This is a genomic window from Micrococcus sp. UYEF5 (genome assembly GCF_040546065.1).
GTDB classification, from domain to species: domain Bacteria; phylum Actinomycetota; class Actinomycetes; order Actinomycetales; family Micrococcaceae; genus Micrococcus; species Micrococcus luteus.
On sequence record NZ_JBEPNB010000005.1, the window covers coordinates 114,026 to 168,038 of the forward strand.

Below are 54,013 nucleotides of genomic sequence, written 5' to 3' on the forward strand. Positions count from 1 at the left end.
GCACAAGGTGTGGGGCAAGCTCACCGGCCACGGGCATGCCGACGACGAAGAGCCCGCCGTCGAGCGGGGTCCGGAGGCCGAGGACACCGTGGTGCGCGGGGCCATCACCACGGACTTCATCCTGTCCCTGGAGATCATGGTCATCTCCATGAACGAGGTGGCCGACCTGGGCTTCTGGATGCAGGCGGCGGTCCTGGCGGTGGTGGCCGTCCTCATCACCGTGGGCGTGTATGGGGCCGTGGGGCTGATCGTGAAGATGGACGACGTCGGCCTGCACCTGCACCAGAACGCCTCGACCTCCGGCGGCCGCTCATTCGGCGCCGGGCTGGTCAAGGCCATGCCGCACGTGCTGCGCGTGGTGACCGTCATCGGCACCGTGGCGATGCTCTGGGTGGGCGGCCACATCGCCCTCGTGGAGCTGGACGCGCTGGGCGTGCCGTGGCCCTACGCCGTGCAGCACGGGATCGTCGAGCCCGTCACGCACGCCGCCGGCGCGTTCCTCGGCTGGCTCACGGAGACCGCGACGTCGGCTGTGTGGGGCCTGCTCTGGGGCTCGGTCGCGCTCGGGGTGGTCCTGCTCGTCGGACGCCTGCGCGGGAAGAAGGCCGTGCCCGCCCACTGATGCGGCGGCCGACGGGTCCGCCCCCACCCGCGCCCCACGCTGAGGCCCGCAGACGCGCCGCTACGCACGGAACGTGGCGGCGCGTCTGCGGGCCTCGGCGCTGTCTCCGTCTCCCGACGGGCCCCGTCAGTCGGCGGTGAGGAAGGTGCGCACCGCGGAGACGAAGGCCTCGGGCTGGTCGGCGTGCAGCCAGTGGCCGGCGTCACGGACGGTCACGCGCACGACGCGCGGGAACAGCTCCTTCATCCGCGGCACGTCCTCATCCTGGACGTAGTCCGACTCGGCGCCGGCCAGCCACAGGACCGGATGGTCGAACACGCGCTCCGGATCCTCGGGGACCACCGGGTCCGGGAACGAGCCGATCTCCCGCAGGTGCTCGAAGAGCATGGCCACGTTGGGCTGCCACGCGAAGTGGCCGGCCGTGCGCCGCAGGTTCTGCAGCAGGAAGCCGCGCACCCGCGCGTCGTGGACGTGCTCGGCCATGGCCGCGTCGGCCTCGGCCCGCGAGTCGTACGCGTCCAGGTCCATGCGCAGCATGGTGCCCAGCAGGTGCACGAACTCGTCCGTGGCCTGCGGTGAGAGCCGCGGGGAGATGTCCTCCACGATCAGCCGGTCCACGAGCTCCGGGTGCCGCAGGGCGAGCACCATCGCGACCTTGCCGCCCATCGAGTGGCCCAGCAGGTGGACCGGCCCGTCGGCGGCGAGGCCGGCGCGCAGGTGGGCGGCCACCCGGTCCGCGATCTCGCGGTAGTCCACCCGGTCCGTCCAGGGCGAGGCGCCGTGGTCCGGCAGATCGATCAGCTCCACCGTGAAGTCGTCGCCCAGCTCCTTGGCCGGGCCGGTGAAGTTCCGGCCCCGGCCCATGAGGCCGTGCAGGAACGCGACGCCGCGCGGGCCCTCCCCGATGCGGGTGGAGGCCAGGGGGGCGTCGGACGGGTCGGAGGCGGCGGCGGTCGTGTTCACCCGACTCAGGCTAGCGCGGGACCGCGCCGGCGCCTCCCCCGCCTTACAGTCATCTCGACCCTCTGAGATGGGCGCGAACAGTGTCATACTGACCAGAACAGCCCCGCCAGTCCGCCCCGGGAGGTCCCATGCCGGTCGCTGAGGCCCGCGTCAGCGTGGCCGTGTCCACGGCCGTCTTCGGCGTGCGCCCGGACCCGCACGGCGTGCCCCGCCTCTGTGTCGCCCTCGTCCCGCGGATGCGCGAGCCGTTCCTGGACCGGTGGGCGCTGCCGGGCGCGTGGCTCGGCGCGGACGAGGAGCTGGCCGACGTCGCCGCACGCGTGGCCGCCGAGTGCGTGCCCGGTCCCGTCCGTCGCCTCGAGCAGCTGGCGGCGTTCGGCGCCGTGGACCGTTCCCCCACCGGACGCGTCCTCACGGTGGCCCACTGGGCGCTCAGCCCCGTCCTGGACGACGACGGCGCCGCCCCGGCGTCCCGCCCGGACCCGGACGTGGCCGGGCTGCCCATCGGGGTCCATGTGCGCTGGCACCGGGCCGACGCGCCGCCCGCGCTGGCGTTCGACCACGCCCAGATCCTGGCGGCGGCCGTGGCGCGTCTGCGCGCGGACCTGCCGCGAGCCGGCGTCGGGCACGCGCTGCTGGGGCCCTCCTTCACCCTTGCCGAGCTGCGCGCCGTGCACGAGGCCGTCCTCGGCCGCGGCCTCGACGCCGCCAACTTCCGCCGCGCCACCCTCGCCGCCGGGACCCTCGAGGAGACCGGCGAGGTCCGCGGCGGCACCCCGCACCGCCCGCCCAAGCTCTACCGGTACCGGCCCGCCGGGCCCGGGACCGACCCCGATCCCGCCGGGCCGGATGCCCGCCGCTGACCACCAGCCCCGACCCAGGAGTCACCCATGACCACCCCGACCGGGACCACCGCCTCGGTGGCCCGCACCCTGACCCTGATCGACAAGGACGCCGCGCGCGGCTCCTCGTGCTCCCCCGACCTGACCCGCGGCCCCTGGGCGTTCGACGCCGGCCTGCCCGCCTACGGCCCCGGCGCATCGCAGGACGACGCCGTCCCGGCCGACGCCCCCGTGCAGGGCCGCATCCCCGAGGAGTACCAGCGGGCCTCCGACGAGGAGCTCCACGCCCGGATCAGCGCCGCGCGGCAGACGCTCGGCGAACGCGTCGTCGTGCTGGGCCACTTCTACCAGCGCGACGAGGTCGTCCAGCACGCCGACTTCGTGGGCGACTCCTTCCAGCTCGCGCGGGCCTCCCAGGGCCGGCCCGAGGCGGAGGCGATCGTGTTCTGCGGCGTGCACTTCATGGCGGAGACCGCGGACCTTCTCTCCACCCCGGACCAGGCCGTCATCCTGCCCAACCTCGCCGCCGGCTGCTCCATGGCGGACATGGCCGACCTGGACTCGGTCGAGGACGCGTGGGAGCAGCTCGAGGCGGTCTACGGCACCGAGCCGGACGACGACGGGCGCGTGCCCCTGCTGCCCGTGACCTACATGAACTCCTCCGCGGCCCTCAAGGGCTTCGTCGGCGAGCGCGGCGGCATCGTGTGCACGTCCTCCAACGCCTCGGCCGTGCTGGACTGGGCGTTCGAGCGTGCCCAACGCGTCCTGTTCTTCCCGGACCAGCACCTGGGCCGGAACACGGGCCGCGCCAGGGGGATCCCACTCGAGCAGATGCCGACGTGGAACCCCCGCCTGCCGCTGGGCGGGAACTCCGAGGACGCCCTGCGGGACGCGAAGGTCCTGCTGTGGCACGGCTTCTGCTCGGTGCACCGCCGCTTCACGGTCGCGCAGATCGAGCAGGCCCGCGCCGAGCACCCGGACGTCCAGGTGATCGTGCACCCCGAGTGCCCCCTGCCCGTGGTGGAGGCCGCGGACTCCTCCGGGTCCACCGACTTCATCGTCAAGGCCATCCAGGCGGCGCCGGCCGGCTCGACCTTCGCGATCGGCACCGAGATCAACCTCGTGCAGCGCCTGGCCGCCCAGCACCCCGAGCACACGATCTTCTGCCTCGACCCCGTGATCTGCCCGTGCTCCACGATGTACCGCATCCACCCCGGCTACCTCGCGTGGGTGCTCGAGGAGCTCGTGGCCGGCCGCGTGGTCAACCGGATCACCGTGCCCGCGTCCGTGGCCGACCCGGCCCGCACCGCGCTCGAGCGGATGCTGGCCGTCGCGCCGAAGCAGTCGGCCGCGCAGTCCGCCGGGGCCGGGACGTGACCCCGGCCGACCGCGCCCCGGCGACGCCGGCCCCGCAGCCGGACGTGGAGCGGATCGTGGCCGCCGCGCTCGCCGAGGACGCGCCCTGGGGTGATGTCTCCTCGGAGGCCTTCGTCCCGGAGCAGGCCCGGATCACCGCGCGCGTGGTGGCCCGCGAGGCCGGGGTGCTCTCCGGCACGAACGCCCTCGAGGCCGCCTTCCGGCTCGTCGACCCGGCCGTGTCCGTCACCCTGCACCTGGCCGACGGCGCCGACCTGTCCCCCGGCGCCGTCGTCGCCGAGGTCGCGGGCCCCGCCCGCTCGGTGCTGCGCGCCGAGCGCGTGGCGCTGAACCTCGTCCAGCGCCTGTCCGGGATCGCCACGACGACGGCCGCCCACGTGGCCGCCGTGCGCGCCGGCGGCGGGCACGCGCGGGTGGTGGACACCCGCAAGACCACCCCGGGTCTGCGCGTGCTCGAACGGCAGGCGGTGCGGGACGGAGGCGGGCACAACCACCGCTTCAGCCTCTCGGATGCCGTGATGCTCAAGGACAACCACCTGGCCGCGCTGGGGTTCGGCGGTGCCGGCGACCCGGACGAGGCCCTCACCGCGGCCCTGCGCGCCGGGATGGCCCGCCTGCCGCACACCACCCACGTGGAGGTGGAGGTCGACCGGCTCGAGCAGATCCCGGCGGTGCTCGCCGCCGGGGTCGACACGATCATGCTGGACAACTTCTCGCCGGCCGAGCTGCGGGCCGGCGTCGAGCTCGTGGCGGGCCGCGCCGTCGTCGAGGCCTCCGGCGGGGTGAGCCTCGAGACGATCGGGGCGATCGCGGCCACGGGCGTGGACGTGATCTCGGTGGGAGCGCTGACCCATACCGTCCAGTCCCTGGACCTGGGCCTGGACGCCGTGGTCGAGGAGGTCTCGCCGCGCCGATGAGCACCACCCTCGACCTGGACCACGCGGCCACCGCGCCCGTCCGGCGCAGCGCGCTGGAGGCGATGTGGCCCGCCCTCACCGGCGTCTACGGCAACCCGTCCTCGGCGCACGAGGCCGGCCGGGCGGCGGCGGCCCTGCTCGAGGACGCCCGCGCGCGGGTGGCCCGCGCGATCGGCGCCCGGGCCGGGCAGGTCGTGTTCACCTCGGGCGGCACGGAGGCCGACGCGCTCGCCGTGCTCGGCACGGTGCGCGCCCGGATCCTCGCCGGCCGCCCGGCGAACCACGTGCTGACCACGGGGATCGAGCACAGCGCGGTGCGGCAGTCCTGTGACCAGCTGGCCCGGCTGCACGGCGTCGAGGTCGAGCACCTCGCGCTGGACCGTGACGGCCTGACCTGTGCGGACGACCTCGCCGCCCGCCTGCGCCCGGACACCGCGCTGGTCAGCGTGCACCTGGCCCACAACGAGGTGGGCACGGTGCAGCCGGTGGCCGAGCTGGCCGCCGTCGCCCGGGAGGCGGGCGTGCCGCTGCACGTGGACGCGGTGCAGGCCGCGGGGCAGATCCCGGTGGACGTGCGCGCCCTCGGGGCGGATCTCGTGGCGCTGTCCGGGCACAAGGTCGGCGGGCCCAAGGGGGTCGGCGCGCTGTGGGTGCGCCCGGGTCACGCCCTGGAACCGCTCGTGCCCGGCGGCGGCCAGGAGCGGGGCCGGCGGTCCGGGACGCAGAACGTGGCCGGTGCCGCCGGGTTCGCGGCGGCCTTCGAGGAGGCCGAGGCGGAGCGCACCGCGGCCGCGGACGCGTGGTCCGGGCTGCGGGACCGGTTCGCGGCGCGCGTGCTCGACGGCGTCCGGGCGCTCGTGCCCGACGCGCGGCTGACCGGCCATCCCGCGCGGCGGCTGCCGCGTCACGCCTCGTTCGTGCTGCCCGGCGTGAACGGCGAGTCGGTGCTGGAGGAGGCGGCCCGCCGGGGCGTGCTGGCCTCGGCGGGGTCCGCGTGCTCGGCCCACGACGCCGAGCCGTCCCCGGCCCTGCTCGCGCTGGGCCTCAGCGAGGACGAGGCCCGCACGGCCCTGCGCTGCACGTTCGGCCCGGACGCCGACGCCCCGCTGCTCGACGCCGCGGCGGACGCGATCGTCGACGCCGTCCGGACGGTCACCGCCCTGCGCTGAGCGGCCCCGGGCCGGTCGACCCCGCTGCCGCCGGGGGCCGGCGTCGGACGTTCACCCGGGGGTCAGCCCGAGGCCACATGTCCCTCGCCTGCGTGCCCCACCCTGGCCCCGTGAAGCAGACCACCGCACCCCTGTCCCACTCCGCCTCCCGCCGTTCGGTGCTCGCCGCGGCGTCCGCCGCCGTACTCGCCCCCGCCGCCCTCGCCGGCCCCGCCGCCGCCCGTCCGGCCCGCCACACCCCCGGTGGCCTGGTCGCGTCCCGTCTGACGCTGCCGTCCGGCGTCGCCACCGGCGACGTCACCTCGAACTCGGCCGTGCTGTGGGCGCGCTCGTCCGGCCGTTCGCGCCTGCACGCCACGCTGCGCGCGGTCGACGAGGACGGGAAGGTGCTGCGCGGCCGCTTCGCTCGCGGGCTGACCCTGCGCTCCGGCTGGGTCGACGGGGCCACCGACCACACCGCGAGGATCCTCGCGGACACGCTGCCCTCCGACACCCGCTTCGAGGTGACGTACGCGTTCGAGGACGAGGCCGGCCGCCTGGGCGAGTCGGCCGTGGCCCGCTTCACGACGGCGCCCGGCGCGCGGTTCGGCCGGAAGACCTCCGCCGCCCAGTCCTTCGTGTGGACCGCGGACACCGCGGGGCAGGGCTACGGCATCAACCCGGAGATCGGCGGCATGCGCGGCTACGCGGCGATGCACGCCACGATGCCCGACTTCTTCCTGCACTCCGGCGACACGATCTACGCGGACAACCCCATCCCGGAGACCCTCGAGGTGGCCGGCGAGCCCACCTGGCGCAACCTCGTCACGGAGGAGACGTCCAAGGTCGCCGAGACGCTGAACGAGTTCCGCGGCCGCCACCGCTACAACATGATGGACGACAACCTCCGCGCCCTGTACGCGGACGTCCCCGTCATCGCCCAGTGGGACGACCACGAGACGACCAACAACTGGTGGCCGGGTGAGGTCCTCGAAGACCCGCGCTACACCCAGGTCCGTGACGTGGACACGCTGGCCGCCCGCGCCCGCCGCGCGTGGCAGGAGTACATGCCGATCGCCGACTCCACAGCCCTGCGCCGCGGCTCGGGCTTCGAGCCCGCCCGCATCTACCGCAGGATCCCCCGCGGCGCGACCCTCGACGTGTTCGCCCTGGACATGCGCACCCACAAGGGCGAGAACACCCCGGGGCTCGAGACCCACGAGACCCCGATCCTGGGCGAGGAGCAGCTGCAGTGGCTCATCCGTGGGCTGCGCGCGTCGACCGCCACGTGGAAGGTCATCGCCAACGACCTGCCTCTGGGCCTGATCGTCCCCGACGGCACGGGGCAGGAGTCCCTGTCCAACGGCGACGACGGCGCCCCGCTGGGCCGCGAGCTGGAGATCGCCCGCCTCCTGAAGGCGATCAAGGACCACGGCGTGAAGAACGTCGTGTTCCTCACCGGCGACGTCCACTACTGCGCGGCGCACCACTACTCCCCCGACCGCGCGGCGTTCACCGACTTCGAGCCGTTCTGGGAGTTCGTGGCCGGCCCCATCAACGCCGGATCGTCCGGCCCGAACACGCTGGACGGCACCTTCGGCCCGCGCCTGGACTTCGAGGCGCACGGGCCGGTCATGGGCTCGCCGCGCTCCGGCGAGCACCAGTACTTCGGCCACGTCGAGATCCCCGAGGACGGCCGCGAGTTCCGGGTGCGTCTGATCAACGCCGTCGGCCGGACGGTCTACTCGCGCACGCTGACGGCTGCCTGATCCGCCGTGCCGGCGGCGTCGGCGGACCGTCAGTCGGTGATCAGGCCCTCCTCGCGGAGCCAGTCCCACGCGACCTGGGTGGGCTCCTCGCCGTCGACGTCCACCCGGGCGTTCAGGCGCGCGGCCGTCGCGTTGTCCAGGCGCGCGGTCACGGGCGCCAGCAGGTCGGCGATCTCGGGGTGCTCGGCCAGGACCTCCTCGCGCACGATGGGGGCCGCGTTGTACTTCGGGAAGAAGCTCAGCGGGTCCTGCAGGGTCGTCAGGTCCAGCGCGGCGATCCGCCCGTCCGTGGAGTACGCCTCCCCGAAGGTGCACGACCCGTCCGCCACCGCGGCGAACACCGCCCCGATGTCCATCTGGCGCAGCCGGGATCCGGTGGGCCGTTCGATCCCGTAGGCCTCGAGCATGGGCAGGAACCCGTCGTTGCGGGCGGCGAATTCGGCGCTCACGCAGAAGGACTGGTCCTCCGTGGGGAGGTCCTTGATGTCCGCCAGGGTCTCCAGGCCGAGCTCCTCCGCCCGGTCCTGGCGCACGGAGAAGGTGTAGGTGTTGTCGAGTTCGGCCGGCGGCAGCCACACCAGGCCCTGCTGCGCGTCCTCGTCCCGGACCGCGGCCCACTGCGCCTGGGCGTCCGGGATCGGATCGGTGTGGCCCAGGTACGTGATCCAGGCCGTCCCCGTGTAGTCCCACTCGACGTCCACGACGCCTGCGACCTGGGCCTGGCGCGCACTGAGCGAACCCGGCATGTTGGTCAGATCCTCGACGTCGGCCCCCGCGGAGCGCAGCAGGATCGCGGTGATCTTGCCGAGCACGACGCCCTCGTTGAAGTTCTTGGAGCCCACCGCCACGTGGGCGCCCTCGAGGTCGATCCCGGCGACCTCGCCGGCGGGCGTGCCCGAGGGCAGGTAGCCGCCGGCGGTGCTCAGCCCGCACCCGGACAGGACCAGGGAGGCCGCCAGGCCGAGCGCGGCGAGCGCGGCACGAGCGGGGGTCCGGCCGCGGCGGCGGGATGGGATGGTCGCGCGCGAGGTGGTCATGCGAGCCCCCTCGGGGTGGCCAGCGTCTCGACGAGGCGGCCGATCCACTCGATCATCAGGGCGAGGGCGGCCACGAGGATCGCCCCCGAGACGAGCAGCGGGAAACGGAACAGGACGATCCCGGTCTGGATGAGCAGGCCGAGGCCGCCGGCGTCGATGAACGTCGCGAACGCCCCGGTGCCCACCAGCAGCACCAGGGCGGTCCGCAGACCCGCCATGATCACGGGCAGGGCCAAGGGCAGCTCCACCCGGAGCAGGGTCTGCACCGGCGACATGCCCATGCCGCGGGCCGCCTCGACGACGGTGGGGTCGACGCCCCGCAGCCCGGCCAGCGTGTTGGCCAGCACGGGCAGGAACGCGTAGAGGGACAGGGCCAGCACGGCGACCCGGAAGCCGAACCCCCACGCCATGGCGAGCAGGACGATCACACCGATCACCGGGGCGGCCTGACCGGCGTTGGCCAGCCCCATGGCGACGGGGGTGAACCGCCGGGCGGCGGGGCGGCTGAGCAGCACGCCGAGCGGGATGGCCGTCGCCACGACCAGAACGGTGGACACGCCGACGAGGGCCAGGTGCTCGGCGGTGAGGCGCAGGACGGTGGGCCAGGTCAGCAGCCGGGCCTCGACGTCGTCGAGGGCGGCCCCGCGCACCCAGACGGTCCACCCGATCAGCAGGGCGGCCACCAGCAGCGGCAGGCCGATCAGGAGCAGGCGGTCCTCGGCGGAGGCCGCACGCAGCCGGGCGATCATGGCCGAGCCTGCTCGTCGCCGGCGCGGGCGTGCGCGCGCAGTGTCGGATAGTCGAGCAGACCGATGACCGTGCCATCACGGACCACGGCGATCTCCTCCGCCGGGGCCGTGACCAGCGCCGCGAGGGCCTCGCTGATCGGGGTGGCCGCGTCGAGCACGGGCCCGCCCGGCAGCGGGCCCGTCGGGTGCGGTGCGATCGGGCGCAGCGGCAGCGAGTCGACCGACCGCAGCCCCAGCCGCTTGAGCCCCGCCCCCGACCCCACGAAGTCGGCCACGAACTCGGTGGCCGGCCGAGCCAGGACCTCTTCGGGGGTGGCGTACTGGGCCACGTGCGCGCCGGGTTCGAGCACCAGGATCCGGTCGCCCAGGAGCACGGCCTCATCCACGTCGTGGGTGACCATCACGATGGTCTTGCCCACCCTGGCCTGGATGTCGAGCATCTCCTGCTGCAGGCGCTGGCGGGTGAGGGGGTCCACGGCGCCGAAGGGCTCGTCCATGAGCAGCACGGGAGGATCCGCCGCGAGGCCCCGGGCCACGCCGACGCGCTGCTGCTGTCCGCCGGACAGCTCGCGCGGGAAACGGTCCCGATAGATCGCCGGGTCCAGGCCGACGAGCTCGAGCAGCTCGTCCACACGGTCGGCGATGCGCCGGCGGTCCCACTTGAGCAGGCGCGGCACCAGGCCGACGTTCTCGGCGACGGACAGGTGGGGCATCATCCCGCCGCCCTGCACGACGTAGCCGATCTGACGGCGCAGCCGGGTGGGGTCACGGCGTGTGATGTCCTCCCCGCCGATCAGGATCCGCCCGGAGGTGGGTTCGATGAGGCGGTTGATCATCTTCAGCGAGGTGGTCTTGCCGCAGCCGGACGGACCGACGAACACCACCGTCTCCCCCGCGGGGATGACGAGGTCCAGGGCGTCCACGGCGGGACGGTCCTGCCCCGGATAGAGCTTCGTCAGGGACTCGAGACGGATCTCGGCCCCGGCGTCACGGTCGGTGCTCATGCGCGCAGTCCCTTCGAGATGGTGAGGCGGCCGAGCAGCACGAGCAGCCCGTCCAGGACGAGGGCGACGACGACGATGCCGAGGGTGCCCACGAGGGCGTAGTTCAACGCGTTGGCGCCGCCCAGGGAGACCAGCCCCGTGAAGATGTACGAGCCCAGTCCGGGCCCCAGGACGTAGGCCGCGACCGCGGCCACGCCCATGCCGAGCTGGCCTGCGACCCGCATGCCGGTGAGGATCACGGGCCAGGCCAGCGGGAGACGCACCCGGGTGAACAGCGCCACCGGCCCCATGCCCATCCCCCGGGCGGCCTCCAGCACCTCCGGGTCCACGCCGCGCAGACCCACGAGCGCGTTGCGGAGGATGGGCAGCAGGGCATAGAAGACCACCACCACGACGGCGGGGACGGTCCCGATGCCCACCAGGGGGATCAGGACGCCGATGAGCGCGAAGGAGGGCAGGGTCAGCCCGACGGCGGTGAAGGCGTTCGCGATCGGGGTCAGGGCCTTGATCCGCGTGGCGATCACGGCCAGTGCGATGGCGAGCACGGTGGCGATGGCCAGCGCCTGCAGCACGAGCCACCCGTGCTGCCAGGCGCGGAAGAGGATGTCCGGCCAGCGTGAGGCGAGGAACTCGCTCATGCCGCCTCCACGCCGACAGCGCGCCCCTGGGCGGCCCGGGCGTCTGCGGGGTGGGGCAGGACCGTCATCGTCGTCTCCTTCGGTCCGGGTGGGGCGGGCGTGCTCTTGCACGCTACCCGAGACGGTGGCACTCCCTGTGTTCTACACCACGAAAGGGGTCACCGGCACCGCCACGGATGGCCTGCCGCCCGGGCGACGGGCAGGACGGCCTGCGCTAGCGTGTCGGCCATGTCTCGCTCCCACTCCGACGCCCTCGACGCGTCCGGCCCCGACTCCGGGGGCGCCGTCGCCGCGCCCCGCCGCCGCGTCGGCCTGCTGCCCCGCATCCTCCTCGCGATCGTGGCCGGCGTCCTCGTCGGCCTGGTCGCGCCGACCTGGCTCGTGCAGGCCTTCGCCACCTTCAACGGGCTGTTCTCGAACTTCCTGGGCTTCGTCGTCCCGGTGCTGATCCTGGCGCTCGTCGCCCCCGCCATCGGCGACATCGGCCGGGGCGCGGGGAAGCTCCTGGCCCTGACCGGTGGCATCGCCTACGGCTCCACCCTGTTCGGCGGCTTCGGCGCCCTGCTGGTCTGCCTGCTCGTCTTCCCGCTGATCCTCACCCCCGGGTCCTTCGAGGCGATGGCCAACCCCGAGGACGCGCTGCTCGGCCCGCTGTTCGAGGTGCAGATGGACCCGCCCTTCGGCGTGATGACGGCCCTGCTGCTCGCGTTCGTGCTCGGCATCGGCCTGACGACGCTGCCGCGCGGCGCCCTGCACGAGGGCTTCGACCAGCTGCGATCCATCATCGAGCGGGTCGTCATGGGCCTGATCGTGCCGCTGCTGCCCGTCTACATCTTCGGCGTGTTCCTGAACATGACCGCCGCCGGTGAGGTCTTCAAGGTCATCACCACGTTCCTCGGTGTGATCCTGCTGGTCTTCGGCCTCACCGTGGTGCTGCTGCTCATCCAGTACGTCGTCGCGGGCGCGATCGCGGGCCGCAACCCGTTCACGGCCCTGAAGACGATGCTGCCGGCCTACGCGACGGCCCTGGGCACCTCGTCCTCGGCGGCGACCATCCCGGTGACCCTGCGCCAGACCCTACTGCTCGGCGTGCGCCGGCCGATCGCCTCGTTCGTCGTGCCGCTGTGCGCGACGATCCACCTGGCCGGCTCCACGGTGAAGATCGTCTCGTTCTCCATCGCAGTGCTGTTCCTCTCGGGCCAGTCGATCGACATCCCGGTGTTCGTGGGCTTCATCTTCATGCTGGGCGTTACCATGGTCGCGGCGCCCGGCGTGCCCGGCGGCGCGATCGTGGCGGCCTCGGGCCTGCTGTCCTCGATGCTCGGCTTCACCGAGCCGCAGGTCGCGCTCATGGTCGCCACGTACATCGCCATCGACTCCTTCGGCACCGCCACCAACGTGACCGGTGACGCCGCCATCGCGCTGATCGTCGACAAGATCGCCGGGGACCGTCTCATCGAGGACTCCGAGGACGAGGGCCTGGATCACCGCGACGACGAGGAGGTCGCCACCGGCGCCGACGCCGGCTGACCCGCCCCGCACACACCACGGCCCCCTCCCTGTCAGAAGCTCTGGGAGGGGGCCGTCGTCGGGACGGGCGGTGTCAGCCGCGCAGGCCCCGCTCGGCCTCGGCGCGCACCGCGCGCCGCTGCCCCGGGGAGCGCACGACGACGTCGCTCATCTCCTCGAGCGTCTTGCCCTTGGTCTCGGGGACGAAGGCCGCCACGAAGGCCAGGGACAGCGCCGCCATGACCGCGTACAGGCCGTAGGCGAGGGTCAGGCCGATGTCCGCCAGCCACGGGAACGTGGTGGAGACGGTGAAGTTCGCCGCCCACTGCGCGGCGGCGGCCACGGCGAGCGCGCCGGCGCGGATGCGGTTCGGGAACATCTCGCCCAGCAGCACCCAGACCAGCGGCCCCCAGGTGGCGCCGAAGAACACCACGAAGGCGTTCGCGGCCACCAGCGCCACGGTGGACCACGGCTGCGGCAGGGACACGGACTCGGCGCCGCCGGTCTGCGCGAAGGAGAAGGCCAGTGCCATCAGGCCGAGGCTGACCGTCATGCCGGCGGAGCCGGCGATCAGCATGGGGCGACGGCCGACGCGGTCCACCAGGGCGATCGCGATGAGGGTGACGGCGATGTTCGTGACCGAGGTGATCACGGTGACCGTGAGGGCGTCCGACTCCCCGAAGCCCACCGAGCGCCACAGGGTGGTGGAGTAGTAGAAGATCACGTTGATGCCCACGGCCTGCTGGAAGACGGAGAGCAGGATGCCGATCCACACGATCGGCTGCAGGCCCGCCGCCGGTCCACGCAGGTCCGCCAGCGACTCGCGGCGCTCCGAGTCCAGCGAGCGCCGGATGTCCTCGATCATCAGGTTCACCCGGTCCACACCGGTGAACTCGTGCAGGACCTCGGCCGCCTCGTCCGTGCGGCCGCGGGCGACCAGGTAGCGCGGGGACTCCGGCAGCTTCAGGGCGAACAGGCCGTACAGCACCGCCGGGACGGCCTCGGCCAGGAACATCCAGCGCCAGGCGTCGACGCCGAGCCAGAACGGCTGCGCCGCTCCCCCGGCCATCGTCGCGAAGAGCGCGCCCGTGAGGAGCGCGGCGAAGATGCCCAGGACGATCGCCAGCTGCTGGAGCGAGCCGAGGCGACCGCGCACATGGGCCGGGCTGACCTCCGCGATGTACGCCGGAGCGATCACGGACGCGGCGCCCACGCCCAGGCCGCCGACCATGCGCCAGACGATCAGGTCGACCACGCCGAACGCCAGACCCGAGCCGATGGCGGAGACCAGGAACAGCATCGCGGCGATCACCATCACGGGCACGCGGCCGCGGCGGTTGGCGATCGGCCCGGCGAACCAGGCGCCGAGTGCGCAGCCGATCAGCGCCGAGGAGACGGCGAAACCCGTGAGACCGGCGCCGAGGCCGAACTCCCCGGCGAGGGCGTCCACGGCGCCGTTGATGACAGAGGTGTCGAAGCCGAACAGGAAACCGCCGAGCGCGGCGGCGACCGAGATGCCGACCACCTTGGCGTTGAGGCGAGACGTCGCGGCGCCGCCGGACCGGGTCGCTGTCATGGTGGGTCCTCTCTGGGTGGCGCCCGACGGCCCGCTGCGCGCCGGTGCGTCCGCACAGTGTGTTCTCCGCTCGGCGAGCGTGCAAGTCGCACAGCCCCTCTCCCCGCGCAGAGGAGGCGGCGGGGCAGAATGAGGGCCATGTTCGTCGTCCTGGGCCCCGCCCCCGCCTCCGTCGGCAGCCCCGGCGCCTGGTGGGCCCTGGACGGGGAAGGCGACGGCGCCTCTCCCCTGGGATCCTGCGCCGCCGGGTCCGTGGCCGGGCTCGTGGCCGGTCTGCCCGCCCGCCTGGGCGTGGACCCGAGCACGGTCCGCTGGGTGCTCGCCGACGTCGGGACGGAGTACGCCGCCTGGCTGGTGGCGGGGGTGCGGGTGGATCGGTGCTGGGACCTGGCCCTCGTCCAGCGGATCCTGCGGCACGCGGCAACGGCGCCGGGCAGCGGGGTGCGTTACACGCCCGTGGCGCAGCTCGAGGTCGCCGACCCCACGGAACCCGAGCGCCCCGCGCGGGTGCCCGCCGGTCAGGAGTCCTTCTTCGACCTGCCGGACGAGACCGGCCCTGCTCCGGACGTCACCGTGCTCGCGGCCGAGCTGGCCGCGCAGCGGGCCGCCGTCGAGGGCTCAGCCCACCCCCACCGGCTGCGGCTGCTCGCGGCGGCGGAGTCGCAGGGCGCACTCGTGGCCGCGGAGATCCGGGCGGCGGGTCTGCCGTGGGACCGGGGCGTGCACGAGGCGCTCCTCGCCGAGCAGCTCGGCCCCCGGCCTGCACCGGGCGAGCGTCCGGCCCGCCTGCAGGCCCTGGCCGAACGCATCGCCGACGTCCTGGGCTCCCCCGGGCTGAGCCCCGACTCGCAGCCCAGCCTGCTGCGGGCGCTGCAGACGGCAGGCGTGGCCGTGGAGTCCACGCGGCAGTGGGACCTGAAGCACTGGATCGACGCCGGCGGCGCGGAACGCGAGGCGCGGGCCGCGCTGCTCGCGCCTCTGCTGGAGTACAAGGCCCTGGCCCGGCTGTGGACGGCCAACGGCTGGCACTGGCTGGACCAGTGGATCGGCGACGACGGCCGGTTCCACGCCGCCTACCTGGTCGGCGGCGTGGTGACCGGGCGGTGGGCCGCCCACGGCGGTGGGGCCATGCAGATCCCAGCCGGGGTACGCGACGCCGTCCGCGCAGACCCCGGGTGGACGCTGACCGTGGCCGACGCCTCCCAGGTGGAGCCGCGCATCCTCGCCGCGATGGCCGCCGACGAGGCGCTGGCCCGTGCCGGGACCACGCCCGACCTGTACCGGGAGGTCGCGGAGCAGGGCCGGGCGGCCGGCACCGCGCTGGCCGACCGCGGGCGCGCGAAGATCGCCCTGCTGGGTGCGATGTACGGCTCGACGACGGGCGACTCCGCGGCGCTCATGCCGCACCTGCGCCGGCTCTACCCCCGAGCGATCGGCCTGCTCGAGCGGGCGGCCACCGTCGGCGAGGGAGGCGGCCAGGTGTCCACGTGGCTGGGCCGCTGGTCCCCCGCACCGGGGCGGAAGTGGCAGGAGTCCGTGTCCGACGTCGGCACCCAGGCCGCCGAGTCCGCGGCCCGGCGACGGCGGCGCTCCCAGGGCCGCTTCACCCGGAACTTCGTGGTGCAGGGCACCGCGGCCGAGTGGGCGCTGTGCTGGATGGGCGAGATCCGCCGTCGACTGCGCTCGGCCGGCATGCGCACGGAACTCGTGTTCTTCGTCCACGACGAGGTCGTCCTGCACGGCCCGGCCACGGAGGCCGAGGCCGTGCGGACGGTCGTGGCGGAGTCCGCGAGCGCCGCCGGCCGCCTGCTGTTCGGTCCCGCCCCCGTGGACTTCCCGCTCACCGTCTCCAGCGTGGGGTCGTACGCGGACGCGAAGTGAGGGGCGTTGGGGGGTCAGGCGCCGTCGTCGGCTGGCTCAATCTCCGCCCGCCGGGCTCGGATCTCCTCGGCCTTGGCGAGCATGCGCTCCTCGCGCTTGGCCTGCAGGGTCCGACCCAATCGGCTGGCGCCCTGCTTGGCGTCCACGGCGTTGGTCTCGACAGCCGTCTTCACCTCACCCGCGAACCCCTGCGCGGCCTCCAACCACCGCTTCCCGGCGACGCGCCCGAGGGCGTCGAGCTCGATGTCCGTGTGCGTCACGAACTCGACCACCTGATCGGTCACGGCATTCGACCCCCGGGTGACGCGGCGCGAGCTGATCGGGTTGGCGACGTAACCGAGGTTCTTCAGGGTTCCTGCCTCGACGAGGGACTCGTTGATCCGCCGGAGTGCCTCAGCGATCCGCGCGGTGCGGTGCACCCGCGCGGCCACGAGGCCCTCGCGGTGCTCGGCCAGCAGCTCGGGTTCGTCCTCCTCCACACGCGCCAGCTCGAGCAGCTGCTGTCGGTCCTGGACGGCCATCGAGCGGGCGAGCATGCCGAGCCAGAACTGGACGTCCTCCTCGGCCGCGCCGACGACCTTGGCCAGCTTGTCCACGTCTGCCTTGGACGCGATGACGCGGTCCGCGACAGCGGCCAGCTGCGAGACGGCTTCCGCCTGCACCTGCTGCAGCAGCAGCGAGTTCTGCTGAACCTTGGACCAGGTGACCGCGGAGACCCGTCCGGTCGATCCGTGGACGGCTTCGGCCTCCTCGATCGCGAAGACGATGCCGCCCAGCTGACCCGCGACCTCGAGCTTGCGCTGCTTCAGGAGGCGATCGAGCTTCTCGTCGATGAGGGCCAGATAGTCCTGGATGTCGTCGAGCGCGGCCATGATCTGCAGCTGGGTGGTGGCCGCCGCCAGTGCGGCAACGGCGGCGGGGTTGGCCGGCGGGGTCGCCGTGAACGAGAGGTGCTTCACGATCTGGCCTCCGGAACCGCCGGCGACGTCCTTGCGCCGCAGCACCCCCGAACTCAGGTTCTTCACGCCCAGGGCTTTGACCGTCTCGTAGGACTTGTCGTCCAGCCGGAGATAGCGTGCCCCCTCCAGCTGCGCCTGGGAGATCCCCTGCACCAGCGTGCTCAGCTTGGCCACGAGCGACGGCGTGACCACCTTGGCCCACACGTCCTCGGCCTGGTCCAGCAGATCGAGGGCCCGGGACGAGCCCCAGACCAGCAGGCCCTGGTCTGCCGCGAACACCTGCATCTCGTCGTGCGTCTCGCTCATGCGTGAAGACTACGGCCTGACGGAGCAGTTCCGGGCCCCCTCAGTTCGCCTTCTCCACCACCGGGGACCCGAGGTGCCTCTGTCCCGCACCCGACGCCGGCGGGACGGGGCGGCAGGGCGTCGACCGCGGTCATGGCCTCCGTGCGCCGCACCGGGCCGAGGACCCTGGGACCTGGCACGATGCGGGACGAGGGCCGATCCTGGAGAGCGCCCGAGACACCCCCGAGAAGGAGACCGCATGCCCGTCGCCCCGCGTCCGTCCGACGACGCCGCGTCCTCGGTCTTCACCCCGCACCAGCAGCGCATCCTCGCGGTGCTCCTCATCCCGATCTTCATGTCCCTGCTGGCCGTGTCCAGCATCAACGTGGCCCTGCCCGCCCTGCAGCGGGGCCTGGACGCCAGTGACGCGGAGCTGCAGTGGGCCATCTCCGGCTACACCCTCGTGTTCGGCATGGTGCTCGTGCCGGCGGGCCGGGCGGGTGACCTCTTCGGCCGCCGCCGGCTGTTCCTGGTGGGCCTCGGCGTGTTCGCGCTCGGTGCGCTCCTGTCCGGCCTGGCGCCCACGGGCGTCCTGCTCGTGCTCGCGCGCTTGGTCATGGGCGTGGGCGCGGGCCTGCTCAACCCGCAGGTCACCGGCTTCATCCAGGGCGAGTTCTCCGGCGCCTTCCGCGCCCGGGCGTTCGGGGCGCTCGGCGCCGTCGTCGGGGTGTCCGTGGCGGTGGGGCCGCTGCTCAGCGGCGGGCTCATCGCGTGGCTCGGCGGCGACCTCGGCTGGCGCGCGACCTTTCTGGTGAACGTGCCCATCGCCCTCGGCGCCCTGATCGTGGCCCGCCAGTGGCTGCCGCGCACCGTCCCCGAGCGGGCGCGGCGTCCGGACCTGGACCCGGTCGGCGTCGTCCTGCTGGCCGGCGCCCTCGTGGCCGTCATGCTCCCGTTCCTGGACCGGGGGCTCGGGCCGTGGCGGTTCACGCTCCTGCCCGTCGGCATCGGCCTGGCCGCCCTCTGGACGCGGTGGGAGGCCCGGTACGCCCGACGGGGCCGCGCCCCGATGGTGGACCTGCGCCTGTTCCAGACCCGCAGCTTCGCGTGCGGCGCCCTGCTGATCGCCATCTACTTCACCGGCTCGACCAGCATGTTCGTCGTGATCGCCATGTTCATGCAGAACGGGCTGGGCTACCCGGCGCTGCACGCCGCCCTGATCGGCCTTCCCTCGGCGGTCATGTCGAGCGTGATGTCCACCGTGGCCGGTCGCGTGGTGCTGCGCACGGGCCGGAAGATCGTCGTCCTCGGCATCGCGCTGGCGCTGCTCGCCGTCGTGGGCTCCATCGGGGTGGCGTGGGCCAACCGGGAGTTCGGCCTGAGCCCGTGGTGGCTGCTGCTCACCCTGGGCATCCTGGGCGCCGGGCAGGGGATGGTGGTCTCCCCCAACCAGACCCTCAGCCTGGCCGAGGTCCCACCGCGGCACTCCGGCACGGCCGGCGGCGTCCTGCAGACCGGCCAGCGCGTCGGCACGGCCGTCGGCACCGCCGTGATCGTGGGGGTGTTCCTGGGCGTCGCCTCCGGTGCCGACTGGGACGGGGCGTTCATGGCCGCCTTCACCCTGGTGGCGGGGTGCATGGCGCTCGCGCTCCTCGTCGCACTCGCGGACCTGCGCGGACCACGGACGGCGGCCCCCCGTGGCTGAGCCCCGCCCCGGCGACGTGCGCGTCACCCCCGGCCCCGGCGCACCCCGCGGGCTGGTCATCCCCGCGGGCGAACTCGTCGAGCGCTTCTCCCACGCCTCCGGCCCGGGCGGTCAGGGCGTGAACACGGCGGACTCGCGGGTCCAGCTCAGCCTGGACCTGGCGGCCACCTCCGCCCTCGACCACGTCCAGCGCGCCCGCGTCCTCGCGCGGCTGGCGCCCCGGCTGGCCGGGACGGTGCTCACCGTCAGCGTGGCGGAGCACCGGGCCCAGCGGCGCAACCGGGTGGCCGCCCGCGAGCGCCTCGCGGCGCTGCTGCGCGAGGCCCTGGCCCCGCCGACGCCGCGGCGGGCCACGACGCCGACGCGCGGCTCCCGGCGGCGCCGCCTGGAGGCCAAACGCCGTCGCTCCGAGGTGAAGCGCACGCGCCGCCGCCCCGGCCTCGACTGAGGCCGCCCGCCCGCAGGCGGCGGCTCAGACGCGGGTGTTCTGCGATTCCGGGGCCAGGGGCGCGTGGGCGGGGTTGGACAGGGAGAGCACGACGGCGGCCACGCGCGGGTGTTCGAGGAGGGCGTCCTCCACGCGCTGGAGCAGGACCGCGGCCTCGCTCTCCCGCTCGTCCCCGGCCAGGTCCACGGCCCCGACGACGAAGAGCTTCTCCGGGCCGACGTACTCGAGGTGCAGGTAGCTCACGGAGAGCACCTCGGGCCGCTCCAGCAGCCAGCGCAGCACCCGGGTCCGGATCACCGGGTCGGCGACCTCGCCGACGAGGAACGCCATGTTCCGCGAGAGCAGGAAGATCGCGACGACCCCGAGCAGCACGCCCACGAGGATCGAGCCGGCGGCGTCCCACCGGGGGTCCCCGGTGAGCTGGTGCAGGGCGAGGGCGGCCGCCGCGATGACCAGGCCGATCAGGGCCGAGGCGTCCTCCACCCACACGGCGCGCAGGGTGGGGTCCGAGGTCTGGCGCAGGAACGTGGCATCGCTGATGTGCCGCCGCTCCGCGTCGCGGCGGAGGCGCCGGTGCGCGTTCAGGAACGAGATGCCCTCGAGCACGAACGCGACGGCCAGCACGATGTACGCGATCGTGTACTCCGCCTCCTCCTCGGGGGCGGACCAGGCCGTGATCCCGTGCCAGACCGAGACCGCCGAGCCCACCGCGAACAGGCCGAAGGCCGCGACCATCGACCACACGTAGGCCGCCCGCCCGTAGCCCAGCGGGTGCCGCGCGTCGGGGGCTCGGCCGGCCCGACGCTCCGCCAGCAGCAGGAAGACCTCATTGCCGGCATCGGCCCAGGAGTGCGCGGCCTCCGCCACCATCGCGGCTGAGCCGGTGACCGCGCCCACGATCGACTTGACGACGGCGATCACCGCGTTCACGCCGAGGGCGATCAGGACGGTCAGCAGGCTCTCGCCGCCGGTCTCGGCGCCGGACTCGGCGGCGGGCGGGGCGACGGCGGGCGGGGTACGGGTCATCCCCCGAGTCTGCCCCTGCAGGCGGGTGCCGGGCCAGGCTCGCCATGTCCGGGTCCGCCGGTCCGGGAGCGCGAGAGGGGGTCCACGCGGATCGGCGTCGCCGAGCCCGTGAGGTCTCCGCGTGCGCGGCCTAGCGTGGGACCATGACGGATTCTCCCCTGCACCTCGACCGCCCCGACGCCCCCCGCATCATCGTGCTCGGCGCGACGGGCTACGCCGGATCCCTCGTCGTGGACGCCCTCGTGGCCCAGGGCGCACGGCCCGTGCTGGCGGGCCGGAACCGGGACTCGCTCCAGCACGCGGCGAGGCGGCACGACGGGCTGGAGGTCGCCGTCGCCGACGCCGGGGACCCCGCCTCGCTGAGGGCCCTGGTCACGGAGGGCGATGTGCTGGTCTCCACGGTCGGCCCCTTCGAACGCTACGGCCGGCCCGTCGCCCGCGCCGCCGCGGAGAGGGGCGCGCACTACGTGGACTCGACCGGTGAGATCGGCTTCGTGAAGGACCTCAAGGCGGACCTGGACGCCACCGCCCGACGCACGGGCGCCACCCTGCTGCCCGCCCTCGGCTTCGACTACGCGCCGGGCATGCTCGCGGGCGGGCTCGCGCTGGCGCAGGCCGGTGGACGCGCACGGTCCCTGCAGATCGGCTACTTCGCCGACGGCGAGCTGGACCCGCGCGTCGACCTCAGCCACGGGACGCGCCAGACGATGGTGGACGCCCTCACCGAGCGGACGATCACGTGGCGCGGCGGGCGGCTGGCGACGACGGGCCCGGCCAGCCGGTCGGCCGTCTTCCGGGTCGACGGGCAGGATCGCCGCGGCGTGCTGTTCGGCGGCACGGAGTCCCTGTTCCTGCCGCGGATGCAGCCCGGCCTGGATGAGGTCGAGGTCTTCAACGGCTGGTTCCCGGCCCGGCCCACGCAGATCGGCGCCGCCGCCCTCGGCGCGGTGGGGTGGCTCCCCGGCGTCGCCCGCGGCGTGCAGGCCCTGCTGCGGCCCTTGGCCGGGGACCCGGGTGGCCCCGACGCCGCAGACCGGGCCCGCACGGGCTCCCGAGTCGGGGCGATCGCGCGGGACGCGGCCGGCCGCGTCGTGGCGGACGTGCACCTGCGCGGCCCCAACGCCTACACGTTGACCGGGGACCTCATGGCCTGGGGCGCCCGTCAGCTCGCCGCAGGCCGGGCCCGCGAGGCCGGCGTCGTCAGCCCGATCCAGGCGTTCGGCCTCGACGACTTCGAGACGGCCTGCGCCGCGGTCGGCCTGGTGCGGGCATGATCCCGACGACTGACCCCGCCCGTGGCCCTCAGCGGGGGCGACGCCGCGGGCGGCTGATCCAGGCCAGATAGGCGCTGCCGCCGGTCAGGGCGGCGCCGCCGGCGGCCACCACCGGCCCGGCGAAGCGGCCGAGCCGGTCCTTGTACGCCACGAGCACGTTCGTGCCGCCGGTGATCATCGCGGCCACCACCATGGCGGCCACCACCCGGTCGCCCGTCCGCTCGAGGCGCGTCACGAGCGGCTCGAGCTCGCTCGCGCGGACGGTGACGTCGATCCCGCCGTCGTCGATGCGTTCCATCACCTTGCGGGCGTACTCCGGCAGGTCGATGCCGAGCTCGGCCGCCGCGATCGTGGCCCGGCCGATCCGGCCCGCCACCCGCCGGGGGTCGAGGTGCTCCCCCACGAGGCGCAGGGCGAACGGGTCGAGCACGCGGGTGTAGTCGAAGCCGGGGTGCAGGCGGCGGCCGATGCCGTCCACGATGATCAGCATCCGCAGCAGCTGCACGAGCTCGGGCGGCAGGGACAGCCGGTGGCGCCGCACCAGGGCGAAGATCTCCGAGATCAGCTGCGCCACGCGGATGTCCTCGAGCTCGCGCCCCTCGAGGCGGCCGACGATCCGGGCCACCTCCAGCCGGAGCCGACGGCGGTCCACCGGGCCGCGCGGCGGGGCGATGTCCAGCAGGGCCCGCACCAGCCCGTCGGTGTCCTGCCGGGCCAGCGCCATGGCCAGGCCCGCGAACCGGCGCCGGAGGGACGGGGAGATCCGCCCCACGGAGCCGAAGTCGATGAACCCGACGGTCCCGTCCGGCTCGATGAACAGGTTGCCCGGGTGCGGGTCCGCATGGAACACGCCGTGCTCGAACACCATGGCCAGCAGCACGTCGGCGGCCCGGTACGCCAGCTCCTCCCGGTCGATGCCGGCGGCGTCGAGTCCGGCCAGGTCGTCCACGCGCAGCCCGGAGAGCTCCTGCATGGTCAGCACGCGCGAGGTGGTCAGGTCCCACTCGATCCACGGGAACCGCACGCCCGGGGTGTCCCGGAAGCCGGCGGCGATCTCCTCGCAGGCCCGCGCCTCCACCACGTAGTCGAGCTCGGCGCGCAGCGAGCGGTCGAACTCGTCCACCATGGCCGGCACGTCCAGGTCGGCGAAGGTCCGTGAGGCCCGCGACCACGTGGCCGCCAGCGTCCGCAGGATCTCCAGGTCCGCCTGGACCTGCTCCACCACACCGGGCTTGCGGACCTTCACGACGACGGCGCGCCCGTCATGCAGGCGCGCGCGGTGGGCCTGACCGATGGAGGCGGTGGCCAGGGGCGCCCGGTCGAACCAGGCGAACAGGGTGTCGACGTCGGCGCCGAGGTCCTCCTCGACCGTCCGGGCGACGGCCTCGAAGGGCACCGCCGACGTGCTGTCCGTGAGGCGGGCGAACGCCGCGCAGTAGGCCTCGGGGAACACGTCCGGGCGCGCCGAGATCAGCTGCCCGAGCTTCACGAAGGTGACGCCCAGCTCCTCGAACGTGCGCACGAACAGCTCGGGGCGGGCCTCGGCGTCGATGCCCAGGTGCGGCTCCCCCTCCTCGAGGGGCAGCCACCGGGAGAGCCCGGCCTGCACGGCCGTGGCCATGAGGCCGTTGCGGGCCATGACGTGGGCGATCTCGCGGTAGCGCTGCAGGTGGAGGGCCATGACGCCCACGCTACCGACCGCGCGGAGGGACGGGCCCCGCCGCTCAGTCCGCGTACCGGAGCATGCCCGGCCGGACCCGCGCGTCGGCCCCGATCCGCATCCCGTCCGCGAGCGCGCCCGCCGCCCGCAGCTCCCGCAGCCTCGCCAGCACCCGGTCCCGCACGTCCCACGGGCTGAGGGTGTTGACGTTGATCTTGGTGGCGCCCTCGAAGCCGGCGAGCGTGGAGACGCGCCACTTGAGCATCACACGCCACGGCATCGGGTCCGCGACGCCGGGCGGGCGGGTGTGCCACTCCTCGTTGGAGGGGACGTCCGGGCCGGTGGCCGCGTGGGCGGCATGCAGCAGGTCGGAGACGGCGCGCAGCTCGGCCGCGGACTGCCGCCACGGCTGCCCCACCGGGCTCGTGGAGTAGACCTCGACCGTCGGGTACCGGTGGCCGAAGCCGGCGAACATCACGGCGTGCTCGTTCTCGGCGATCACGAGGTCGTGCGCCACAGCCACGTCCAGCGCGGCGTGGTTGAACACCTGCGGGTCCTCGCGCAGCCGGTCCAGGACGGCGGCGTTCTGCGCGCCGACCTCGTCGATGGCCACGAGCTGCTTGTGCAGGTGGTCGAAGGAGGCACCGGCGGGCTTGAGCCAGTTCTGGAACACGGAGACGTACCGCACGGCGGGCGTGGTCGCGTAGAGGTCCCGCATCGCGTCGGCGGTGAGGGCCAGGAAGGCGTGGTGCTCGTCCGGGGTGAGGGTGCCCGAGGAGGCCAGCTGGTGGTCGTCCACGGCGTCGTCGACGAAGTGCCGCCGGGCGATCACCACGTCGTGCGTGCCGCCGAAGAATGCGGCCGACGCCGCGATCAGCTCCGCCTCGGACATCGCCGCCGCCTCCTCGGCGGAGCGGCCGGAGGCGCGCAGCTTCGCGGCGACGACGGCGCGCACGTGGGCGCGGCCGGCCTCGGTGGCCAGGTACTCGTCACGGCGGCGGCGCGCGTCCGGGGGGAGTTCGTAGCCGTGGTTGAGACGCCAGTAGTCGTAGCTGAGGATCTCGAAGAGGTTGGGGACCCGGCGGAAGGCCGGGGTCGTCTCCCCGAGCCGCTCCGCGGCCGGATGCCGCAGGATCTGCCAAGCCGGGGCGCCGTCGTCGGCCCTCGTGGAGACGATGCGTGACTTCTCCGGCGGCGTCTCCAGCAGGCGGTGCTCGCAGAAGGCACAGTGCCGACCCTGCTGGGCGGGGTCGAGCGGCTGCGGGGCGGGCCGGACGAGGCCGAGCGGGCGGTGGCCGCGGCCGGGCACGGTCCAGACCTCGGTGCCGGTGAAGGGGTTGCGCTGCTTGACGGTGCCGTCCGGCAGTCGGGTGAGGGGCTCGCTCACAGACGGGTGCACGAGGCCAGGATACGAGGCGGTGCCGACCCGGTGTGCCGAGCCCTGTTCGCCGTCGTCGATCACGCAGGGCGGGCCCCGTGACCTCCGGCGTGATCATCCCCACGGCCACCCGTGACGCGGGTACGCTGATCGCTGTTCCACGTCACAGCGCTCTCGCTCGACTCGTCTCACCCGCACGGAGGCCTCACCCATGTCGTCCCGCATCCACCACCCCGGCCTCCGGTCGAAGGTGATGTCCGCCGCGGAGGCGGCGGCGTTCATCCAGCACGGCACCACCGTGGGCATGAGCGGGTTCACGGGGTCCGGCTACCCGAAGGCTGTGCCGATGGCGCTGGCCGAGCGGGCGAAGGCGCTGCACGCGCGCGGCGAGGAGTTCCGCATCAACCTCCACACGGGGGCGTCCACCTCCGCGGAGATGGACGGCGCGCTGGCCGAGGCGGACGCCGTCGCGCTGCGCACCCCGTTCCAGTCGGACCCGACGATGCGCGCCAAGATCAACGCTGGCGCGATCGAGTACATCGACACGCACCTGTCCCACCTGGCGCAGGCCGTGTGGAACGGCTTCTACGGGCCCATGACCACGGCGGTGATCGAGGTGTCCGGGATCCGCGAGGACGGCCGTCTCGTCCCCAGCTCCTCCGTGGGCAACAACAAGTCCTGGATCGACCTGGCGGATCAGGTGATCCTCGAGGTCAACTCGTGGCAGAGCGAGGACCTCGAGGGTCTGCATGACGTCTACTACGGCACCGCGCTGCCCCCGCACCGCTCGCCGATCATGCTCACCCACCCCGCAGACCGCATCGGTGAGACGTACCTGCGGTGCGATCCGGCCAAGGTGGTGGCCGTCGTCGAGACCCACGCCCCGGACCGCAACTCCCCGTTCAAGCCCGCCGACGCGGACTCGATCGCGATCGCCCAGCACCTCGTGGAGTTCTTCGAGCACGAGGTGGCCCAGGGCCGGTACGACGAGCGGCTGCTGCCGCTGCAGTCGGGCGTGGGCAACATCGCGAACGCGGTGATGTCCGAGCTCGTGAAGTCCCGGTTCACGGGCCTGTCCGCGTTCACCGAGGTGGTGCAGGACGGCATGCTCGACGCCCTGGACTCCGGCACCCTGGCGACCGCGTCCGCGACCGCGTTCTCCCTGTCCACCGAGGCCGCCGAACGGTTCAACGACAACGCCGCGAAGTATCGGGACAAGCTGATCCTGCGCACCCAGGAGATCTCCAACCACCCCGAGCTCGTGCGCCGGCTCGGCATCCTCGCCATGAACGGCATGCTCGAGGCCGACCTGTACGGCAACGTGAACTCCACGCACCTGATGGGCACGAAGATGATGAACGGTCTCGGCGGCTCCGGCGACTTCGCCCGCAACGCGTTCACCTCGTTCTTCCTCACCCCGTCCACGGCCAAGGGCGGGGACATCTCCTGCATCGTGCCGATGGTCTCGCACGTGGACCACACCGAGCACGACGTGCACGTGGTGGTCACCGAGCAGGGGCTGGCCGACCTGCGCGGCCTCTCCCCCAAGCAGCGCGCCCGCACGATCATCGACACGTGCGCGCACCCGGACTACAGGGAGCAGCTGCGGGACTACTTCGACCGCGCGATGCGCGGGTCGGACGGCCTGCACACCCCGCACCTGTTGGGCGAGGCCCTGTCCTGGCACCAGCGCTTCCTCGAGACCGGGACGATGCGTCAAGGCTGACGGCCCGCCGGACCGGACACCTGCGGGACACCTGCGACGGGGCACCCTACAGTGGGCCGCGCCTCGCGGCAGGGTGAGATCACGCCGGCTCCGGGCACGTGCCCGGAGCCGGCCCAGGCCCGCGGGGCCGGCGACGGCGTCAGCCGCGCCCGCCCTGCTCCCGCTCGGGGATTCCCGCGGCCCACAGGGCGGCCGCGATGAGGGCGGGCTGGCCGAACAGCCGCGCCAGGCGGCGACCGTCCGTGTCCAGCCCGAAGCCGTCCTTGCGCTCGGCGTACTGCCCGATGTTCCCGGGGTAGATCGCGGTGTAGAAGGCCGCCAGGGCGGTGCCGGTCAGGCGGCGCTGCCCGGGGAGCGCCAGCAGAGCGGCCCCGAGGCCGATCTCGGCCACGCCGGATCCGAGCACCACGAGGTCCGCCGGGAGCGGGACCCACGAGGGCACCTGGGCACGGAACTCACGGCGTGCCACGGTGAGGTGGGACAGCCCCGCGGCGGTCATGAACCCGCCGAGGCCGAGGCGGGCGGCGGTCTGGGAGAGGGGGACGGGCTGTCGGCGCTTCGTCATCACGCCTCCCCGAGCTCGAGGACGACGTCGATGTTGCCCCGGGTGGCGTTCGAATAGGGGCACACCTGATGCGCCTGCTCCATGAGGGCGCGGGCCTGGTCCGCGGGGACATGGGGCAGCACGACCTCGAGGGTGACCTCCAGGCCGAAGCCCTCACCCTGGCGGCCGATGCCCACGCGCGCGCCGACGGAGGAGTCGGTGATGTCGGCACGGGAGGCGCGGGCGACCATCTGCAGGGCCGAGTGGAAGCACGCGGCGTAGCCGGCGGCGAACAGCTGCTCGGGGTTGGTGCCCTGGCCGGAGCCGCCCATCTCGGTGGGCACGGCGAGGTCGAGGTCAACCCGCCCGTCGGTGGTGCGGACATGGCCGTCGCGGCCGGCGCCGGTGCTGAGCGCCTCGGCGGTGTAGATGGTCTCCATGGGAGGTCCTTTCATCCGCCCGCCCCGTGCGGGACGAGTCGGATCCAGCCTGCCACCCGGCTAGGTCGCGCGCAACCAAGTCGCGCCCCAGCGACCACTAGAATCGCTTCCATGGATGCCGCGCCGACCCCCAGCCTCGCCCTCGAGGACCAGCTCTGCTTCGCCCTGCACCGGGCGGCGCGCGCCGTCACGCGCGGCTACGGCCCCCTGCTGTCCCGCCTCGGCCTCACCTACCCGCAGTACCTCGTGATGCTCACCCTGTGGCAGGCGGAGAGTGATGCCTCGGCTGAGACGGAGGCGTCGACGTCGGACGCCGCCGGCGCGCTGGGGGTCGGCGCGCTGCGGGACCGGCTCGGCATGGACAACGGGACGATCACACCCCTGGTGCGGCGCCTGGCCGGCATGGGGCTCGTCACGCGGGAGCGCGACGTCCACGACGAGCGACGCGTGCTGGTCCGGCTGACGGACGAGGGGCGAGCGCTGCGGGCGTCCGCCCGGACGGTCCCGGTGGACGCCCTCACCCGGATCCCCCTCGACACCACCGAGCGCCAGGTCCTCATGGACCTGCTGAACCGGATCACCGAGGCCGCCGGGCCGCGCTGAGACGGCGGGAGCGGCCCGCGCGGAGCGCGGGTCAGCGCACCCGGTCCAGGATCGCCCGAGCGACGGCATCCGCCTCACGCTCGGGCAGCCAGTGGTCCGCGTCGAGCTTCACGAACCGGTACTCCCCCGCCACCTGCCCGGCCGTGAGCTCGGCGGCCCGCGGCCCCAGGGCCGCGTCCCGGGTGCCCCACACGTACGTGGTGGGGACCGTCACGGGCGCGCTGCGCGTGGTGGTCACCAGATCCGGGTTCGCCCGATACCAGTTCACCGGGCCGCGCAGGCTCTGCGGGGTGGAGAACCGGCGGGCGTAGTGCTCCGCCCCGGGGACCTGCCCCCGCTGCAGCAGGGAGCCCAGCCGTCGCGCGAGGATCCGTTCGGGGAGGGCCGGTGCCTGGAAGGCGGCGATGTACCAGCTGCGGCGCAGCTGGTCCGGGCCGCGCAGGGCGCGGGCCAGGGCGGCCGGGTGCGGCGTGGACAGGACGGTCAGGGACGCGACGCGCTCGGGGTGGGCGGTGGCCAGCGCCCAGGCGACGGCGCCGCCCCAGTCATGGCCGACGACGTGGACGCGCCGTGCCCCCGCCGCGTCCGCCAGCGCGACGGCGTCCCCCACGAGCGCCGGGAGGCGGTAGGCCGCCGTCGCCCGCGGCGCGGCCCCCGGGGAGTAGCCGCGCTGGTCCGGCGCGAGGGTGCGCAGCCCCGCGGCGTGCAGCAGCGGCTCGACGTGCCTCCAGGACGTGGCGTCCTGCGGGAAGCCGTGCAGCAGCAGGACCACCTCCCCCTCGGCCGGCCCGCCGTCGCGGACGTCGAAGGTCAGGCCCTGATGCCGGAAGGTGTCCATGCCGCCCCCGAGTGCGCCGTCGCTCGTCACAGCCGGACGACCATCTTCCCCGTGTTGGCGCCCTCGAGCAGGTCGATGAACGCCTGGGGCGCGTTCTCCAGACCCTCCCGGACGGTCTCGTCCCACTGGATCTTCCCGTCGGCGACCCACGGGCCCACGCGCTCGAGGAACTCGGGACGGACCTGCGCCGCGTACTTCTGCAGGACGAAGCCGCGCAGGGTCAGCCGCTTGCCGATCGCCAGGGCGAGGTTGCGCGGGGCCGCCGGCGGCTCCGTCGAGTTGTACTGGGCGATCGCACCGCACATCGCCACGCGGCCGTCGACCCGCAGCGCGGCGATGGCGGCCTCGAGGTGGTCGCCGCCCACGTTGTCGAAGTAGACGTCGATCCCCTCCGGCGCGGCCTCGGCCAGCAGGTCCGTGGGCGAGCCGTCGTGGTAGTCGAACGCGGCGTCGAAGCCCAGCTCCTTCACCCACGCCACCTTCTCGGGCGTGCCGGCCGAGCCGACGACGCGCGAGGCGCCCAGGAGGCGGGCGATCTGGCCGGCGACCGAGCCGACGGCCCCCGCGGCGCCCGAGATGAAGACGGCGTCGCCCTCCTGCATCTCGGCCACGTGCACGAGGCCGGTGTAGGCGGTCAGACCCGTCATGCCCAGCACGCCCAGGTAGGTGCTGTCCGAGAACTGGGAGGTGTCCACGGCCTGGACGGTGTCGCCGTCGAGGACGGCGTGCTCGCGCCAGCCGAGGCCGTGGAGCACGGACGTGCCCTCCGGCACGTCCGCGTGGCGCGAAGCGATCACGGTGCCCACCGCGCCGCCGTCGAGGGGGGCGTCGAGCTGGAACGGAGGCACATAGGACTCGACGTCGTTCATGCGGCCGCGCATGTACGGGTCCACGGACATCACGGTGTTGCGCACGAGGACCTGGCCCTCGGCGAGCTCGGGGAGCTCGACCTCCGTGAGACGGAAGTTCTCCGGCGTCGGGGCGCCGTGGGGGCGGGAGGCGAGGTGGATCTCGCGCGTGCGGGTGGGGGTGCTCATGGTGGTCTCCTCGGGGTCGGGGCGGCGGGCTCGGTGGAGGGTCAGCGCGCGAGCAGGTCCAGGAGGCGGCGGGCGGCGTCGGCGGAGGAGGCCGGGTTCTGGCCGGTCACCAGGGTGCCGTCCGTGACCACGAAGCTCTCCCCGTCCGGGCCCTTGCGGTAGTCCGCGCCGGCGGCGATCAGCGAGTCCTCGACGAGGAACGGGACGACGTCCGTCAGCTGGGCGGCCTCCTCCTCGCCGTTGGTGAACCCGGTGACCTGACGGCCGCGCACGAACGGGGTGCCGTCGGCGGCGGTGATCGGGTGCAGGATCCCGGGCGCGTGGCAGACGAGGCCGAGCGGGCGCCCGGCCGCGTCGCTGTCGAGGATGATCCGCGTGGAGTCGGCGTCGGACACCAGGTCCCACAGCGGGCCGTGACCGCCCGGGTAGAAGACGGCGTCGAACCCGTCCACGTCCACCTGGGCCAAGGGCGTGGTGTGGGCCAGGGCGGCCTTGGCCTCCTCGTCCTGGTCGAACCGGCGGGTGGCCTCGGTCTGCATCTCCGGCTGCGAGCTCGTCGGGTCGATGGGCGGCTGGCCACCGCGGGGCGAGGCGAGGGTGACCTCGTGGCCGGCGTCCGTGAAGACGTAGTAGGGCGAGGCGAACTCCTCGAGCCAGAACCCGGTCTTGCGGCCGGTGTCGCCCAGCTGGTCGTGCGAGGTGAGGATCATCAGGATGCGGGACATGTCTGGGGCCCTTTCGTCGGTGGGGACTGAACTCTCATGGTCGTGCACGACCGAATCTCGGGCAAGGGTGACGGTGCCCACCGGCCTGACGCCGCGGCCGCCGCGCCCGAGACATCAGCGCTCCGTCACCCGCCCGTCCTGGACCTGCCAGCGGCGGTCGGTGCGGACGGTGTCCAGCATGCGGCGGTCGTGGGTGACGAGCAGCAGGGCGCCCTCATAGGTCTCCAGGGCCTGTTCGAGCTGCTCGATGGCCTCCAGGTCCAGGTGGTTGGTGGGCTCGTCGAGCACGAGGACGTTCACCCCGCGGGCCTGGAGCAGGGCCAGGGATGCCCGGGTGCGCTCGCCGGGCGAGAGCTCGTCCACGGGGCGGTTCACGTGGTCGGCCCTGAGGCCGAACTTGGCCAGCAGGGTGCGCACCTCCCCGGAGGCCATCTCGGGCACGAGCGCCTCGAAGGCCGCGGCGAGCGGGACGGTCCCGACCAGCAGCGAGCGCGCCTGGTCGATCTCCCCGATCTGCACGCTGGACCCCAGGGCGGCCATGCCCTCGTCCGGGGCCTGGCGGCCCAGCAGCCCGCGCAGCAGGGTGGACTTGCCGGCCCCGTTGGGCCCGGTGATGCCGATCCGCTCCCCCGCGTTCTGCTGGAGGGACACCGGGCCGAGCGTGAAGCCGCCCTGCCGGAACACGGCGTCGTTGAGGGTGGCGACCACCGAGCTGGAGCGCGGCGCCGCACCGATGGTGAACTCCAGCCTCCACTCCTTGCGCGGCTCCTCCACCTCCTCCAGGCGCGCGATGCGGCTCTCCATCTGCCGGACCTTCTGGGCCTGCTTCTCGCTCGACTCACTGTTGGCCTTGCGGCGCAGCTTGTCGTTGTCCGGGGACTTCTTCATCGCGTTGCGCACGCCCTGGCTGGACCACTCCCGCTGGGTGCGGGCGCGGGAGACGAGGTCCTGCTTCTGCTCGGCGAACTCCTCGTACTTCTCCCGGGCCTGGCGGCGCAGGGTGGCCCGCTCCTCGAGGTAGGCCTCGTAGCCGCCGCCGTAGACGCGGTTGGTGCGCTGGGCGAGGTCGAGCTCCAGGACGCGGGTGACGCAGCGGGCCAGGAACTCGCGGTCGTGGCTCACCAGCACGACGCCGCCGCGCAGCTCCTGCACGAAGGCCTCCAGGCGGGTCAGGCCGTCGAGGTCCAGGTCGTTGGTGGGCTCGTCCAGGAGCACGACGTCGAAGCGGGAGAGCAGCAGCGCGGCGAGGCCGACGCGGGCGGCCTGCCCACCGGAGAGGGAGGTCATGAGGACCTGTTCCGGGGAGGCGGAGAGGTCCAGGCCGAGGTCGGCCAGGACGGCGGGGATGCGCTCCTCCAGGTCCGCGGCGCCGGAGGCCAGCCAGCGGGTGAGGGCGGTGTTGTAGCGGTCCGCGGCGGCGTCGGTGACGTCCGGGTCGGCCAGTGCCTCGGCAGAGGCGTCCATCTCGCGGGTGGCCTCGGCGCAGCCGGTGCGGCGGGCGATGTACCCGGCCACCGTCTCCCCCGACACGCGCTCGTGCTCCTGCGGGAGCCAGCCGACGAAGGCGTCCGAGGGGGCGAGGGACACGGTGCCGGCCTGCGGGGCCAGGTCCCCACCGAGGATGCGCAGCAGCGTGGACTTGCCCGCGCCGTTGGCCCCCACGACGCCGACGACGTCCCCCGGCGCGACGGTGAGGTCGAGCGCGTCGAACAGCGTGCGATGGCCGTGGCCGCCGGCCAGGCCGGAGGCGACGAGGGTGGCGGTCATGCTTCTCCTGGCTCGGGTGCGCTTCCCTGGGGCGGGTCACCGCCACACTGTCACAGATCCCCCGGGGCACCGCCCCCGGGCCCCGACTCCCGGATCTGCGGCGCGCTTCCTTCCTTGCCCTGACAGGGGGAGAGTCATAGCGTCGCCAGGGTCAGGTGCGCGGCTCCGCGCGGCGCACACGGCGCTCCAGAGAGGGAAGGCAGAGCACTGATGACTGAACCGGTGAAGTACACGCCCGACATCGAGCATTCGGTCGACCGCGAGGAGGACCTGACCCGCGAGATCCTGGCCCAGATGGGCGCGGCACAGCGCCGCGCGGCGGGAGAGCACAAGCACGCCCACCGCGACGCCCACGCCAAAAGCCACGCCGTCCTCAAGGCCACGCTGGAGGTGCACGAGGGCCTGGCTCCCGAGCTGGCGCAGGGCATCTTCGCCCGTCCGGGCACCTACGAGGCGGTGGCGCGGCTCTCCTCCGCACCCGGGGACATCCACACCGACCGCACTCCCGCCCCGCGGGGCTGGGCCTTGAAGGTGCTGGGGGTGGAGGGCAAGCGGCTGCTGCCGGATCTGGACAGCCACAATCAGGACTTCCTCATGGTGAACTTCCCGACGCTCGCCTTCGGCACCGTGGCCCGCTACAAGGAGATGCTGAGCCTGCTGGAGAAGAACTCCCAGTCCCCCGAGCTGCTGCAGCGCCTGACGACGGGCGCCGCGCGCGTGGTCCGGGGTGCGGTGGAGACCGTCGGGGGGACCCCCAGCGCCACCCTGGAGGGCCTGGGGCGGGACAACGCCCACGTCCTCGGCGAGACGTACTTCACCCAGGGCGCCCTGCGCTACGGGGACCACGTCGCGAAGATCTCGCTGGCCCCGGCGTCCGAGAACGTGCGCGCCCTGACCGGTCAGGACATGAAGGTGGAGGACTTCTCCTCGATCAGCGAGATCGTCGCCGACTTCTTCTCGCGTGAGAGCGCCGAGTACGTCCTGCGGGCGCAGCTGGCGACCGACCCGGAGCGCATGCCGGTGGAGGACGCCTCCGTCCTGTGGGACGAGGAGGAGGCCCCGCACCAGCCCGTCGCCACCCTGCGCATCGAGGCGCAGGAGAGCTACAGCCATCCCCGCCGCGTCTACGGCGACGACGCCCTCACCTTCAACCCCTGGAACGGCGTGGTCGAGCACCAGCCGTTGGGCTCCATCATGCGCGTCCGCAAGCGCGCCTATGAGCAGTCCACTCGCTTCCGCCACGAGTTCAACGACCGCCCGGCCCCCGAGCCGTCGTCGCTCGACGACATCCCGGACTGATCCCGGCCCCACCCCTCACCATTCACCCCAAAGGATTCTCGAAGGAGGACCTCATGACTGACCGCTCAGACCCCCGGCTCCAGGACGAGAGCCGTCTCGACGCCGTCAAGCGCGCCGTCGAGGACGTCGCCCAGGACGCCCCCACGCTGGCCAAGATCGCCCTCGAGGCGATGATCCGCGAGCACAACCCGGACCTGTCCGGCACGGCCGACTCCGCCGGCCGCGTGGGGATGCGCTCGGGCAAGGTCTCGGAGCTGACCGCGATCGCCCGCCTCAAGCCGGGCGGCGCCGAACGGCTGCAGCGCATCTTCGACCTGACCCGCGGCAACATGGACGGCGCCCAGCGCGTGTCCACGTTGCACGACATGCGCTTCGTCTTCTTCGACGACAACACCCGGATCCTCTTCGCCACGGCCTACGACGGCGACTGGGATGCGTACATCAACGACTTCGCCACCAAGATCCCCGAGCTGATGGACCTCCTCTTCCAGAACGTGGAGGGGTGGCCGGGCATCGACAGCCCGACCGTGAAGGACTTCATCGCCGACCACCAGATCACCGCCTCCGGGTGGTTCGTGGCGAACCCGCAGGTCACCGTGGTGGACACGCGTCGACTGCAGCGCACCGAGGACGCGGTGAACACCTTCCTGGACCAGATGGCCGGGCGCACCGACCTGGACGAGGACACCGCGGCCGCCCTGAAGCAGCTCACCGACACGATCTCCACCCCCGAGGCGGTGGATTACTGAGATGGGCGTGCTCAAGGACCTGAAGGAACGTTTCGATCGGGAGCGGGTCGAGCTGGACCTGGACGACATCCAGGGCCTGGTGCTGCGGTCGCGGCCTGAGCCCTACGTCGGCGCCCACGCCATGCTGACCGTGGAGGAGGCCGAAGGCGGTCGGGACTTCGTCCGTCGCCTGACCGAGTACGTGACCTCCGCGCAGGACTGGGCCGATGACCTGCAGTCCTGGACCGGCGTGGCGATCAGCTATGCCGGCCTGCGCGCCCTGGGGCTGCCCGAGGACTCTCTGGCCAGCTTCCCGCTGCCCTACCAGCAGGGGATGGCCGCCCGCGCTCAGCAGCTCATGGACACCGGGCCGAACGCCCCGGAGCACTGGGACGAGGCGTTCACCCAGGACGCCTGCCACATCGCGCTGACGATCTACGCGGCCGACGCCGACGCCCTGGACGCGGCCCTGGACCAGGCGGAGGAGGTGCTGGAGCACTCCACCGGAGTGACCCTGGTGGCCACCCACCGGTTCGGGGTCGACGAGCTGAACAAGAACCCCTTCGGCTTCCGGGACTCCATCTCGCAGCCGACGGTGGCCGGCAGCGGGGTGCGGCCCCAGCCGGGCCAGGAGCGCTCCATCTCCGCCGGCGAGTTCATCCTGGGCGAGAACAGCGAGACCGGCTCCCCGCTGGCCGTGCCGCAGCCGGACGTGCTGGGCCGCAACGGGACCTACGTGGTGCTGCGCAAGTTCGCCAGTCGGGTGGGCGCCTTCAACGAGTACCTGGCCTCGCAGAGCCCGGACCCGGAGGAGCAGCACCGGATCGCCGCGAAGATGTTCGGCCGGTGGCGCAGCGGCGCCCCGCTGGTGCTCTCCCCGGACCACGACGACGAGGAGCTGGGCAACGACCCGCAGCGGCGCAACGACTTCACCTTCGAGGACGACCCGAAGGGCCTGATGTGCCCGCACTCCAGCCACATGCGTCGCCTCAACCCGCGGGACAGCGACCTGTCGATCATGACGGACGTGAACATCAAGCGGATCATCCGGCGCTCCTCGACCTACGGTCCCGGGTGGTCGCCGGAGGTGACCTCGGCCGACGACGCGAAGGAGGACCGCGGGATCTACTTCATCTTCATCAGCGCCCGGGCCTTCGACACGATCGAGTTCATGCAGCAGGAGTGGATCAACGGAGGCAACTTCGTCGACCTCGGCTCCGAGCGGGACCCGATCGTCGGTCTGCACGAGGACGACCCGACGCAGGGACGGTTCACCATCCCCGCCGAGCCGGCCCGCAAGCGCATCGACGGCATCACCACCTTCAACCGGATGGCCGGGGGCGAGTACCTCTTCATGCCCTCGCTCAGCGCCCTGCGGTGGATCGGTGAGGGTGGCTGGACCTCCGAGCAGTCGGACGCCGAGGCGTGATGCAGCCTCCGTCCCCGGGCGGCCCCGCAGGCGCCCTGCCGTGGCAGGTGGACCTCGACTGGCTGTGGGGCACCCCGCCGGGCAACGACGGCTCCCCCGCGACCCTGCGGCTGGACGTCGTCGGCCCCGGGGCGGCCCGGGCGGCCGCCGCGTGGCTGGGCTCCCTGCCCGGGGGCGAGGACGGCGTGCGGGGCAGGGGCGGCTGGCGTGCCGACCCGGGCGAGCAGCCCGGCGCGGACGACCACGCCGTCCTGCTGCTCACCTCGGCGGGTGAAGACGTGGCGGACGGGCTGGAGGACGCCGCGGACGACGCCCACGCGGCGCTGGCCGCCGTCGGGGGCCTCACCCTGCGGTGGACTCCCCTGCCCCGTGACCCGTCCCGCTGAGGCCCTCGCGCCCCGTCGGTAGGGTGGAGTGATGGCGACGGTACTTCTCGTGCGGCACGGCCGCACCACGGCCAACGCGTCCGGACTGTTGGCGGGCCGCACCCCCGGGGTCAGCCTGGATGATCACGGACGGGAGCAGGCGGCCCGCACCGCGGACCGCATCGCGGCCGTGCCCGTGGCCGCGGTGGTGGCCAGTCCCCTGGAGCGGTGCGCGCAGACGGCCCGCGCCCTCCTCGATCGCCAGCCGGGGACGGTGCCCTCGCTGGTCGACGACGACTTCACCGAGTGCGACTACGGCCAGTGGCAGGGGCGCGCGCTCAGCGACCTGGCCACCGAGCCCCTGTGGGCGACGGTGCAGACCCAGCCGTCCGCCGTCGTCTTCCCCGGCGGGGAGTCCATGGCGGGCATGCAGGCCCGCGCGGTGGCGGCGATCCGCCGGCACGACGCCGCCGTCGAGGCCGAGCACGGGCCCGGGGCGGTGTGGGTGGCGGTGAGCCACGGGGACGTCATCAAGTCGATCCTGGCCGACGCGCTCGGCACGCACCTGGATCTGTTCCAGCGGATCGAGGTGGGGCCCGCCTCCGTGTCCATCGTGAGCTACGGTCCGGCCCGCCCGCGGGTCTGGGCGATGAACACCGACGCCGGGGACCTGTCCTGGCTGGCGACCCTCGGCCCGTCCGACGACGCCCCGGTGGGCGGCGGCGCAGGCACGGGCACCGGTGCGGTGGACGAGCGGACGCCTAGGATCGTGGCATGACTGATGCACCTGCCCCCGCCCATGAGTTCGACTGGCCGGATCGGGTCGTGATCGGGACGCTCGGGCGTCCCGGCGCCCGCACGTTCTACCTGCAGGTGCGCACCGGGCCCCGGCTGGTGAGCCTGGCGCTGGAGAAGCAGCAGTCGGCCCTGATGGCGGAGATGATCGACGAGATCCTCGACGATCTCATGGCGCTGGAGGGCAACCCGCACAGCGTCCCGGCCAGCACGCCCGTGGAACTCGTGGACAACGATCCGCTGGACCCGGTGCAGGAGTGGTTCCGGGTGGGGGCCATCGGCCTGGGCTGGGACCCCACCACCGCGCAGGTGCTCATCGACGCGCACCCCCTCTCCGACGACGACGCCGACCCGGCGCTCGAGGCGGACGCCGAGGCCGTGCGCGTGCGCATGCCCGTCGGCGCGGCCCGGGCGTTCGCCCGGCGCACCCGGGAGGTCGTGGACGCCGGGCGCCCGATCTGCTCGGACTGCGGCCAGCCCATCGACCCCGACGGCCACGACTGCACTCTCCCCGACTCCTGATGAGCGCCGCGGACGTGCCCGCCGGCGAGCTGATGTCCGGGGAGCTGACGCTCACCGGCCGCATCACGACGGCGTCCAACGCCACGTTCCTCGGCGCGATCGGTGACACCCCGGTGGTCTACAAGCCGGTGGCCGGCGAGGCCCCGCTCTGGGACTTCCCCGCCGGAACCCTGGCACGCCGCGAGGTGGCCGCGCACCTGGTGTCCGAGACGCTGGGGTGGGACATCGTGCCGCGCACCTGGCTGCGCGACGGCCCCTTCGGCGAGGGCATGGTGCAGCTCTGGCAGGAGCAGGACCCTGAGCAGGACGCCGTGGACCTGTTCCCAGCGGACAAGGTGCCGACCGCGGGGTGGCTCACGATCCTGGAGGGCGAGGACGAGGACGGGAATCGGCTGGTCCTGGCCCACGAGGACACGGCGGCGCTGCGCCGCATGACGGTGTTCGACGTGATCGTGAACAACGCCGACCGCAAGGGCGCCCACATCCTCGCCATGCCCGGCGGTCACCGGTACGGCGTGGACCACGGGCTGACGTTCCATGTGCAGGACAAGCTGCGCACCGTGCTGTGGGGATGGCTGGGCGAGGCGCTGAGCGAGGAGGAGCGCGACGGCGTCGCCCGGGTTCTCGACGGGCTCGACGGTGAGCTGGGGTGGGGGCTGGCGGAGCTGCTGGGTGCCGAGGAAGTCGACGCCCTTGCCGAACGCTGTGCCCAGTTGCTCGACGGCGGGATCTTCCCGGCCCCGAGCGGGCTGACGCCGGCCGTGCCCTGGCCGCTCTTCTGACGGGCCTGAGGCGTCAGGCAGGACTCGCTGATGCCGAAGTCCTTCGCGATCTGGTTCAACCGGGTGCCAGGTTCGCGTCTCTGCACCAGTCCCGTGTTCTTGTTCGCTCGGGCAGGTGTACCGACGCGCCCCGCGACGCCTGACGACTCAGGAGCGCACTTCCTGGGTTCGTGTGCCTCGGCGGCTGGCTTCGAGGGCTGAGGTGAGCGTTCGAGCGTCGTAGCTGCCCAGCAACCGTCGGCCGTCGACGAAGAACGTCGGGGTGGCGTGCGCGCCGCTTGCATCGGCGCTTTCGAGATCCCGCTCCACACGGGCACGTACGGCGGCACTGTCGAGGTCAGCCGTGAACTGGGCGACATCCAGGCCCAGCTCTTCGGCGTAGCGGATCAGATCTTCGCGCTCGAGCGCGTCTTGCCGCGTGAAGACGAAGTCCAGCCACGGCCAGAACATCCCCTGATTCGATGCCGCCTCCAACGCTCGTGCGGCTATGGGGCCGTGAGGGTGATGTGGCAGCTGGCGAACGACATACCGGAGATCGTCCCCGAACCGGCTGCGAAGGTCCTCCCAGGAACCCGTTGCGTGCGCGCAATAGGGGCATTCGAAGTCGATGTACTCGACGAGCGTGAGCTGGGCGTCCTCTGGTCCGCGGATGTGGTCGACTTCAGGATCGACGGGTGGTGTGAGCACCATCGGCAGATCTGCCGTCTCCTCTCCCCAGCGTTTCGCAGCAACCCGGAAGATCAGCCACCCAAGCGCGGTGGCGAGCACCATCGCGACCAACACGCCGACGGTCGCTTGCCGACCCAGGTCGGACGTCGAGCCGAACGCGAGGCCGATGACATGGAGCGGCTGGGGGGCGAGCGGTGGGATCGTCGAGCGGGTCGGGCTGGAGTCGGCCCGCGGTGGGGTCGAGGCAGAGGCACTCTACGACTCCATCCGCGTGGCTGCGCGCCTGGCACAGGCGGAGGTCCACCGAGCGGTCCTGCTCGCTCCCCAGCACCTCGACCCCGAGGCCGTCCTCGGGCTGCCGGTCGCTGCGGACGCACTGGCCACCACCCTTCGCCCGCTCATGGCCGACGTCGACTGCATCGTCGGGCCTGCCGTGCCGATCACCGAGTTTCCCGACTCCCTCGCGATGAAGCAGCGGCTCAGCGCCCTTCGGGCCGTCGCCCATTCGGGGCCGACCTTCGTCGACGACTCCCTGCTCGAGCTCGTCTGCGTGGCCGACCCGGTCGCCGTGCGGGCCCTGCGGCGCAAGTACTTCGGAGAGCTCGACCGGCTGCCGAGGACCAGCGTGCGGTGCTCGTCGAGACGCTCCGCCAGTGGTTGCTCCAGTGGGGCCACCGGCCGGGGATCGCCCAGGCCCTCACGGTTCACCCGCAGACCATGAGCGGTCGTCTGCACCAATTACGTGACCTGCTCGCCGACGATCTTGAGGACGCCGTCGTCAGGGCCGAGCTGCTCGTGCTGCTCACGGCCGAGGGGCCGCCTGATCGGCGATCCCTTCTGTGCTCTCCATGTCAGGAGAGTGACAACCGCGGAGACCTCCCCGGTCCGGGGTGCGAACCTGTCAGTAGTCGTAGGAGAGCGGGGTGCGGTTGCTCATCCACTCGTTGTGCGGCTCGATGATCTTCCACGTGACCTCGGGGTAGGAGGTCGCCTCGATGTGAGCCTTGAACTTCGCAGACTCACGGGTGACGCCCCTAAGGGTCGTCGCAGAGAGGTTCCACTGGTGGCTAAAGCCCGGTCGCTTCCCCGCGAAAGGGAGGGTGATCGTGACCACGTTGCCGGACCCCGTCGCGGTGCCCGGGCCTCTGTACGTGAAGGCCCCCGTGTACACCGACGGGTTGAGGGTGACCGTGATCTTGATGTCGTAGGGGTAGGGCTGGTTCTTGTCCGCGATGCAGTCCTGGTGGTTGTTCGGCGAGTACCGCACCGTCCCACTGATCTGGTCGCGGTTGTTGTTGATCGGCTGGCGGCCGTTGGAGGACCACATGTCGAAGACGTAGCAGTCCTGATTGGGGGATGCGGCGAGCGCGGGGGCCGAGACGGCCAGGGCGACGGCCGGGGCCGACCAAGCAACGCCCTTGGTCACGGTTCGGCGGGAGACGGCAGAGGGACTGGTCATGAGATGCTCCTGCAGGCAATCGGATGGGTGGCACCGCACCATATGGATGCTGGGAATCATCATAAACGCGCGAGACCCGGGCGCGTCATGGCCTGATGTGACAAGTTCTAGTGACGCATTGTCACTCGATGCCAAGGCTCGCTACTTTGGACAAATACTGTTCATGATCATGCCAGCGAGCGGAACACCACGGCGGGGTGGAGGCCAGGTGGATCGCGAGAACCATGGGGAGTCTGAATGCCGATGAAGGCGCCGGGACGTCACGTCTTGGCGGCGTACGCGGAGGAGAAGACGCGCCTGACTCAGCGACTCGTGACGGAGGTCGCCACCGAGCTCGGGGTCCCGCCGGTGGCGATCGAGCGGCACTGGCCGGTGGATGTCGGTGAGGTCCTCATGGAGTTCCTCGACTGCGTCGTCACCAACGACATCGACCGCGTCGCCGCGCGGGGCAGCATCTTCGAGCGGCTCGGGAGAGAATGTGCCCGCGGGGGAGTCGACGTCGATCTGTTGGTCTCGGGGCTGCGGATCGCCGTCGCCCGCTGTCAGGCGCAGGTCCACCGGGCCCATCCTCGGGGCCGACCGCCAGGACGACGACAGTGAGAGTGTCATCGGGCTGCTGAGCCGGGTGATGACCGTCGGGGAGGCCGTCGTGTCTGCGTCGCAGCGTGGACACGACCTGGCCGACCTGGACGACGGCGACGAGGACGAGGCGCTGCGGCGACTGGCCAGCGTGCTGATGTACGGGCGGGGCGACCCGAGCGACCTGGTCGCCGAGGTCGGGTGGCAGCCGAGCACCAAGGTCTGCGCCATCCTCACCTCCGCGGACTCCGGGCCGCAGATCCGCCGGCGTGCCGACGTCAAGGTCGCCTACTACGACCGGGCCAGCGACGTGGTCCTCATCCATCCCGTGGCGGACGGGAAGCAGTCCAGCTCCCTGCAGTCGCTGCTCGTCGGTCACACCTGCGTGGTCGGCCCGGCCGTGCCCTTGGACGAGCTGCCCGGCTCGCTGGCGCTGGCGACACGCACGGAGCTGCTCGACTCGTCGGCCGAGGGGATCACCTTCGCCGACGATGTCCTCCTCGAGCTGGCGATGAGTGCGGACCCGGCAGTGATCACCGCCCTGCAGCGCAAGCACTTGGGGGAGTTCGATTTCGAGGCGGAGGACCACCCCGACGTGCTGGCCTCGACGCTGCACGAGTGGCTGCTCCAGTGGGGCCATCGCCCGGGCATCGCCACGTCGCTGGACGTGCACCCGCAGACCGTGAGCCATCGGATCAAACGGATCAAGGACGGGTTGGCCTACGACCTGGAGGACCCGCGGGTGCGCGCCGAGCTGCTCGTGCTGCTCACCGCCATGTCCGTGCGCAATGCATGGCAGGCGCCCTGAACGGCGTGGCGTAGGTCACATCCGGCGCCGATGCAGGAGCATGCTGGGGTTCACCACATCGGATAGGAGGATCGACGTGTCCCCTCCTTCGGTACGGGAGGGCGCCTGACACTGCTAGACGTTGAAGCGGAACTCGACCACGTCCCCGTCCCGCATCACGTAGTCCTTGCCCTCCATGCGCACCTTGCCGGCAGCCTTGGCATCGGCCATAGAGCCGGCGGCGACCAGATCGTCGAAACTCACGATCTCCGCCTTGATGAAGCCGCGTTGGAAGTCGGTGTGGATCACGCCGGCAGCCTCGGGCGCCGTCGCGCCGACCGGGATGGTCCACGCGCGCGTCTCCTTCGGCCCCGCCGTCAGGTAGGTCTGCAGGCCGAGGGTGGAGAATCCGACGCGGGCCAGCTGGTCCAGCCCGGACTCGTCCTGCCCGGCCATCTCCAGCATCTCGGCGGCCTCCTCCTCGGAGAGCTCCACGAGGTCGGACTCGAGCTTGGCGTCCAGGAACACGGCCTGGGCGGGGGCCACCAGATCGCGCAGCTCCTGCTGCTTGGCCTTGTCCCCCAGCACACCCTCATCCGAATTGAACACGTAGATGAACGGCTTGGCGGTGAGCAGGCTCAGCTCGCGCAGCCGGTCCATGTCCAGCTTGTCCTTGTCCTTCGCGGCGAAAATCGTCTCGCCCCGCTCCAGCACCGCGAGCGCGGCCTTGAGCGCCTCGAGGTCGGCGGGCTCCTTCTTCTTGCCCTTGACCTCCTTCTCGACGCGCGGGATCGCCTTCTCCACGGTCTGCATGTCCGCGATGATCAGCTCGGTGTTGATGGTCTCCATGTCCGAGGCCGGGTCCACCTTGCCGTCCACGTGGACGACGTCGCCGTCGTCGAACGCGCGCACCACCTGGGCGATCGCGTGGGCCTCACGGATGTTCGCCAGGAACTGATTGCCCAGGCCCTCCCCCTCGGAGGCGCCCTTCACGATGCCGGCGATGTCCACGAAGGACACCGTCGCCGGCAGGATGCGCTCGGAGCCGAAGATCTCGGCCAGCTGAGTCAGCCGCTCGTCCGGCAGGTTCACCACGCCCACGTTCGGCTCGATCGTCGCGAACGGGTAGTTCGCCGCGAGCACGGTCTGGCGCGTCAGCGCGTTGAACAGGGTCGACTTGCCTACGTTGGGCAGTCCCACGAATCCGATAGTCAAAGCCACAGTCCGGCAGTCTACCGGCGGGCCCACCGCAGCGGAGGCGTCCCGCACCGGCCCCGTTCCGTGGGCAGAACCGGCAGCCCCGCCCGCTCCGTGGGCAGAAAGCGCGCTCTCCCCTGTTCCGGGGGCAGAACCGGCAGGGTTTTCGCTTCCGGGGGCAGAAACCTTCGCTCTCCTGCCCACGGAACCCAGAGGCCCAGCGGCCACGGGGCCCGGCAGCCCCAGCCCCCGCCCCCACGGACCCAGAGACCCGCACCACCCAGCACGCATCCCCGCCCAGATGACCGATCCGTAGGGTGGGCGGGCCGCCCAGACCCCGACGAGAGGAAGCACACCTGTGTCTGCCGACCAGAGGACGACAGCCGAGACCGCAGGGCCACCGGGTCCACCCCACGCCAAGTCCCCGCGGCACCGTGCGCCTGCGCTCCAACGACTACCGGGACAAGCCGGCCGTGGACCCGCGCTACTTCACCGACCCGGAGGGCCATGACATGGCCGTCGCGGTGGCCGGCATCCGGCTGGCCCGGGAGATCGTCTCCCAGCCGGCCATGGCGGCGTGGGCGGGGCGCGAGCTGGCCCCGGGCGTGGACGTGCAGACCGATGAGGAGATCGCCGACTACGTGCGCCGCACCCACAACACCGTGTACCACCCGGTGGGCTCGGTGCGCATGGGCGCCGACGACGACGCCATGAGCCCCCTGGACGCCCGCCTGCGCGTCAAGGGCGTGACGGGTCTGCGCGTGGCCGACGCCTCCGTGATGCCCGAGCACGTGACCGTGAACCCCAACATCACGTGCTTCATGATCGGCGAGAAGGCGGCACAACTGATCCTGGCCGACCGCGCCTGACCACCACGCGGAAGCGGCGGGCCCCCCGGTGGGGACCCGCCGCAACTGCGTTCGGGGGCGGGCCGCGCGCCGGTCACGCGCGGCTCCGTCAGAGGGCGATCACTCGCCGGAGGTCTCGACGGCGGAGTCCTCCACTGCCTCACCCTCTACGGCCTCGCCCTCCACCTGGGCGGCGGAGCCGGTGTGCTTGACCTGGATCTTGCGCGGCTTGGCCTGCTCGGCCACCGGGATGGTCAGCAGCAGCACGCCGTCGCTGTAGTCGGCCTCGATCTTGTCCAGGGCCAGGCCCTGGCCGAGGTTGAGCTGGCGGGCGAAGGTGCCGGCCGGACGCTCCTTGGTGAGCCAGCGACGGTCCTCCCCGGCGGGGGCCTCCTTGCGCTCGGCGCGGACGGTGAGCGTGCGCTCCTCGACGTCCACGTCGATCGAGCTCGGGTCCACGCCCGGCAGCTCCACCTCGGCGACGAACACGTCGCCCTCGCGGTAGAGGTTCATGGGCATGGAGGCGGCGCCGGAGGTGCGGGCGAAGCCGGTCATCAGGCGCTCCATCTCGCGGAACGGATCAATGGGACGAGCCATGGTCGATCACTCCTCATGCAGGGCGGGCCGCTCCGGTTGAGCGGCGACTGTCCTGTGCAACGCCGTCCCCCCACGGGGTATTCCACGGAGTTGAGTCAGCCCCGCTCAACCCTGTCCAGGGCGGTCCGGAACGCGGCCTCCGCCGTCTCGCCGTAGGGCACGAACAGCACCTCGTCCACGGTGTCGCCCACCTCGTCCGCCATCGCGTGGCAGGTCTCGACGGCGATCCGCGCCGCGTCCTCCATGGGCCAGCCGTAGATCCCCGCGGAGATCGCCGGGAACGCGACCGTCCGGGCGCCGAGCCCGGCCGCCACCTTCAGGGACTCGCGGTAGCACGAGGCAAGGGTGTCGGACTTGTCGATCGTCTTGGCCCACACCGGGCCCACCGTGTGGATGACCCAGCACGCGGGCAGGCGCCCCGCCGTCGTCGCCACGGCCTGCCCGGCGGGCAGCCCCTCCGGCAGGTCGGTCTCGCGCAGGCGGCGGCACTCGGCCAGGATCTCGGGGCCGCCGCGCCGGTGGATGGCGCCGTCCACTCCTCCGCCGCCGAGCAGGGTGGAGTTGGCGGCGTTGACGACGGCGTCCGCGTGCGTGGCCGTGATGTCCCCGGGAGCGAGGGTGAGCTGCATGGGTTCACGCTAGGCGCGGGTGGGCGCCGTCGGACAGGGCCGGTAGCCTCGGCCCCATGAGCACCCCGACGCCCACCGGACCGACCCCCACGCCTCCCGGCGGCGAGCTGCTGCCGCTGATCAGCCTCGCGGTGGAGCACGTGTTCGACACGCTCGGCCGGCAGTCCGTGTTCGCCCCCACGATCCTCGCCGTCGCCGCCGACGGCCAGCGCGGCATGTGGGAGCACCCGGACCTCGAGCCCGAGCAGGCGGCCGCCACGGTCGCGAAGATCAGCCCGCGCCCCACGCGGGCGGTGGCCGTGTTCGACGGCGAGATCGAGACGGCCGACGGGCCCCGCCCGGCCGTCGCGGTGGAGGCCTTCGACGCCGCCGCCCTGGCCTCGACCCGCATGGTCTTCCCGTATCTGCCCGGCGTCGCCGCGGCGGGCATCGCCGCCCGCGTCGACGGCGACCCGCAGGTCGTGGCCAACGGCCCCAACCCGCTCTTCGGCTGAGCCGCCCACCACGACGACGGCGCGCCGCCGCCTAACGTGTCCCTGCGGCCTGCGAGGGTGGGGGCATGGAGATCCTCAGCCTGCTGCTCGCCCTCATCCTCGGACTCGTGCTGGGCGCCCTGGTGGGCGCGTGGCTCATGTGGCGCCGGGCGGCCGGCGGCGGTGAGGAGGCCCGCCGGGCCCAGGCCGAGCTGGCCGCGCTGCGCACCGAGCACCAGGGGGCACGAGAAGAGCTCGCGGCCGCCCGGGCGGAGCAGCGCGCGCTCACGGCCGCGCGCGCCGAGGACGCCGAACGCCAACGCGCGGAGTCCCAGGTGATGTCCACGCTCGCGCCGCTGGGCCAGCGGCTGGCGGCGCTCCAGGAGCAGGTGAGCGTGCTGGAACGGGACCGGGCGTCCCAGTTCGGCCGGCTCGGGGAGCAGCTCCGCGCCGCCGCGGCCACGGACCGTGACCTGCTGAACCAGACCACGTCGCTCATGGCCACCCTCAAGTCCACCTCCGCGCGGGGCCACTGGGGCGAGGCGCAGCTGCGGCGGGTCGTCGAGGCGGCGGGCATGCTCCACCACGTGGACTTCACGGAGCAGGCCACGCTGTCCGGCAAGGACGGCGAGCGACTCCGCCCGGACCTCGTGGTGTCCCTGCCCGGCGGCAAGGCCATGGCCGTGGACGCCAAGGCCCCCATCGGGGACGCGCTGGCCGCCGAGGCCCTCGCGGACGAGCCCGGCGAGGAGGCGTACGAGCGGCGCCAGGCGCTGGCCGCCCAGCACGCCGCGGCCGTGCGCCGCCACGTGGACCAGCTCTCCGCGAAGTCCTACTGGGCCGGCCTCGAGCACTCCCCCGAGCTGGTCCTGTGCTTCCTGCCCGCCGAGTCGCTCCTGGCCGCGGCCCTGGACGCAGACCCCGGGCTGCTGGACCACGCGTTCTCCCGGAACGTCGCGCTCGTCGCCCCCGTCTCCCTCCTGACCGCCCTGAAGTCCGTGGCCTACGCGTGGCGGCAGGACACCCTGGCCGAGAACGCCCACACCGTGGTGGCCAGCGCGAAGGACCTCTACGAGCGCCTCGGCACGCTCGGCACCCACCTGGACCGCATGGGCGGCTCCCTCAAGACCGCCGTCGACCGCTACAACCAGCTCGTCGGCAACGTCGAGTCGCGCGTGCTCCCCGCCGCCCGGCGCCTCCGCGACGCCGACCCGGGCCTGGCCCCCACGCCGGACATCCGCACGCTCGAGTCCGCGCCCCGGCCCCTGGCCGCCCCGGAACTGGTCGCGGGCGTGGAGGAGGACGAGCTGCGCCGTCGTCGGGCGGAGTCGGCGCGGGAGGCGTGAGCGGGGGCCGGGCGGGTGGGCCGTCGCGGCCCCGACGTCGTCTTTCCGCGCCCCGGGCCACTTGCTACCGTGAAACTCACAGAGAATTGCCAGGCCATGCCAAGGGCCTGACCTGATGAGGAGGCCCCATGGAGTCCCGTCCACTCCCCCCGCCGAGCAACGTCAACGAGCACGTCTCCCGCTTCGACCCCCGGGCGGCCGCCCAGGAGTTCGAGCACGAGCTCTCCCCGGGCATGCGTGACGAGCCGCTGTCCGGCGGCGAGAACGTCAAGCGCATCATCGGCCTCGTGGCCGGCCCCCTGCTCGCCGTCGCCCTGTTCCTGCTGATGCCGGGCGACCTCGGCGTCTGGCCCCGCCTCGTCGCCGCCACCGCCGTGCTCATGGCCGTGTGGTGGATGACCGAGGCCCTGCCCATCCCCGCCACCGCCCTGCTGCCGCTCGTCGTCTTCCCGCTCGGCGTGCCCGCCGAGGAGTCCGACGGCGGCATCACCTTCGACGCCGTCGGCGCGAGCTACGGCAACAACATCATCTTCCTGTTCATGGGCGGTTTCATGCTCGCCCTGGCCATGCAGCGGTGGAACCTGCACCGGCGCATCGCGCTCGGCGTCCTGAAGTTCATGGGCGCCAGGACCGTGAACCTCGTCCTGGGCTTCATGATCGCCACCGGGTTCATCTCCATGTGGGTGTCCAACACCGCCACTGCCGTGATGATGCTCCCCATCGGCGTGTCCATCCTCGTGCTCGTCCAGCGCTACGGCACGGACGGCGCCCTGACCGCGGACGAGGCAGCGGGCCAGGCCGACCGCCCCGCCGCGCCCGCATCCGCGCCCGGCGAGGCCCCCACGCAGGCCGAGATCCGCTCCCTCACGAAGACGAACTTCGGCACCGCGCTCATGCTCGGCATCGCCTACGCCGCGTCCATCGGCTCGCTCGGCACCATCATCGGCACCCCGCCCAACACCCTGCTCGCGGGCCACATGGCCGCCGAGCACGGCGTGGAGATCGGCTTCGGCCAGTGGATGCTGGTCGGCGTGCCGATCGCCGTCGTCCTGCTCTTCGCGTGCTGGTTCCTGCTCACCCGCGTGCTGTTCCGCCCGGAGATCGACGAGGTCCCCGGCGGCCGCGACCTGATCGCCACCGAGCTGGCCCGCCTCGGCCGCATGAGCGCCCCCGAGGCCAAGGTCCTCGCCGTCTTCGTCCTCGCCGCGCTGGCCTGGATCACCGTGCCGCTGATCTCCGAGTACGTCCTGGACCTGACGTCCCCGCTGCTCTCGGACGCGGCCATCGCCATGGTCGTCGGACTCATCCTGTTCCTCCTGCCGGCCGGTGGCGGGGCCGGGCGCGGCGTGCGCCTGCTCGACTGGGAGGCCGCGAAGGAGCTGCCGTGGGGCGTGCTCCTGCTGTTCGGCGGCGGCCTGGCCCTGTCCGGTCAGTTCTCCAAGTCGGGCCTGTCCACGTGGCTCGGTGAGCAGGTCAAGGGCCTCGGCGACATCCCCGTGTGGGTGCTCGTGGTGATCGCCGCCGTCGGCATCCTGCTGCTGACCGAGATGACCTCGAACACGGCCACCGCGGCCACGTTCCTGCCCGTCGCCTCCGGCGTGGCCCTGGGCACCGGCGTCGCCCCGCTCATGCTGGCCGCACCCGTCGCCCTCGCCGCGACCTGCGCGTTCATGTTGCCCGTGGCCACCCCGCCGAACGCCATCGCGTACGGCTCCGGCTACGTGACCATCGGCCAGATGGTGAAGGGCGGCGTGTGGCTGAACATCATCGCCGTCGTGCTGATCTCCATCGCGTCGATGACCCTGCTCGTCTGGGTCTTCGGGCTCTGAGTCCCTGACCACCCGCCGGCCCGGAACGCCGAGGCCCGGGCACACCGAGGCCCGCAGACTCGCCGCTTCGCCGGCGTCGTGACGGCGAGTCTGCGGGCCTCAGCGAGGAGACGAGGGGCGCGCTCAGGCCTCGGTGTCGCGGCGACGTCCGCCGAGCGAGCGGGACTCGTCGCCCACCCGCTTGAGTTCGGCGCGCAGCTCCTTGGGCAGGGAGAAGATGATGTCCTCCTCGGCGGTCACCACCTCGTCCACCTGCCCGTAGCCGTACTCGGCCAGCAGCGCGAGCACCTCCTGGACCAGCACCTCGGGCACGGACGCGCCCGAGGACAGGCCCACGGTGGCCACGCCCTCGAACCAGGACTCGTCCACCTGGTTGGCGAAGTCCACGCGCTCGGCGCGGGAGGCCCCGTACTCCGCGGCGACCTCCTTGAGGCGCACCGAGTTCGAGGAGTTCGCCGAGCCCACGATGATCACCAGGTCGCACTCGGGCGATATCGACTTGATGGCCGCCTGCCGGTTGGAGGTGGCGTAGCAGATGTCGTCCGAGGGCGGGTCCTGCAGGTTCGGGAACCGCTCGCGCAGCACGGAGACGATCTCGAGGGTCTCGTCCACGGAGAGCGTGGTCTGGGAGAGCCAGATCAGGTTGTCCGGGTCCTCCACCTGGACGGTGCGGGCCTCGGCGACGTCGTTGATCACCGTGGTGTGCTCGGGCGCCTCGCCGAACGTGCCCTCGACCTCCTCGTGGCCCTCGTGGCCGATCAATAGGATCTGCTTGTCCTGCTTGGCGAAGCGCACGGCCTCGCGGTGCACCTTGGTCACGAGCGGGCACGTGGCGTCGATGGTGCGCAGGTTGCGCTGGGCGGCCTCCTCGACGACGGCCGGGGACACGCCGTGCGCGGAGAACACGGTCAGGGCGCCCTCGGGCACCTCGTCCAGCTCGTCGACGAACACCACGCCGCGCTCGGTCAGGGTGTCCACGACGTGCCGGTTGTGGACGATCTCCTTGCGAACGTACACGGGGGCGCCGTGGTGCTCGAGGGCCTTCTCGACGGCGACGACGGCGCGGTCCACGCCGGCGCAGTAGCCACGGGGGGCGGCCAGCAGCACGCGCTTCTCGCCGGACACGGGCGCGGCCGCCTCGACCTCCTCACGGGGACGACGGACGCGCGGGACCTGCGGCATCCCGAGGCCGACGGCGGACGGACGGGCGGAGACGGAGGGAGCGGACATGCCCTCCATGCTATCGGCCGGGACGCCGACCGGGCCCGGGCTTCGCCGCGGGCTCAGCGCGACGTGACGTCGGCCGCGGTGTGGGAGCGGCCCACCACGGGGGAACCGTCCGCCCGGGCCGCGCGGACCCGCCCACGCCGAGCGACCCACAGCTCCGCCAGGGCCAGCAGCAGGCCCGCGGCCAGCACGATCCAGCCCAGGGTGGTCAGGGTCTGGGGGTAGGGGGCGACGGCGGCCGCGAACGCCGGGCGCGCGGCGTCCTCCATCTGCTGGACGAACGCGGCCACCCCGGGGGAGGCCCCCTCGGGCGCCGTGAGGTGGACCGCGTCCGGACCCAGGCGGGCGCCGCCGATCAGCCCGCCGGCCAGGGCGACCGCACCCGCCACGGCCAGGGCGAGGCCCCGCCGTCGTCGGGGGGCGAGCAGCAGGGCGCCCACGAGCGCCAGCACGGAGGCGGCGGCGGCCCAGCGCCAGTGCGTGGAGGCGTCCACCCAGCGGTGCACGGTGGCCCGGTCCGTGCCGGCCAGGGCGTCGATGCGCGCGTCCATGCGCAGCGCGGTGCTGTCCCGCAGCTCCGCGGCGCGGTCGTACAGGGGCGCCAGCAGGGTGTCCGCGGCCCAGTCGCCGACGTCCGCGCCCATGATCGTCTCCAGCAGCGCCTGCCCGGGCAGGTCGAACCGGTCCTCGCGCAGGTCACGTTCGATGTCGCCCAGGGCGGCGGTGATCCCGGACTGCGCGACGGGACCGAACGGGATGGTCACGTCCGCGCCCGAGCCGGGCTCGTCCGCGCCCTCCGGGTCCTCGAGCTGGGCGAGCCAGGCGCGCCGGGCCTCGTCGGCGGTGTCGGACCAGCCCTGCACCACCTGCGGGTCGTCCGCCACGCGCTGGGCCAGCGGGCGCAGCAGGTCCTCGGCCGTCTGGGCCAGCGGGCCCGGCACCTGCTCGGGGACGGCGTCGTGCACGACGTCGTCGATCACCCCCGGCACGGCGGCGCGGACCTCGGGGTCCACGGCGACCTGCTCCGTCACCCCGCGCAGCAGCTCCGGGCGGTGCGTCGCCTCGTCGACGAGGGCGCCGGCCGTCGCGAGCACCGCCAGCAGGCCCGCCAGGGCTGCGACGAGGAGGCTGAGGGTGGTGCGCATGGGGTCCTTTCCATTCCGTTCCGACCCCGTCGAGCGTACCGATCCTGGCCGGAGGTTCCCCGGTCTGAGCACCCGACCGGGTCGGCGGCGGCCCCGGGGGGACACCGGGGCACCGTCTTGCGCGTCCGGCGAGGGCGGTACGGTGGGCCCGTGCCCGGGCGGACCGGGCGCGGACAGGAGGGACCCGGATGGACCAGCCCGTGACCGAGGGCGCCTCGGCGACGTCGGACGTGCCCGTCTCGGCACCCGCCCGCGCGGGCGAGACCTCCGCTGAGCGGCCGTGGCCCCTGCGCCGGCTCTCCGAGAACCTCAAGGCCCACATCGAGCGTGCCCCCGCCACGTGGATCGAGGGCCAGCTCATCGAGTTCAAGAACAACCGCGGCAACGTCTACATGACCATGCGGGACCTCGAGGAGGAGGTCTCCCTGCCGCTCACCGCCTGGCGGAACGTCGCCATGACCCTGGACGGGACCGTCCAGCAGGGCTCCCGCGTGGTGGCGCGCGTGAAGCCGAACTTCTGGCTCAAGGCCGGGCGCCTGTCCATGAACGTGCAGGAGATGCGCCCGGTCGGCCTCGGCGATCTGCTGGCCCGCGTGGAGCTGCTGCGCCGGGCCCTCGCCGAGGAGGGGCTGACCTCCCCCGCGCGCAAACGGCCCCTGCCCCTGCTCCCCCACCGGATCGGGCTCATCACCGGCCGCGACTCGGACGCGAAGCAGGACGTGCTGCGCAACACCCTGCTGCGCTGGCCCGCCGCCGAGTTCGAGATCCGCGAGGTCGCCGTGCAGGGCGCCGAGGCCCCTCGACAGGTGGCCGCCGCGCTCGCCGAGCTCGACGCCGACCCGGCCGTGGACGTCATCGTCATCGCCCGCGGCGGCGGCGCGCTCGAGGAGGTCGTGCTCCCCTTCTCGGACGAGGCACTGGTGCGCGCCGTGGCGGCGGCGCGCACGCCCGTCGTCTCGGCGATCGGCCACGAGGCGGACCGCCCGGTCCTCGACGACGTCGCCGACCTGCGCGCCTCCACGCCCACGGACGCGGCCAAACGGATCGTCCCGGACGCGGCCCAGGAGGCCGCCGGGCTCGCCGACGCGCGCCTGCGGCTGGCCTCGGCCGTCGAGCGCCGCGTGCACGCCGAGGCCGAGGGGCTCGCGGCCCTGCGCTCCCGGCCCGTGCTGGCCCGCCCGCACGTGATGGTGGACACGCGGCAGGAGGAGACGGACCGGTGGCGCGAGCGCGGCCGGTCCGCCCTGGGCCACCGGCTCGTCCGCGAGGAGGACGCCCTCACGCAGCTGCGCGCCCGCGTCCGCGCCCTGTCCCCGCAGCGCACTCTCGACCGCGGCTACGCCGTGGTCCAGCACGCCGGGCAGGTCGTGCGCGACGCGGACCAGGTCGCCCCGGACGACCGGCTCGACATCCTCGTGGCGGCCGGGCGGATCGCCGCGGACGTCGTCGCGACGCATCGGACCACCCCGACCCCATCCCACGAGAGGACACGACAGGCATGAGTGAACAGGGCATGGAGCAGACGCAGGACGCGGGCCGCCCCAGCGGTGTGGAGGGCTTCACCTCCGCGGACGTCTCGGACGTGGCCCGCATGAGCTACGAGCAGGCGCGCGCCGAGCTGGTGGAGACCGTGGGGAGGCTGGAGGCCGGTGGCGCCGGCCTCGAGGAGTCCCTGGCCCTGTGGGAGCGCGGGGAGGCGCTGGCCGACCGCTGCCAGGCCTGGCTCGACGGCGCCCGCGCCCGCCTCGACCAGGTGCGCGGCGAGGCCGCCCCCGACGCCGACTGATCCCGCCCCCCACTTTCGTTCGGGAAACGGCGGCCTCCGCGGCGCTTTCGTTCGAGAAACGGCGGCCTCCGCGGCGCTTTCGTTCGAGAAACGGCGGGGGCGGGGGCCAACGGCCCCCGCCCCACGCGGCTTGCTCCCGACGTCGGTCAGGCGGTCTGATCCTCGTGCTTGCCCTCGCCCAGCTCCTCCACGAGCTTGGCGTTGAAGGCGTCGAGGTCGTCCGGGGTGCGCGAGGTGGTCAGCCCGCTGTCCACGACGACCTCCTCGTCCACCCACTGGGCGCCCGCGTTCTTCAGGTCAGACTCCAGGGACGCGTAGCTGGTCAGACGGCGGCCGTCCACGACGCCGGCCTCGATCAGGGTCCACGGGGCGTGGCAGATGGCCGCCACCGGCTTGTGCTGCTCGAAGAAGGCACGCACGAATGCCTGGGCGTCCGTGTCGATGCGCAGGGCGTCCGCGTTCAGGGTGCCGCCCGGCATCACGAGGCCGTGGAAGTCCTCGGCCTTGGCGTCCTTCACCGTGGTGTTCACCTCGAAGGACTCGCCGTGCTCCCAGTCGGACTTCATCGCGGTGATGGTGCCGGACTTCGGGGAGACGAGCACGGGGGTCGCACCCGCGGCGATCACGGCCTCCCACGGGGAGGTCAGCTCGACCTGCTCGACACCGTTGGTCGCGAGGAACGCGACGGTCTTGCCGGACAGCGGGGCGTTCTGGACAGCGTTCTCAGTCATGAGTGCACCTTTCGGATCGGGTCCGGCGCGCCTCTGCGGCGCCCGGTGTTCCTCCATCCACTCACCGCGGCCCCGGGCTTGGCAAGGTCCGACCACCACTGCCCCGCCCACCGCGACGACGGCGGCGCTCAGCCCGCCAGCAGGCGACGGCGGGCCGCCGCGACGTCGAAGTCGGCCTCCGGCCAGTCCAGCCCCATCCCCTGCAGGGTCTCGATGATCAGCTGCTGCACCGCCAGCCGGGCGAACCACTTGCGGTCCGCCGGCACGATGAACCACGGCGCGTCATCGGTGTCCGTCCGCTCGATCGCGATCCGGTACGCGTCCGTGTACTGGTCCCAGTACGC

General features: G+C 73.1%; 54 protein-coding genes and 1 pseudogene (2 of these 55 cut by a window edge). 30 read left to right on the top strand and 25 right to left on the bottom strand.

Annotation, left to right across the window (positions count from 1 at the left end; translation table 11 throughout):
* On the top strand, window positions 1–622 hold the 3' portion of the coding sequence (locus ABIB16_RS06805) for a DUF808 domain-containing protein (protein ID WP_354403221.1). It extends 326 nt beyond the left edge of the window; the window shows 622 of its 948 coding nt (coding positions 327–948); the start codon falls outside the window, past its left edge; it ends in the stop codon at window positions 620–622.
* 126 nt (window positions 623–748) lie between these two features.
* Here the strand turns inward: ABIB16_RS06805 and ABIB16_RS06810 are convergent, their stop codons facing one another.
* Window positions 749–1,585: an alpha/beta fold hydrolase gene (locus ABIB16_RS06810; protein WP_078025868.1), complete on the bottom strand. Its 837-nt coding sequence runs from the start codon at window positions 1,583–1,585 to the stop codon at window positions 749–751.
* 128 nt (window positions 1,586–1,713) lie between these two features.
* On the opposite strand from ABIB16_RS06810, the gene ABIB16_RS06815 reads away from it, so the two are divergent.
* The 5 genes from ABIB16_RS06815 to ABIB16_RS06835 all read left to right on the top strand — a co-directional run bounded on the left by ABIB16_RS06815 (window position 1,714) and on the right by ABIB16_RS06835 (window position 7,638).
* Window positions 1,714–2,448 (top strand): NUDIX hydrolase, encoded by a 735-nt coding sequence (locus ABIB16_RS06815; protein WP_069941600.1) that lies wholly within the window; start codon window positions 1,714–1,716, stop codon window positions 2,446–2,448.
* A 27-nt stretch (window positions 2,449–2,475) separates the two neighbouring features.
* Complete coding sequence (gene nadA, locus ABIB16_RS06820) at window positions 2,476–3,804, top strand: quinolinate synthase NadA (protein ID WP_036316443.1); 1,329 nt, start codon at window positions 2,476–2,478, stop codon at window positions 3,802–3,804.
* Window positions 3,801–4,721, top strand: a complete 921-nt coding sequence (gene nadC / locus ABIB16_RS06825) for a carboxylating nicotinate-nucleotide diphosphorylase (RefSeq protein ID WP_354436147.1) — start codon at window positions 3,801–3,803, stop codon at window positions 4,719–4,721. The genes nadA and nadC overlap by 4 nt, the downstream gene beginning before the upstream one ends.
* On the top strand, window positions 4,718–5,890 hold the full coding sequence (locus ABIB16_RS06830; protein ID WP_135101387.1) for a cysteine desulfurase family protein: 1,173 nt from the start codon (window positions 4,718–4,720) through the stop codon (window positions 5,888–5,890). The genes nadC and ABIB16_RS06830 overlap by 4 nt, the downstream gene beginning before the upstream one ends.
* A gap of 110 nt (window positions 5,891–6,000) precedes the next feature.
* Entirely contained in the window at window positions 6,001–7,638 is a 1,638-nt protein-coding gene (locus ABIB16_RS06835; protein WP_271437902.1) for an alkaline phosphatase D family protein, read from the top strand.
* 29 nt (window positions 7,639–7,667) lie between these two features.
* Here ABIB16_RS06835 and ABIB16_RS06840 read toward each other — a convergent pair whose 3' ends face one another.
* From ABIB16_RS06840 to ABIB16_RS06855, 4 genes are read right to left on the bottom strand one after another with little or no spacing between them, the layout of a single operon-like run.
* Complete coding sequence (locus tag ABIB16_RS06840) at window positions 7,668–8,675, bottom strand: glycine betaine ABC transporter substrate-binding protein (protein WP_159833329.1); 1,008 nt, start codon at window positions 8,673–8,675, stop codon at window positions 7,668–7,670.
* Window positions 8,672–9,424, bottom strand: coding sequence for an ABC transporter permease (locus ABIB16_RS06845; protein ID WP_044659379.1), 753 nt, complete (start codon window positions 9,422–9,424; stop codon window positions 8,672–8,674). Before ABIB16_RS06845 ends, ABIB16_RS06840 begins: the two co-directional genes overlap by 4 nt.
* Window positions 9,421–10,428: an ABC transporter ATP-binding protein gene (locus tag ABIB16_RS06850; protein WP_098092236.1), complete on the bottom strand. Its 1,008-nt coding sequence runs from the start codon at window positions 10,426–10,428 to the stop codon at window positions 9,421–9,423. The genes ABIB16_RS06845 and ABIB16_RS06850 overlap by 4 nt, the downstream gene beginning before the upstream one ends.
* Window positions 10,425–11,066, bottom strand: coding sequence for an ABC transporter permease (locus ABIB16_RS06855; RefSeq protein ID WP_049145926.1), 642 nt, complete (start codon window positions 11,064–11,066; stop codon window positions 10,425–10,427). The genes ABIB16_RS06850 and ABIB16_RS06855 overlap by 4 nt, the downstream gene beginning before the upstream one ends.
* A 228-nt stretch (window positions 11,067–11,294) precedes the next feature.
* Here ABIB16_RS06855 and ABIB16_RS06860 point away from each other — a divergent pair, with 228 nt between their 5' ends.
* Window positions 11,295–12,596: a dicarboxylate/amino acid:cation symporter gene (locus ABIB16_RS06860; RefSeq protein ID WP_163721264.1), complete on the top strand. Its 1,302-nt coding sequence runs from the start codon at window positions 11,295–11,297 to the stop codon at window positions 12,594–12,596.
* 73 nt (window positions 12,597–12,669) lie between these two features.
* Here the strand turns inward: ABIB16_RS06860 and ABIB16_RS06865 are convergent, their stop codons facing one another.
* Window positions 12,670–14,151, bottom strand: a complete 1,482-nt coding sequence (locus tag ABIB16_RS06865; RefSeq protein WP_163721262.1) for a sugar porter family MFS transporter — start codon at window positions 14,149–14,151, stop codon at window positions 12,670–12,672.
* Between the two features lie 138 nt (window positions 14,152–14,289).
* Between ABIB16_RS06865 and ABIB16_RS06870 the strand changes: the two genes are divergently transcribed.
* Complete coding sequence (locus tag ABIB16_RS06870) at window positions 14,290–16,032, top strand: bifunctional 3'-5' exonuclease/DNA polymerase (protein ID WP_020626294.1); 1,743 nt, start codon at window positions 14,290–14,292, stop codon at window positions 16,030–16,032.
* Between the two features lie 14 nt (window positions 16,033–16,046).
* On the opposite strand, the gene ABIB16_RS06875 is transcribed toward ABIB16_RS06870, so the two are convergent.
* Window positions 16,047–17,297, bottom strand: coding sequence for a hypothetical protein (locus tag ABIB16_RS06875; RefSeq protein ID WP_020626295.1), 1,251 nt, complete (start codon window positions 17,295–17,297; stop codon window positions 16,047–16,049).
* A 238-nt stretch (window positions 17,298–17,535) separates the two neighbouring features.
* Here ABIB16_RS06875 and ABIB16_RS06880 point away from each other — a divergent pair, with 238 nt between their 5' ends.
* Together ABIB16_RS06880 and arfB are read left to right on the top strand one after the other, a co-directional pair.
* Window positions 17,536–18,981 carry an MFS transporter gene (locus ABIB16_RS06880; protein WP_354436148.1) on the top strand — a complete coding sequence of 482 codons (1,446 nt, stop codon included), beginning with the start codon at window positions 17,536–17,538 and terminating at the stop codon, window positions 18,979–18,981.
* A complete protein-coding gene (gene arfB, locus ABIB16_RS06885; protein ID WP_354436149.1) occupies window positions 18,974–19,429 on the top strand; it encodes an alternative ribosome rescue aminoacyl-tRNA hydrolase ArfB in 456 nt (151 codons plus the stop codon). Before ABIB16_RS06880 ends, arfB begins: the two co-directional genes overlap by 8 nt.
* A 24-nt stretch (window positions 19,430–19,453) precedes the next feature.
* On the opposite strand, the gene ABIB16_RS06890 is transcribed toward arfB, so the two are convergent.
* Window positions 19,454–20,455 (bottom strand): cation diffusion facilitator family transporter, encoded by a 1,002-nt coding sequence (locus ABIB16_RS06890; protein WP_354436150.1) that lies wholly within the window; start codon window positions 20,453–20,455, stop codon window positions 19,454–19,456.
* 143 nt (window positions 20,456–20,598) lie between these two features.
* On the opposite strand from ABIB16_RS06890, the gene ABIB16_RS06895 reads away from it, so the two are divergent.
* Window positions 20,599–21,729 (top strand): saccharopine dehydrogenase family protein, encoded by a 1,131-nt coding sequence (locus ABIB16_RS06895; protein WP_141843612.1) that lies wholly within the window; start codon window positions 20,599–20,601, stop codon window positions 21,727–21,729.
* A gap of 28 nt (window positions 21,730–21,757) precedes the next feature.
* On the opposite strand, the gene ABIB16_RS06900 is transcribed toward ABIB16_RS06895, so the two are convergent.
* Together ABIB16_RS06900 and ABIB16_RS06905 are read right to left on the bottom strand one after the other, a co-directional pair.
* Entirely contained in the window at window positions 21,758–23,410 is a 1,653-nt protein-coding gene (locus tag ABIB16_RS06900; protein ID WP_036338696.1) for an ABC1 kinase family protein, read from the bottom strand.
* A gap of 43 nt (window positions 23,411–23,453) precedes the next feature.
* Window positions 23,454–24,788, bottom strand: coding sequence for a DUF4921 family protein (locus ABIB16_RS06905; protein WP_256835781.1), 1,335 nt, complete (start codon window positions 24,786–24,788; stop codon window positions 23,454–23,456).
* A 190-nt stretch (window positions 24,789–24,978) separates the two neighbouring features.
* On the opposite strand from ABIB16_RS06905, the gene scpC reads away from it, so the two are divergent.
* On the top strand, window positions 24,979–26,493 hold the full coding sequence (gene scpC, locus ABIB16_RS06910) for a succinyl-CoA:acetate CoA-transferase ScpC (RefSeq protein ID WP_134416734.1): 1,515 nt from the start codon (window positions 24,979–24,981) through the stop codon (window positions 26,491–26,493).
* Window positions 26,494–26,632: 139 nt separating this feature from the next.
* On the opposite strand, the gene ABIB16_RS06915 is transcribed toward scpC, so the two are convergent.
* Both ABIB16_RS06915 and ABIB16_RS06920 read right to left on the bottom strand, forming a co-directional pair.
* Window positions 26,633–27,058: a DoxX family protein gene (locus ABIB16_RS06915; protein WP_049145893.1), complete on the bottom strand. Its 426-nt coding sequence runs from the start codon at window positions 27,056–27,058 to the stop codon at window positions 26,633–26,635.
* Window positions 27,058–27,477, bottom strand: coding sequence for an organic hydroperoxide resistance protein (locus ABIB16_RS06920; protein ID WP_017487949.1), 420 nt, complete (start codon window positions 27,475–27,477; stop codon window positions 27,058–27,060). Before ABIB16_RS06920 ends, ABIB16_RS06915 begins: the two co-directional genes overlap by 1 nt.
* A 111-nt stretch (window positions 27,478–27,588) precedes the next feature.
* On the opposite strand from ABIB16_RS06920, the gene ABIB16_RS06925 reads away from it, so the two are divergent.
* Entirely contained in the window at window positions 27,589–28,080 is a 492-nt protein-coding gene (locus ABIB16_RS06925) for a MarR family winged helix-turn-helix transcriptional regulator (RefSeq protein WP_049145888.1), read from the top strand.
* A gap of 31 nt (window positions 28,081–28,111) precedes the next feature.
* On the opposite strand, the gene ABIB16_RS06930 is transcribed toward ABIB16_RS06925, so the two are convergent.
* From ABIB16_RS06930 to ABIB16_RS06945, 4 genes are all read right to left on the bottom strand, one after another.
* Entirely contained in the window at window positions 28,112–28,918 is an 807-nt protein-coding gene (locus ABIB16_RS06930) for an alpha/beta fold hydrolase (RefSeq protein ID WP_036338733.1), read from the bottom strand.
* A 26-nt stretch (window positions 28,919–28,944) separates the two neighbouring features.
* The gene (locus tag ABIB16_RS06935; RefSeq protein ID WP_230277993.1) at window positions 28,945–29,955 is read right to left on the bottom strand and encodes an NADP-dependent oxidoreductase; all 1,011 of its coding nucleotides are present in this window, start codon (window positions 29,953–29,955) and stop codon (window positions 28,945–28,947) included.
* Between the two features lie 41 nt (window positions 29,956–29,996).
* The gene (locus ABIB16_RS06940) at window positions 29,997–30,680 is read right to left on the bottom strand and encodes a type 1 glutamine amidotransferase domain-containing protein (RefSeq protein WP_141843606.1); all 684 of its coding nucleotides are present in this window, start codon (window positions 30,678–30,680) and stop codon (window positions 29,997–29,999) included.
* Window positions 30,681–30,794: 114 nt separating this feature from the next.
* Entirely contained in the window at window positions 30,795–32,447 is a 1,653-nt protein-coding gene (locus tag ABIB16_RS06945; protein WP_290152003.1) for an ABC-F family ATP-binding cassette domain-containing protein, read from the bottom strand.
* A gap of 210 nt (window positions 32,448–32,657) precedes the next feature.
* On the opposite strand from ABIB16_RS06945, the gene ABIB16_RS06950 reads away from it, so the two are divergent.
* Genes ABIB16_RS06950 through ABIB16_RS06980 form a run of 7 tightly spaced genes read left to right on the top strand, consistent with a single transcriptional unit; the run spans window position 32,658 to window position 38,367 of the window.
* Entirely contained in the window at window positions 32,658–33,746 is a 1,089-nt protein-coding gene (locus tag ABIB16_RS06950) for a catalase family protein (protein WP_172717669.1), read from the top strand.
* A gap of 53 nt (window positions 33,747–33,799) precedes the next feature.
* Complete coding sequence (locus ABIB16_RS06955; RefSeq protein ID WP_044659971.1) at window positions 33,800–34,495, top strand: hypothetical protein; 696 nt, start codon at window positions 33,800–33,802, stop codon at window positions 34,493–34,495.
* Window position 34,496: 1 nt separating this feature from the next.
* Window positions 34,497–35,903, top strand: coding sequence for a Dyp-type peroxidase (locus ABIB16_RS06960; protein WP_290152006.1), 1,407 nt, complete (start codon window positions 34,497–34,499; stop codon window positions 35,901–35,903).
* Window positions 35,903–36,289, top strand: a complete 387-nt coding sequence (locus tag ABIB16_RS06965; protein ID WP_290152008.1) for a hypothetical protein — start codon at window positions 35,903–35,905, stop codon at window positions 36,287–36,289. The genes ABIB16_RS06960 and ABIB16_RS06965 overlap by 1 nt, the downstream gene beginning before the upstream one ends.
* Window positions 36,290–36,320: 31 nt before the next feature.
* Window positions 36,321–37,046 carry a histidine phosphatase family protein gene (locus ABIB16_RS06970; protein ID WP_172717667.1) on the top strand — a complete coding sequence of 242 codons (726 nt, stop codon included), beginning with the start codon at window positions 36,321–36,323 and terminating at the stop codon, window positions 37,044–37,046.
* The gene (locus ABIB16_RS06975; RefSeq protein ID WP_101967565.1) at window positions 37,043–37,585 is read left to right on the top strand and encodes a DUF3090 domain-containing protein; all 543 of its coding nucleotides are present in this window, start codon (window positions 37,043–37,045) and stop codon (window positions 37,583–37,585) included. The genes ABIB16_RS06970 and ABIB16_RS06975 overlap by 4 nt, the downstream gene beginning before the upstream one ends.
* Entirely contained in the window at window positions 37,585–38,367 is a 783-nt protein-coding gene (locus ABIB16_RS06980; RefSeq protein WP_290152011.1) for an SCO1664 family protein, read from the top strand. The genes ABIB16_RS06975 and ABIB16_RS06980 overlap by 1 nt, the downstream gene beginning before the upstream one ends.
* Window positions 38,368–38,514: 147 nt before the next feature.
* Here the strand turns inward: ABIB16_RS06980 and ABIB16_RS06985 are convergent, their stop codons facing one another.
* Window positions 38,515–39,138: a DsbA family protein gene (locus ABIB16_RS06985; RefSeq protein ID WP_290152013.1), complete on the bottom strand. Its 624-nt coding sequence runs from the start codon at window positions 39,136–39,138 to the stop codon at window positions 38,515–38,517.
* On the opposite strand from ABIB16_RS06985, the gene ABIB16_RS11350 reads away from it, so the two are divergent.
* Both ABIB16_RS11350 and ABIB16_RS11355 read left to right on the top strand, forming a co-directional pair.
* On the top strand, window positions 39,125–39,757 hold the full coding sequence (locus tag ABIB16_RS11350) for a hypothetical protein (protein WP_290152015.1): 633 nt from the start codon (window positions 39,125–39,127) through the stop codon (window positions 39,755–39,757). The genes ABIB16_RS06985 and ABIB16_RS11350 overlap by 14 nt on opposite strands.
* Window positions 39,667–39,996 (top strand): helix-turn-helix domain-containing protein, encoded by a 330-nt coding sequence (locus tag ABIB16_RS11355; RefSeq protein ID WP_434783743.1) that lies wholly within the window; start codon window positions 39,667–39,669, stop codon window positions 39,994–39,996. Before ABIB16_RS11350 ends, ABIB16_RS11355 begins: the two co-directional genes overlap by 91 nt.
* Here the strand turns inward: ABIB16_RS11355 and ABIB16_RS06995 are convergent.
* Window positions 39,938–40,495 (bottom strand): hypothetical protein, encoded by a 558-nt coding sequence (locus ABIB16_RS06995; RefSeq protein ID WP_237068970.1) that lies wholly within the window; start codon window positions 40,493–40,495, stop codon window positions 39,938–39,940. The two genes, ABIB16_RS11355 and ABIB16_RS06995, sit on opposite strands and share 59 nt — an antisense overlap.
* A 312-nt stretch (window positions 40,496–40,807) precedes the next feature.
* Between ABIB16_RS06995 and ABIB16_RS07000 the strand changes: the two genes are divergently transcribed.
* Window positions 40,808–41,095: a hypothetical protein gene (locus ABIB16_RS07000; protein WP_237068971.1), complete on the top strand. Its 288-nt coding sequence runs from the start codon at window positions 40,808–40,810 to the stop codon at window positions 41,093–41,095.
* A 49-nt stretch (window positions 41,096–41,144) separates the two neighbouring features.
* Window positions 41,145–41,882, top strand: coding sequence for a helix-turn-helix domain-containing protein (locus ABIB16_RS07005; protein WP_237068972.1), 738 nt, complete (start codon window positions 41,145–41,147; stop codon window positions 41,880–41,882).
* A gap of 114 nt (window positions 41,883–41,996) precedes the next feature.
* On the opposite strand, the gene ychF is transcribed toward ABIB16_RS07005, so the two are convergent.
* Window positions 41,997–43,082: a redox-regulated ATPase YchF gene (gene ychF, locus ABIB16_RS07010; protein WP_290152020.1), complete on the bottom strand. Its 1,086-nt coding sequence runs from the start codon at window positions 43,080–43,082 to the stop codon at window positions 41,997–41,999.
* A 401-nt stretch (window positions 43,083–43,483) separates the two neighbouring features.
* Between ychF and ABIB16_RS07015 the strand changes: the two are divergent.
* Window positions 43,484–43,927, top strand: a pseudogene (locus tag ABIB16_RS07015) (GMC oxidoreductase); the annotation flags it as partial.
* Between the two features lie 99 nt (window positions 43,928–44,026).
* On the opposite strand, the gene ABIB16_RS07020 reads toward ABIB16_RS07015, so the two are convergent.
* On the bottom strand, window positions 44,027–44,503 hold the full coding sequence (locus ABIB16_RS07020) for an Hsp20/alpha crystallin family protein (RefSeq protein ID WP_041104345.1): 477 nt from the start codon (window positions 44,501–44,503) through the stop codon (window positions 44,027–44,029).
* 95 nt (window positions 44,504–44,598) lie between these two features.
* Entirely contained in the window at window positions 44,599–45,132 is a 534-nt protein-coding gene (locus tag ABIB16_RS07025) for an O-acetyl-ADP-ribose deacetylase (RefSeq protein WP_041104347.1), read from the bottom strand.
* 56 nt (window positions 45,133–45,188) lie between these two features.
* On the opposite strand from ABIB16_RS07025, the gene ABIB16_RS07030 reads away from it, so the two are divergent.
* The 3 genes from ABIB16_RS07030 (at window position 45,189) to ABIB16_RS07040 (ending at window position 48,780) form a co-directional block, all read left to right on the top strand.
* Window positions 45,189–45,626, top strand: a complete 438-nt coding sequence (locus tag ABIB16_RS07030) for a hypothetical protein (protein ID WP_051995311.1) — start codon at window positions 45,189–45,191, stop codon at window positions 45,624–45,626.
* 65 nt (window positions 45,627–45,691) lie between these two features.
* On the top strand, window positions 45,692–46,951 hold the full coding sequence (locus tag ABIB16_RS07035; RefSeq protein ID WP_041104349.1) for a DNA recombination protein RmuC: 1,260 nt from the start codon (window positions 45,692–45,694) through the stop codon (window positions 46,949–46,951).
* 128 nt (window positions 46,952–47,079) lie between these two features.
* Entirely contained in the window at window positions 47,080–48,780 is a 1,701-nt protein-coding gene (locus ABIB16_RS07040; protein ID WP_354436151.1) for an SLC13 family permease, read from the top strand.
* A gap of 123 nt (window positions 48,781–48,903) precedes the next feature.
* On the opposite strand, the gene ABIB16_RS07045 is transcribed toward ABIB16_RS07040, so the two are convergent.
* Both ABIB16_RS07045 and ABIB16_RS07050 read right to left on the bottom strand, forming a co-directional pair.
* Window positions 48,904–50,010 (bottom strand): 4-hydroxy-3-methylbut-2-enyl diphosphate reductase, encoded by a 1,107-nt coding sequence (locus ABIB16_RS07045; protein WP_060974231.1) that lies wholly within the window; start codon window positions 50,008–50,010, stop codon window positions 48,904–48,906.
* A 53-nt stretch (window positions 50,011–50,063) separates the two neighbouring features.
* Complete coding sequence (locus tag ABIB16_RS07050) at window positions 50,064–51,152, bottom strand: hypothetical protein (protein ID WP_135101161.1); 1,089 nt, start codon at window positions 51,150–51,152, stop codon at window positions 50,064–50,066.
* A 188-nt stretch (window positions 51,153–51,340) separates the two neighbouring features.
* Here ABIB16_RS07050 and xseA point away from each other — a divergent pair, with 188 nt between their 5' ends.
* Both xseA and ABIB16_RS07060 read left to right on the top strand, forming a co-directional pair.
* On the top strand, window positions 51,341–52,654 hold the full coding sequence (gene xseA, locus ABIB16_RS07055; protein WP_134377064.1) for an exodeoxyribonuclease VII large subunit: 1,314 nt from the start codon (window positions 51,341–51,343) through the stop codon (window positions 52,652–52,654).
* Entirely contained in the window at window positions 52,651–52,938 is a 288-nt protein-coding gene (locus ABIB16_RS07060) for an exodeoxyribonuclease VII small subunit (RefSeq protein WP_036316619.1), read from the top strand. Before xseA ends, ABIB16_RS07060 begins: the two co-directional genes overlap by 4 nt.
* Window positions 52,939–53,084: 146 nt before the next feature.
* Here ABIB16_RS07060 and ABIB16_RS07065 read toward each other — a convergent pair whose 3' ends face one another.
* Both ABIB16_RS07065 and ABIB16_RS07070 read right to left on the bottom strand, forming a co-directional pair.
* Complete coding sequence (locus ABIB16_RS07065; RefSeq protein WP_207476600.1) at window positions 53,085–53,669, bottom strand: type 1 glutamine amidotransferase domain-containing protein; 585 nt, start codon at window positions 53,667–53,669, stop codon at window positions 53,085–53,087.
* Between the two features lie 128 nt (window positions 53,670–53,797).
* Window positions 53,798–54,013 carry the end of a PPK2 family polyphosphate kinase gene (locus tag ABIB16_RS07070; protein ID WP_354436152.1) on the bottom strand. Its footprint extends 705 nt past the window's final position, so only the last 216 of its 921 coding nucleotides appear in the window; its start codon lies beyond the right edge, outside the window; its stop codon occupies window positions 53,798–53,800.

What these genes read in the sequence shown, in the direction of transcription:
- ABIB16_RS07060 (WP_036316619.1), top strand. Translation starts at nt 52,651, where the DNA reads ATGAGTGAACAGGGCATGGAGCAGACGCAGGACGCGGGCCGCCCCAGC.
- ABIB16_RS07025 (WP_041104347.1), bottom strand. Translation starts at nt 45,132, where the DNA reads ATGCAGCTCACCCTCGCTCCCGGGGACATCACGGCCACGCACGCGGAC.
- xseA (WP_134377064.1), top strand. Translation starts at nt 51,341, where the DNA reads ATGGACCAGCCCGTGACCGAGGGCGCCTCGGCGACGTCGGACGTGCCC.
- ABIB16_RS06915 (WP_049145893.1), bottom strand. Translation starts at nt 27,058, where the DNA reads ATGACGAAGCGCCGACAGCCCGTCCCCCTCTCCCAGACCGCCGCCCGC.
- ABIB16_RS07040 (WP_354436151.1), top strand. Translation starts at nt 47,080, where the DNA reads ATGGAGTCCCGTCCACTCCCCCCGCCGAGCAACGTCAACGAGCACGTC.
- ABIB16_RS06985 (WP_290152013.1), bottom strand. Translation starts at nt 39,138, where the DNA reads ATGGTGCTCGCCACCGCGCTTGGGTGGCTGATCTTCCGGGTTGCTGCG.
- ABIB16_RS06880 (WP_354436148.1), top strand. Translation starts at nt 17,536, where the DNA reads ATGCCCGTCGCCCCGCGTCCGTCCGACGACGCCGCGTCCTCGGTCTTC.
- ABIB16_RS06960 (WP_290152006.1), top strand. Translation starts at nt 34,497, where the DNA reads ATGGGCGTGCTCAAGGACCTGAAGGAACGTTTCGATCGGGAGCGGGTC.
- nadA (WP_036316443.1), top strand. Translation starts at nt 2,476, where the DNA reads ATGACCACCCCGACCGGGACCACCGCCTCGGTGGCCCGCACCCTGACC.
- ABIB16_RS06925 (WP_049145888.1), top strand. Translation starts at nt 27,589, where the DNA reads ATGGATGCCGCGCCGACCCCCAGCCTCGCCCTCGAGGACCAGCTCTGC.
- ABIB16_RS06930 (WP_036338733.1), bottom strand. Translation starts at nt 28,918, where the DNA reads ATGGACACCTTCCGGCATCAGGGCCTGACCTTCGACGTCCGCGACGGC.
- ABIB16_RS07035 (WP_041104349.1), top strand. Translation starts at nt 45,692, where the DNA reads ATGGAGATCCTCAGCCTGCTGCTCGCCCTCATCCTCGGACTCGTGCTG.
- ABIB16_RS07065 (WP_207476600.1), bottom strand. Translation starts at nt 53,669, where the DNA reads ATGACTGAGAACGCTGTCCAGAACGCCCCGCTGTCCGGCAAGACCGTC.
- ABIB16_RS06965 (WP_290152008.1), top strand. Translation starts at nt 35,903, where the DNA reads ATGCAGCCTCCGTCCCCGGGCGGCCCCGCAGGCGCCCTGCCGTGGCAG.
- ABIB16_RS06875 (WP_020626295.1), bottom strand. Translation starts at nt 17,297, where the DNA reads ATGAGCGAGACGCACGACGAGATGCAGGTGTTCGCGGCAGACCAGGGC.
- ABIB16_RS06975 (WP_101967565.1), top strand. Translation starts at nt 37,043, where the DNA reads ATGACTGATGCACCTGCCCCCGCCCATGAGTTCGACTGGCCGGATCGG.
- ABIB16_RS07045 (WP_060974231.1), bottom strand. Translation starts at nt 50,010, where the DNA reads ATGTCCGCTCCCTCCGTCTCCGCCCGTCCGTCCGCCGTCGGCCTCGGG.
- ABIB16_RS06995 (WP_237068970.1), bottom strand. Translation starts at nt 40,495, where the DNA reads ATGACCAGTCCCTCTGCCGTCTCCCGCCGAACCGTGACCAAGGGCGTT.
- ABIB16_RS06950 (WP_172717669.1), top strand. Translation starts at nt 32,658, where the DNA reads ATGACTGAACCGGTGAAGTACACGCCCGACATCGAGCATTCGGTCGAC.
- ABIB16_RS06865 (WP_163721262.1), bottom strand. Translation starts at nt 14,151, where the DNA reads ATGACAGCGACCCGGTCCGGCGGCGCCGCGACGTCTCGCCTCAACGCC.
- ABIB16_RS07050 (WP_135101161.1), bottom strand. Translation starts at nt 51,152, where the DNA reads ATGCGCACCACCCTCAGCCTCCTCGTCGCAGCCCTGGCGGGCCTGCTG.
- ABIB16_RS06980 (WP_290152011.1), top strand. Translation starts at nt 37,585, where the DNA reads ATGAGCGCCGCGGACGTGCCCGCCGGCGAGCTGATGTCCGGGGAGCTG.
- ABIB16_RS06850 (WP_098092236.1), bottom strand. Translation starts at nt 10,428, where the DNA reads ATGAGCACCGACCGTGACGCCGGGGCCGAGATCCGTCTCGAGTCCCTG.
- ABIB16_RS06845 (WP_044659379.1), bottom strand. Translation starts at nt 9,424, where the DNA reads ATGATCGCCCGGCTGCGTGCGGCCTCCGCCGAGGACCGCCTGCTCCTG.
- ABIB16_RS06840 (WP_159833329.1), bottom strand. Translation starts at nt 8,675, where the DNA reads ATGACCACCTCGCGCGCGACCATCCCATCCCGCCGCCGCGGCCGGACC.
- ABIB16_RS06945 (WP_290152003.1), bottom strand. Translation starts at nt 32,447, where the DNA reads ATGACCGCCACCCTCGTCGCCTCCGGCCTGGCCGGCGGCCACGGCCAT.
- ABIB16_RS06970 (WP_172717667.1), top strand. Translation starts at nt 36,321, where the DNA reads ATGGCGACGGTACTTCTCGTGCGGCACGGCCGCACCACGGCCAACGCG.
- ABIB16_RS06935 (WP_230277993.1), bottom strand. Translation starts at nt 29,955, where the DNA reads ATGAGCACCCCCACCCGCACGCGCGAGATCCACCTCGCCTCCCGCCCC.
- ABIB16_RS06890 (WP_354436150.1), bottom strand. Translation starts at nt 20,455, where the DNA reads ATGACCCGTACCCCGCCCGCCGTCGCCCCGCCCGCCGCCGAGTCCGGC.
- ABIB16_RS06855 (WP_049145926.1), bottom strand. Translation starts at nt 11,066, where the DNA reads ATGAGCGAGTTCCTCGCCTCACGCTGGCCGGACATCCTCTTCCGCGCC.
- ABIB16_RS06860 (WP_163721264.1), top strand. Translation starts at nt 11,295, where the DNA reads ATGTCTCGCTCCCACTCCGACGCCCTCGACGCGTCCGGCCCCGACTCC.
- ABIB16_RS07020 (WP_041104345.1), bottom strand. Translation starts at nt 44,503, where the DNA reads ATGGCTCGTCCCATTGATCCGTTCCGCGAGATGGAGCGCCTGATGACC.
- scpC (WP_134416734.1), top strand. Translation starts at nt 24,979, where the DNA reads ATGTCGTCCCGCATCCACCACCCCGGCCTCCGGTCGAAGGTGATGTCC.
- ABIB16_RS06940 (WP_141843606.1), bottom strand. Translation starts at nt 30,680, where the DNA reads ATGTCCCGCATCCTGATGATCCTCACCTCGCACGACCAGCTGGGCGAC.
- ABIB16_RS06920 (WP_017487949.1), bottom strand. Translation starts at nt 27,477, where the DNA reads ATGGAGACCATCTACACCGCCGAGGCGCTCAGCACCGGCGCCGGCCGC.
- ABIB16_RS06900 (WP_036338696.1), bottom strand. Translation starts at nt 23,410, where the DNA reads ATGGCCCTCCACCTGCAGCGCTACCGCGAGATCGCCCACGTCATGGCC.
- ABIB16_RS06870 (WP_020626294.1), top strand. Translation starts at nt 14,290, where the DNA reads ATGTTCGTCGTCCTGGGCCCCGCCCCCGCCTCCGTCGGCAGCCCCGGC.
- ABIB16_RS06815 (WP_069941600.1), top strand. Translation starts at nt 1,714, where the DNA reads ATGCCGGTCGCTGAGGCCCGCGTCAGCGTGGCCGTGTCCACGGCCGTC.
- ABIB16_RS06895 (WP_141843612.1), top strand. Translation starts at nt 20,599, where the DNA reads ATGACGGATTCTCCCCTGCACCTCGACCGCCCCGACGCCCCCCGCATC.
- ABIB16_RS06955 (WP_044659971.1), top strand. Translation starts at nt 33,800, where the DNA reads ATGACTGACCGCTCAGACCCCCGGCTCCAGGACGAGAGCCGTCTCGAC.
- ABIB16_RS06830 (WP_135101387.1), top strand. Translation starts at nt 4,718, where the DNA reads ATGAGCACCACCCTCGACCTGGACCACGCGGCCACCGCGCCCGTCCGG.
- ABIB16_RS07030 (WP_051995311.1), top strand. Translation starts at nt 45,189, where the DNA reads ATGAGCACCCCGACGCCCACCGGACCGACCCCCACGCCTCCCGGCGGC.